Here is a 57,671-nt window from a genome sequence, read left to right as displayed (position 1 = left end):
TTAAAACAAATCGCCACCAAAGTTTTAGTAAACATTCCTGGAGCAGGAGGAAGATCAATAACCCTGGGAACCAAATTACCTGAATTATCTCTGTTTTCATCTGTATAAATTAATTCATCAAAATTAGGATTAGCAGTACTTTTTCTATAATATAACAACCTATTAGGGTATAATGGATTAACTTTCATGTTTCTTATGTTATATCCATTAGAATTATTAGTCCTTGGTTGCCAAACTTTTTTATTCACTAATTCCTCTACTTCTTTCCATCCTCCATAAATGTTCCCTGCACTAGAAATTTCAAGTGGAGTAAGCCACTCTCCTGGTGAATGACTTGTGATAAAAGAGCCATAATCATCTGAATTAAAATTATATTCATACAAAAATCCACCATTTTGTGTAAAACCGTATGCTAAATTAGGCATTGCAGGATTTATTGCCGTATCTAAACCATCTCCTCCATGAAAATTTACCCAAGCATCATTATCTGATATAAAACCTCCATTATCTTGTAAGCCTCCTACTAATTTAGAATTTGTAGATGGAGCAGTATCTATTTTATAAAACTGACTTATTTGTAAACCAAAGGATCTATTCACAAAAGTATTACCATTGTCTTTAGAAATATAAATTCCACCATCCGAACACACATACACATTAGATCCTACCGTCCTTATATTATGAATATCCCCATGTGTATATCTAGGACTAGTATCATCTGTCCAATAATTCAACCTGGTAAAAGTTGTTCCTCCATCATTTGAACCCCATAAATTTAGGCATCCTGTATAGATTAAATCTTTATTAGTTTGCGATACTGCCAATGCTAAATCATAATAACTTTGATAAACCTCTAATATGTTCGTTTTATCATTTTTAAGCGTAAACGTTTCTCCTGAATCAACTGATAAATAAACCCCTTTAAATCCGTTTAAACTTCCAGATGTATTGGCTCCTAACAAATACAAATAATTAGAGTCCGCTTGAGTAGTTGCCATAAGCATTTTTTTTACTCGCACAAAACTTTTCTTTAATTCCCAAGTCAAACCATTATCAATACTTTTATAAATAAAAGTATCATTCCCATTTGAAGTAGAAGCATACACAATATTAGAATCATTGGTATTAAAAAGGAGTTGATAAACAACTTCTTGATCCGAAGTTTGCTCAAAAGTAAGCCCTCCATCCTGCGAACGATACACCCCAGAATTTGTCCCTACAATTACAACATTACTATTATTAGGATCTATCAATATTGTTCTTCCATAATTTATATCTGTTAACCCCATTTTTACCCAAGTTTCACCTGCATCATTTGATTTGTAAAGACCATCAAATTCTACATCCGTTCCATCAGCATCTCCTGTCATTGCATAGATTACATTCGTATTATTAGGATCTATTGCTAATCCTGAAATACCTATTGAATCTATAAAATCAGTTTTAGGAGACCAACTTAACCCTCCATCTATAGATTTCCAAACACCTCCTGTAGCTGCTCCTACATAAATTATATTTTCATTAGTAGGATCCGTAACAGAACAGTTTAGTCTACCTAGACCTGAACTACGAGACCCTTTACTCGTATATGTAAAAGGCCCTGCGGGTGTCCATAAATTATTTAATGATTTTTCATAAACTTGATCATTAAGAACTGGACTCTCCCTAAATGCCTTTTTCATTTCCCTAACACCTTTCGAGTTAGGTAGATAACCATTTTCATCTACTTCAAAACTCGAAATATACTTCCATCTTTGGTATACTTTCCATCCACTCCCTTTCGCATTAATATCACGATTTTTAAAAGATTCTTCAACTCTTCTATTAATTTCATCAAATCTAATAGCCTTATCTTCTATTGACTTATATAGCTTTTGATTAAAAATAAAAGACTGCGAATAAAAATTAAAATTAAAAAACAGCAAAACTGTTATTAAATAGGTCTTCATAATCTTACTTGTTATTTTTCTACAAATTAACTTTAAATAATAACAATTAACCAGAAAAACCGATGAAATGCAGTAAAAACACTTTTAAGTGTTTTAAAAATCTTATTTCATTTTTCAAAAAGTAAGTATTACATTTGCCATGACAAACACAACAACACACAACAATGATTCATTTTTTTGGTAACGCAACCAACACTGTATTTGCTGTACAAACGCAAAACGAATTATCGACTGAAGACATTACAAAATTAAACTGGCTTTTTGGCGACGCACATAAAATAGAAAAATCCGTATTAGCGGATTTTTTTGTTGGTCCCCGCGCGGCTATGGTAACTCCGTGGAGCACAAACGCCGTTGAAATCACTCAAAACATGGGTATTTCTGGAATTATTCGCATTGAAGAGTTCCAAAAAGTTACTCCAGATTTTTCGGATTTCGACCCTATGCTGTCTCAAAAATATTCGGAGTTAAATCAAGAAATTTATACCATTAATATTCAACCGGAGCCCATTCTGGAAATTGAAGATATTGAAGCTTATAACCAACAAGAAGGTTTGGCTTTAAGCCCAGAAGAGGTGGAATATTTACATAATCTTTCAACTAAAATTGGAAGAAAACTAACTGATTCTGAAATCTTTGCTTTCTCTCAAGCCAATTCAGAACACTGCCGTCACAAAATATTCAACGGAACTTTTGTCATTGATGGTGAAGAACAACCTACTTCCCTATTCAAATTAATTAAAAAAACTTCTGAAACACATCCTAACGAGATTGTTTCAGCCTATAAAGACAACGTAGCTTTTGTAAAAGGACCCACAGCCGTTCAATTTGCCCCAAAAAGTGCTGACAAACCTGATTTCTACCAAGAAAAAGAATTTGAATCGGTTTTATCCTTAAAAGCAGAAACCCACAACTTCCCTACTACGGTTGAACCATTCAACGGAGCCGCTACAGGTTCAGGAGGTGAAATCCGTGACCGTTTAGCCGGTGGACAAGGTTCGTTACCATTAGCAGGTACTGCAGTGTATATGACTTCTTATTCTCGTTTAAACGATGAACGTCCTTGGGAGAAGGGAATGCAAGAGAGAAAATGGTTGTACCAAACTCCTATGGATATTTTAATCAAAGCGTCTAACGGGGCTTCTGATTTTGGTAATAAATTTGGTCAACCGCTTATTACGGGTTCAATTTTAACTTTTGAACACGAAGAAGAGGCTCGCAAATTAGGTTTCGACAAAGTAATCATGCAAGCGGGTGGTATTGGTTACGGAAAATTAGAACAAGCTAAAAAACACGAACCTAAAGCAGGCGACAAAATCGTTATTTTAGGGGGTGAGAATTATAGAATTGGTATGGGAGGTGCTGCGGTATCTTCTGCCGATACAGGTGCTTTTGGTTCGGGTATCGAATTAAATGCCATTCAACGTTCGAATCCAGAAATGCAAAAACGTGCCGCTAATGCCATTCGTGGTTTAGTAGAAAGTGACAATAACCCTATTGTTTCCATTCACGACCACGGCGCTGGTGGACACTTAAACTGTTTATCAGAATTAGTTGAAGCTACTGGTGGACATATCGATTTAGATAAATTACCAGTAGGTGACCCTACCCTTTCGGCTAAGGAAATCATTGGGAACGAATCGCAAGAACGTATGGGATTAGTTATTGGTGAAAAAGACATCGAAACACTAAGCCGTATTGCAGAAAGAGAACGTTCGCCTATGTACACTGTGGGTGATGTAACGAATGACCATCGTTTTACTTTCGAATCAAAAACAACGGGTGCAAAACCAATGGATTATGCTTTAGAAGATTTCTTTGGTAGTTCGCCTAAAACGATTATGACGGATAAAAAGATTAATCGTAACTATTCAAATCCTGATTATACTGTTGCTGATGTTCCAAACTACTTAAACAAGATGTTGCAACTAGAAGCGGTAGCTTGTAAAGACTGGTTAACCAACAAAGTTGACCGTTGTGTAGGTGGTCGAGTTGCGAAACAACAATGTGCAGGTCCGTTACAATTACCATTGAATAATGTTGGGGTAATGGCATTAGACTATAAAGGAAAAGAAGGTATTGCGACTTCAATAGGACACGCTCCAGTAGCCGCAATTGTAGATCCAGTGGCAGGTTCAAAAAATGCCATTGGTGAAGCATTATCCAACTTAGTTTGGGCTCCTTTAAAAGACGGATTACAATCGGTTTCTTTATCAGCGAACTGGATGTGGCCTTGTAAAAATGAAGGTGAAGATGCTCGTTTATATGAAGCAGTAAAAGGTTGTTCGGATTTTGCTATCGAATTAGGCATCAATATCCCAACGGGTAAAGACTCGCTTTCAATGAAGCAAAAATACCCTAATGATGAAGTAATTGCACCCGGAACGGTAATTATTTCGGCTATGGGAAGCTGTTCAAACATTACTAAAGTAGTTGAACCTGTACTTAAGAAAAACGGCGGTAACATTTACTATATCAACCTTTCACAAGATAATTTCAAATTAGGCGGTTCTTCTTTCTACCAAATTTTAAATAAAATTGGTAATGAAGTACCAACGATGAAAGATGCCGTTTATGTGCGTAATGCATTTAACGAAATCCAAAATCAAATCAAAGAAAGAAACATCAGTGCGGGACACGATGTAGGTAGCGGTGGTTTGATTACGACCTTACTTGAAATGTGTTTTGCTGATGTAAATGTGGGTGCAACCATTGATTTGACGATATTAAACGAAGTCGATACGGTAAAAGCGTTATTCAACGAAAACATTGGGTTGGTATTCCAGTCTAATTTAGGAGATGATGCCATAGATTTAGCTTTTGCAAAACGCAATGTAAAGGTATTCAAAATTGGAACCGTTACTGAAGGAAACACCGTTTCAATCAAAAACTTCAATGACCAATTCCATTTTGATGTAGCGCAATTAAGAGACACCTGGTACAAAACTTCCTTCCTTTTAGATTCGAAACAATCTAAAAACGGAATGGCTCAAGAAAGATACAATAACTATAAAAATCAACCTTTACAGTTTGTATTCCCTGAAAATTTCAGCGGTAAGATTGCTTCATATCCTCGCAATGACAGACCGAAGGCGGCCATCATCCGTGAAAAAGGAAGTAATTCCGAGCGTGAAATGGCCAATGCGATGTACTTAGCTGGTTTTGATGTAAAAGACGTGCACATGACCGACTTAATTTCGGGTCGTGAAACTCTTGAAGATATCCAATTTATTGGAGCTGTGGGTGGTTTCTCTAACTCAGATGTATTAGGTTCAGCAAAAGGTTGGGCTGGTGCTTTCTTATACAATGAAAAAGCAAATACCGCTTTACAAAACTTCTTTAAGAGAGAAGATACTTTGTCGGTTGGAATTTGCAACGGTTGTCAGTTGTTAATGGAATTAGAATTGATCAATCCAGAACACGAAGTACACGGCAAAATGCACCATAACACTTCTAACAAACACGAGAGTGGCTTTACTTCAGTTAAAATTCAAAAGAATAACTCCGTGATGTTATCTTCTTTAGAAGGATTGACTTTAGGAGTTTGGATTTCGCACGGTGAAGGTAAATTCAAATTACCATACAGTGAGGATAAATACAACATTGTAGGTAAATATGCTTACGAAGGTTATCCAGCTAACCCAAATGGTTCCGACTATAACACTGCCATGATGTGCGACACTACAGGACGCCATTTAGTAATGATGCCACATATTGAGCGTTCGATCTTCCCTTGGAACTGGGCACATTACCCAGACCGCGAGCAAAAAGATGAAGTTTCGCCTTGGTTAGAAGCTTTTGTTAATGCCAGAAAATGGATTGAGAATCAAAATAAATAAAAGGAAAGCGGTTGTAAGACCGCTTTTTTTGTGGGAGATTTTTTATATTTGGTAAATGCGAATAAAAAATAGTATATTTTTTAAAATTAAAAGATAAATGAATCAATATGAAAAACTCTTAACGACAGAAAACTTTGAATTAGCTTTTTATAGATTAAAAAATGCACAAAGAAACTTATATAAGAGTATATATTATCCAGATTTAAAGATTTTTGAAACTTTTTTGAATTCGAATATTCAAAATTTAACTGATCAATTAAGAAATAAGACTTACAAAGCTGAACAGGCTCATAAAATATTTATTCCTAAAAAAAATGAATTAGTAAGACCTCTTTCAATGCTTAAATTTACTGATCTTCTAATTTATCAAGCAATAGCAAACATTATTGTAGATTTTTCTTTTGATAAGATTGCACCTCTATATGGGAAGACAATTTTTGGAAATATAGTAAATCCTACAAATTCCAATGAAACAGATAAAATGTTTTTTTTTCAACCTTGGAAAAAAAGTTGGAAGAATTTTAGTGATCGTTCAATAAAGTATTTCAATGATGGCTATGTTTATTTATCTGAATTTGACATTGCTTCTTTTTTCGATACAATTGACCATAATATACTATTTCAAATTTTAAAAAAAAATTACGGGATTGACGAATCAATAATTAATCTATTAGAAAATTGCTTAGAAACTTGGACAGGTGATTTTAATCATCGAACATTTATTTCAAAACACGGAATACCTCAAGGTCCATTAGCTTCTGCCTTTTTTGCAGATTTATATTTAATCTATCTAGATGATGAAATAACAACTAAAGGAAAACTGGAAATAAAATATTTGAGATATGTAGATGATATAAGAATTTTTAGTCGAGACAAAAAAATTTCAAGAAAAGCAATTGCTGCCTTAGACTTAATATCTAGAGATTTAGGATTAATTCCTCAAGGAAATAAAATATCTATTAAGAAAATTGATGACATCAAAAAAGAACTTAAAGTTCAAAATAATAAGTTTTCAGAAATAAATAAAGAATATTTAAAAGAAACAGATGGAAAACCAATAAAAAGTCTTAAATCTAAAACCCATCGCCAATTAAAAAAAAGGTTTTTAGAATGCTTCGAGGAAGATGATTTAAAAAGGTCTGAAGAATATTTAGACAAAACAATAATAGGATTTTCTCTTTTCAAACTTAATAAAGATGATGAAATTAAAGAAAAGATTATCTCAAATTATGAACTTTTGTTTACGCAATTCGAAGGAATTTTATATTATTTACAAAAGCATTATAATGATTCGCAAGAAGTCAAATCTTTCCTAAATTCTGTTTTATTAGATGAAGATATATTATTTCATCATTTAACTGCATTGATATTTAAATGGTTTCCAAAGATTGAATTTAATGAAAGTATATTTGAAAAATATATTTCTAAAGGAAATAGAAATTGGCTTGTGAGATATTATATGATTGATTGGCTATATCACAATAAAAAAAATGAATTATTTGAATTACTTTTAGTTGAAAATGGCGGCAATTATTTCATCGAAAGAAAGATAAATGATTATAAGTTTATTTCTTCTTCAGACCCTACTTACAAAAAACTCTTTACTATTAGATTATTAAAAAACAAAAACGATTTATTGGCTTTACAAGGATTGTATTTATCTATTCGTAATTTAAGTGTATTTTTAAGCATTGATCTCAATTGTGACTACAATACGTATGTCAAAAAAATTAAAGGAGGTAACATTGAAGATTATATCTCACAAACTTTAAAAAACATTTATAATATAACTAATCCAGAAACTTTTTTTAATAAAAATATTTGGAATGATGATATAATTTATAACGAACTAAACGAATCACTTTTTGGATATGAAAAATTCAGGTTTAATGAACCTTCAATTGCCATTTTAAACTTAAACAATTTTAATAATTTATGCTTTGACAAAATATGTGAACGATTAAACATAAAAAAACCTTCTAAAGAATTTGGAGTAAATCTAGACTCTCAAATCATAAATGAAGATTTTCCAAAATCTAATAGATATTGGATTGAAATTAATTCAAAAAGAAATCAAAAATCAGAAGCACATCCGTATGATCGATATGGTCAAATAAGAATTAAAATTGATAAAAAAGACTTAGAGAATTTACACAATAAACAAATTGAAACATTAAAAGAAATTTGTCTGTTTAGAAAATTTTGATATGATAATTAATTTTTCATTTTTAAAATTTGTTTAGCTATAGTAATCAAAATATCTACTAAAATAGATCAAAATGCAACCCCACCGCATCTTCAAAATGTCTTTCGCTTCCGTTTATCCGCATTACATCGCTAAAGCTGAGAAAAAAGGTCGTACCCAAGCCGAAGTCGATACGATTATTTGTTGGTCAACGGGTTATCATCCAATACAATTGGAGGAAATCGAGGATAAATTGATGCGACAAATTCGTTATCTCGATAAACTTATTTATGAGTTAGCAAAGGGCAAAGTGATGGAGAAGATATTAAGGGTATAACATTACTTCATAAAAATTTCATTAGATTTTTGTAGATGACGAAAAAAAATCTATATATCATTTCGGGTTGTAATGGTGCTGGAAAAACCACAGCCTCTTTTACCATTTTACCTGAAATTTTAGATTGTAAAGAATTTGTAAATACAGATGAAATTGCGAAAGGGCTCTCCCCTTTTCAACCTGAAAAAGTAGCTTTTGAGGCGGGTAGAATTATGCTTCACCGAATGAGAACTTTGTTGTTCTTTTGGTTAAAAACAACAGAATTAGCAAAAGAGAAAGTAAAAACAAGGGTAAAAGAAGGAGGTCATATATCCCTGATTATATTATTGAAAGAAGGTACAAAAAGGGCATCTGTAGTTTATTTATACCATTTAAACTTTGAAATTTCCTCATAATACTATTTTTTTAACCTTGAAACTGTCTAAAAAGTTCACAATCTTTTCGATCAAAGGGAGAAATCACATACTATTGATTATGAGACTCCTCCTTATGTCGGGGTGACAAACTGTATATTGATTTAGACACTATCTTACAAAAGCAATAAAAATTAGTGTTGGTTCTCGATGCGCTTCGCGCTCGAACGAACGATTATTTCAATTATACACTCAACCGTTTGTTCGAGTTGTTTAAAAAAAACGTATTGAGAACTTTACTTTTTAATCCAGTATATTTTAAGCTTAAATGGTATAATTCAAATTAAACGATCCTAATTAGGCCGAAACTGGCTGTTATTAAAGGTCGGAAATACTATCCTTTCGTCTAAAAGAAGTTTAAGGAAATGAATAAACAAAATGAAATCACATAATACTAACATGTGATTTCCCTTGTCGTAGAAGAGACAAACTATATATTAAGTTACTACTTTTTAGACATCTTATTTATTAGAAAAAAATTCTTAATCTATTTTAAACCCAGATTACGCATTAAAAATTCATTAGAGATAAAATGCTTTTTTAATATAAAAAAGCATTTTTTTTGTCCTAAATGTAGTAAAACTACAACTTCGGTAAAAAATTTCCATGTCGTATTTTATCTTCTTTGCCCTTTTCATCTTGATCACAAAGTATAACGCATAATCTGGGTTAAATTTCAAAAATCATCATAATATATAGACTTGCTTTGTAATGGTTGCTCTTCCCCAGTTATAATTGGGAGGAGATGAAGACCACATATTAAAAAGAAAATTTGAATTAAAGTACGAATAATATTCTATATAACCATTAAGAGAATAAGTAATATTTACTGGAGATGCTCCTGTAGTGAATTTTTCGATATATGTATTTGTAATCGTTGACATATTTGCAGTAGAACCAGTCGATGGTGGTGCTTCATAATTATTTACAATAGTTGATTTCCTAGACCCTGCTTCTGCTTCAGTCCCATTCTTTAAAAATCGAATACCATAATACCCTATCACTTCTTCTTTAGGAAAATTAGAAATACCTACAGGAACGGAATAGTTTATAATAATTATACAGTTTTTATTTGCTGGAAGGCTAACACTGGTAGACAACCCTAAATTCAAATTATTAACGATACCGGGAGATGCTATTGAATAACTAACAGGATTTAAAGCCACAATCCCATCTACATCTGAAAGAAGATGCGTATTAAATGTTCCTATATTTCCGTTAGCATCACTCGTAAGTATTTGAGTTGAACTTGTAGTAACAGGAATGTTACGAATTCGTAAACTCCCATTTACATCTAACGTAGAAGTAGGCGAAGAAGTTCCTATTCCTAAATTACCTGTACTTGTGACTCTTAATCTTTCAATATTATTGGTCCTTGTTACAAAGTCATTTGCATTTGTTGTACCTATAAAATTCGTGTTTGGATTAGTATTACCATTCCCCAAAATACTCCAATTCGTTGGAGTAGTTGTGCTTTGATTCGTTAAAAGTAACCATTTCGTTCCATTCCAATAATAAAAACCAGACACCACATCATTAGGAGCTATACCAGCAGTTACAGTATTATAAACAATTGTCCCTTCTGCAATTGAGCCTCCTTGCGGATTTAATACGGGTGCTTCACTATTTGATGCTGTTAGTTGCACTCTTGGAGGTACCAAACCACTTGTATTAGAACTAATATCTAATATTCCTTGAGGCGTTACCGTTCCAATCCCTACTTGTCCATTGATTATTATGGAGCTTAAAATAACAAAAATTAACAATACTCTTTTTTTCATCCCGCTTACATTTAAAATCATTTACAAAGTTAATAAATTAAGACTGTTTTAATATATTTTACAACAACAATATTTAAGTTATACTACTAAATATCAGTATTTTACTACAAAACACCCTTTTCAAGAAATAAATACATCAATAATCATACCATCTTTACAAAACAAAGAATCTTATATCTATTAAGTTTGAGTAGATTTATTTATTTTTATTCAAAAAAATATTTCAATTAGAATGACTTTTATTTATTATATTTCCTTTGCTTTTTAATATTAAATTTATAAAATAACAAATATGAAAACCAATTGATCTATGGTTTATATAAATAAAGAACGTTTAAAAAGAGAATGTGACATAATACTTTTTTAGGTTAACCCTAAATCATTGATTGGAATTGAAGTAAACCGGCACACCAATCTACTTCAATCTATCTTATGTAAATTCAAGCAGATATTCAAATCAAAAAGTTTTACTTTGATTGATTAAAATTACCTTTTTCGGAGTTTATATTATTTTACTTGTTCTCCTTTTATAAATGTATTAATGGGTTTTACATAAGGAATCGCATCTATATCCTCTGTCATCAAATCATTATCATAAATAACAAAATCGGCCCACTTCCCTACCTCTAAACTTCCTTTTTCGTTTTCTTCAAAATTAGAATAGGCGGACCATATAGTCATTCCTTTTATTGTTTCTTCTCTAGATAAAGCGTTTTCTGGTTGAAACCCTCCTTCTGGATAGTTTTTTAAATCTTTACGAGCCACCGAAGCGTAAAAGGTCAGCATAGGATTTACTTCTTCTATAGGAAAATCAGTTCCTAAAGCTATTATTCCTGCCTTGTTTAGCATTTTTTTATAAGCATAAGATTGTTTAATTCGTTCTTTACCTACTCGTTGTTCTGCCCAATACATATCCGATGTAGCATGTGTGGGTTGAACGGAGGGTATAATATTAGAGGAAAAAGCATCAAAATCTTGCTCTCTCATTACTTGTGCATGTTCTATCTTCCATCTTCTATTGGGTTTGTCTTTTAAAACCTCTTTATAAATAGTTAACAAAACGGTATTGGTAGAATCCCCTATAGCATGAGAATTCATTTGAAATTCAGAGTTTGCTATTTGTTTTGCTATTTTTCGAACATCAGCTACAGATGACAATAACGCACCATAATGATTAGAACGGTCGTTATAAGGCTGGTGCAAGCAAGCACCGCGAGAACCTAGAGCGCCATCTCCCATAAATTTAAAGGATCGTACATTCAACCAATCTGTTTTATAGGGGCCTAATTGTGTATATAAATCTACATTCTCTTGGCTGGCACTCACCATGGCATAAATATTAATTTTTAATTCTTTGTTTTGCTGTAATGAGTCTATCAAGTGAATGGTTTCTTTTTCTAAACCTGCTTCATTAATGGTTGTTAAACCGTATTGAAACATTACTTTTTGAGCATCTTTGAGTGCTTGTACTTGATTTTTTGTTGTTGTTTTTGGAATAATATTATAAACCAATTCCATTGGATTATCAATCAAAATACCTGTTAGTTCTCCCTTTTTTATTTGAATTTCTCCACCTGACACTTTTGTTTCTGTTGTAATTTTTGCTAATTCTAGGGCTTTACTATTGGCCAGAAGAGCATGACCATCAATTCTAGTTAAAACTATAGGTATGGTAGGAAATAATCTATCCAATTCTTCTTTTGTTGGAAATTCTTTGAGTTCCCAATCATTTTGGTCCCAACCACGTCCTGTTATGAAAGTAAGATTTTTTTCTTTTTGAAATGCAATTATTCGATCTAAAACTTCTTGGTAACTTTTAGTTCCTCGCAAGTCTACTTTTTGAAGATTTAATCCAAAACTATAAAAATGAGCGTGTGCATCATACAGTCCTGGGAAAATATATTTTCCTTGTGCATTAAGTATTTTTGTTGATTGATATTTTTTTAGAATATCTACTGACTTTCCTATAGCTATAATTTTACCTCTTTTTACGGCAAATGCCTCCGCTTTTGAAAATTTTTTATCAACAGTATAAACTGTGGCGTTAGTAAGGATCATATCTGCTTTTTGTTTTTGAGCTAAAGAGCTAAAACTAGTCAAAAGGAAAAGACTTAATAATGTTAAAGATAAAATGGATTTCATTGTGATCTTTTTTTCTTTGTACATATAATACTAATGAACTTCTAAAATTTGATATAAGGTACCATTTAAATCAAATTGATGGGCTACTGATTGTCCTATTAACTTTTCTGCTAAAGGGGAATTGGGGGAGATTCCAAAAACAACCTGATCGTTTAGTGTTAGTTTGGGTAAGGCACAACTGACAAAGACAGTTAGCTGATTTGTTTTTACAAGGCTTCCTAAACCAATATTTTTATGTTTTTGTGATGTGTCTATTTTTTCTAAAATAGCTTTATATTGAATTGCTTCGCGTAATTTAGTAGATAATTTTTCTTGTTCGAGGTGCATCATAGATAAAGCGGTTTCATGTTTATCTCCTGCAGATCCTTTGGCATCATTTGAAGCATCTTCGGCTAGATCTGTAATCATGTCTTGAAAAACATCTATTCTATCTTGAAGTATTTGAAGGTATTGGGTATGAATTTGTTGTTTTAGTGTCATTTTAACTTATATTTTTTAGGGGACAAAATAACGATAATTACAATAAAATATATTTGTTATCGAAGAACTTGGTTTATACCTTTAAAATTTCTTTTATAAATCAAACTTATAATTTGCTCCTCCCATTATTTGTATGCCTTGTACGGGATAATTTAACCATCTTTGATAATTTTGATTGGCTAGGTTATTGCCTTTTATAAAAAATGTCAAACGATCATTGTGTTTATAACCTAAATCTGCATTGATATCAAAATAAGCTTCTACATTTTGTACGGAATCGGGATAAGTAAAACGGGTAAGGTTTTTAAACTGGTCTTTGCGTTCACCTACATAAAATAATTGGGTTCCTGCATACCATTTTTCTGTGATCGTAAAATCTGTTAAAAAACCAACTTTTATAATTGGCAAATTCCACGCTTCTAATTGATGGGCTGTTTGATAGAAATTAAATGTTGTATTAATCCCTAATGCTATATCTTTATTTACATCGGCTTTTAGTTCTCCAAAAAAAGTACTATTTTTAAGATCGTCATATACTATATTAAATGAATTACCATAGCTATAATTTTCTGTAGGATTGGACAAATAAGGATTACTAACAATAAGAGCTTTATTCTTTACCGATTCATAAGTTGCTTTTAAATGATAAGAAACTGTATTAGCTAATTTTCCATTTAGCCCCACAAATAACGCGTATTGACGATCACTGGGTTGACAGTCTAAAGTAGGAGAAAAGAATTTATTTTGACTCACAAATTTTTGATAGGTTTGTTGTTCCAATCCTCCTTCTGCTCCAGCAGTTGCTACCATTAGATCACCCACAACTTTATAAGAGGCGTAAATTTTTGGGTAGAAATAAAAACCTGATTGAGTTCCTTGATCTATTCCTGAGTAATTATTTTTTAATCGAGCTAAATAGGTTAATTCAGCACCAAAATCTATAGATAAATCATCTTTTTTAAAAGTAACACTAGGATGTGCGCTAAAAATGAGTGAGGATTGTTGTATAGATAAATCTTTGCCTTGGTTGTTTTGATTTATTTGAAAGCTTTTATCAAAAAAGGTATTAACATAATCTAAGTTAAAGTTAAGTTTAAAATCTGTTTGATTTATATCAAAATTAAAACGCGGTGTTGCTATAAACCTATTTTCTTTTGAATTATAATCATCTGAAAATCCGATATAGCGCATATTTATTTTATTTAAAAAACTTTTAGCAACTATTAATTCAGCATCTGCTTTGAATGTATTATAAATATGTTGAGGTTTTATGAGATTAAAATGGGTCCAATTGAAGTTAGGATTCTTTAAAGGCAAACCATACCAATTGTATCCTTCTTTATTATAAGAGGCATCAACTTTTAATAGATTTTTATCAAATGTATAACTATAAAAACCACCTAATATAAGATCTGCATATCCATTATTAAGTGGTAGATCAGAAATTCCTCCTCCTGAGCCTTGGTATCGAACAGTTCCTCCTAAATATTGATTATCATCTATATCATGGGTAATGAAAAGCTCTGAGTAGAGGGTATTATAATTGCCATAAGCTGCTGATATATAATTAGCCCATAATTTCTCTTGTTTACTTTTTTCTATCAATACTGCTTTGCCTTTAGAAGGGACAAAAGTAGATGCTACAGGAAATGAAAAAATCTGATATTTAATGGTTTCTTTTGGAAAGGATTTTGTTTCATTTACAGGAGGCACTTCTTTTAGTTTAAAAGCATCTGAAATAGTGGGTGTGTATGGCTTTATTACATTTATTACTTCCGTACCTATTGTATCTTCTTTTTTTTGAGCGAATCCATTTTGAAAAAAAATTCCAAAAATAATTATTCTGTATATATTGATTTTATTCATCTGTTTGTTTTTTTAAAGGTAAATACCAGTATAGTATGGTTTACTCATTTTAAATTCATGGTAAAAACAATACTTTACTTTTTCTTTTGCTCATCTTTAATTCAGAATTATAGAATTTGTAACAACTATCGCTTTATAGATGAATTGGTTTTAGCTTCTTCTGTTTTTATTTTATTTAATTCCTCTTGAGCCTCATTGAGTACGTCTTCAAAATTGCTAAAATTTTTAATAACGCTTTCTAAAATATAGCTTGCTTGGTAACTATCTTTTAGCCCATAGAAATTCTTTGCCATAATTACTAAACTTTTAGCACCATAATATTTATATCCCGAATATTCTTTTGCTATTTTTTGTACGACTGCATTGGATAGTTCAAATTTACCTTCTTTGTTTTTGAAAAATGAATCATAATATAAAGCCTCTGCCATTAATTCGCCCTTAGCTGTTTTTTGAACGTTTTCATAAGCTTCTTTTGCTTTGTTTTCATCTCCTGTTTCTCTAGCAGAACGTGCTATAATAATCTGAGCATCCGTTTTAAGTTTTGCTTCTATTTTTAGATTTGCTCGTATTTTTTCTGCATAAGTTACCGCTTTATTGTAGTCTTTCTTTTGGTAATAAATCTTCATTAAATTAGCTTGTGCATAAATCTTATTCTGCGGAAAATCAGATTCGTTTTCCAAACGAGTTAAATACAAAATAGCTTGTTCTTCATTTTGTTTTTTTAAAAACAATTCTGACAAACGAGTAAGTGCTTGTTCTGTATATTCGTTTCTTGATTTTGACACTAAATATTCGTAATTAGAAGTAGAAAGATCTGCTAATCCTTTTTGATAATATAATTCTGCTAAATAGAAATGTGCTTTTACTATTTGAGTTCCATTAGGAAAAGTATTAATATAACTTTTTAAACTAAGTAGTAGTTGTTCTTTGTTTTCTTGTGCATATTGTTTTTCTATGGCTTCCCAAGCATCATGATCTAATTCAGCATTATTTATTTCTACAAAATCTAAAGTTTTTACCCAACTCGCATATTCTTGTACCTGTCCTCTGTCTATATAGATTAGTCTAGCCGTACGAACCGATTCGTTAGCTTCCTCTGTTTTAGGATAATCTTGTGCCACTTTTTTAAATTTCAACAAGGCTAAATCGTCTTTATCCTCATTATAAAATATAAGCCCTTGACGCAAAATAGCTTTTGCTGCATAACGCCCGTTTTTGTACTCGGCAACTAACTGGTCATACATTTTTATAGCATTAGCAGATTGCCCTGTTGTTGTATATGTATTTGCTAATTCATAAAGTGCGTCATCGCGGTATTGTGAGCTAGGAAATTTTTTAACAAAAGTATTCAGTTCTATTATTTTTCGATCATTTTTACCCGAAAAACCATACGAAATGGCTTTTTGATAACTTGCATAATCTGTATCGAATCCTTTTAAGTTTATGGCTTTATCGTAGGCTTCAATAGCTAGATTGTATTTAGAGGTTACGAAATAACAATCTGCTAGTCGTAAATACGCATCTATTAGTCGTGCTTTATCATCTTTGGGATTTTCTGTATATTTTTGAAAAAATTTTGATGCTTGTTCGTATTCTTTTAGTTTAAAATAAGTATAGGCTATATTATAATCTATATTTTTATTTTCGGTTGTTTCTTTTGATGCTGAAAAACCAACAAATTGTTTATAACTCAATAAAGCGTTCGAAAAATCATTTTGAGCAAACTCGCTCTCTGCTTTCCAAAAAATTGCACGGATGGTAATAATAGGATTCTCTTGTTCGTTTATCGCTTTTTTAAACAGATCTAAAGCAGCCGTATAGTTTCCTTCAACAGCTAGTTCTAGACCTCTATAAAAAGCTACTTTTTGGTAAACTGAACGATTTCCTAAGGTTTTATTTTTTTCAAGTAATACTAATGCTTCTTTATAATTATGAGAAGTTACAAAGGAAGTAACCAATAGATTTTCAATTTCAATTTTATGGAGTGTATTAGGATATTTTAGTAAAAAATTGGTTAAAATTTCTGGAGTTGTTTGATAAGAATTTCCTATATCGTAACTCAAACGTGCATAATTTAAATACGCGTCTTCTTGAATTTTTTTATCAAAAATCATTTCAGAAGCATTTTTAAAAGCATTCAACGCTTGTTGCTTTCTATCTGTTTTCAAATAACTTTCGCCTAAATGATAATACGCATTCTGAGCAACTAAGTCATTTCCTTCAATAATTTTATTAAAATAATTTATAGCTGCATCATAACTTTTCTTTTGGTAAAATGCATATCCTAACTGATAAAAATCAGTATTACTCCATTTTCCTTCTTTTCCTTGATATTCTTTTAAATAGGGAATACTTTTATCATATTCTTTTAAATTAAAATAACTTTCACCTATAATTTTATTGAGTTCCGATTTTTCTTCTGGAGTTGACTGAGCCATTGCTTTAATTCCTAAATCAACCGCTTTTTCAAAAACACCTGATTTAAAGGCCATATCAGCCTGAAAATACGAAAGTTTTTCGTTGTATTTATCCTCTTTACCCACTTGGTCAAAATATCTGTTTGCTTCTTCATACTGATCTCCTTCATAGGCTAAAAATCCTAGGTAATATTTAGCTTTTGAACTGTATTCTCTAGAATGGATCACTCGATTAAAATAGTGTTTTGCTGATTTTTTATCATGGGTTGTAAAAAATGTGTAACCGCGATAGAAATAATATTTTTCTAGTTCATCCTGTGTTAAAGCAGATTCATCTACTTTTTCAAAATATTCTAAAGCGTAGGCATACCTACCGTTTTCAAAAAAATAAGTTGCTAGTTCCGTATAGGCTGAATTCATTTTAGCACTTGTAGGGTATTCTCTTATAAATTGCAACATCCGTTCATCTGCACTTTCTTGTTTTAACCGCAAGGAAGCAACTGCGCTATAAAAAGCACAATCTGATGCTATTTCAAATTCAAGATTTTTTTGTGCTCTATCAAAAATATACTGAGCAGCCAGATAGTTCTTATTTTTAAAAAGATTAATTCCTTTTTGATAGGAACTAAGCGGGTTGGTATAAATTTCAGATTGTTGACAAAACACATACGAACTTTCTAAAAAAAGAACGAGAAATATAAAAAAAGGTAATTGACGCATAGAATATCTTTTGTAATTCAAATTTAGTACTTTCTACTAAATATAATTTAAAAACGCCTATGTTATGCGTTTATTATTCAATAAATACATTCTTAACAATGGTTAACAAGAAACCTTTGCTTTGTTCATTCTTTTAAAATAAAATTTAATCACAACAATGAAACAAAAAAAGAAATAAATAAAATTTAATAGTCAAAAATATACAAAAACACAAATTACATTAAACTTATTTTTTTTTCAAAATAAATACATTTTTATCAAAATTAATTTGCTTTTTAAAAAAATACCATTAATTTAGCAACGAATTAAAAAATTTATTATTAATCAAACCAAACAAAAAACAAATTATGAAAAAATTATTATTATCAGCTTCTGCTGCTTTAATGATGTTTTCTTGCCAAAAAGAAGACAGTACCACTAACAATCCAGTTGACGCTTCTGCTCACAGAGGATGTGCTTCTCACACAGTCTTAGAAAGACAAATGCAAGAAGACCCAGGACTAGCATCTAGAATGAGTGCTATTGAAAAACAAACTTCTGAAATCATTAAATCAGGAAGATTAGTAAATGGGATCATTGAAATACCAGTTGTTTTTAACGTGTTATACAGAACTACAACAGAAAATATTTCATTAACTCAATTACAATCTCAAATTGATGTTTTAAACCAAGACTTTTCGGCAACTAATACAGATTACAACACAACAAACAATCCTTATGCAAGCGTAAGAAGCGGAAGCTTGGGAATCCGTTTTGTATTAGATCAAGTAATAAGAAAATCAACTACAAAAACATCTTGGGGAACAGCTGATGCTATGAAAAAATCAACTCAAGGTGGGATCAACCCTACTTCTCCTACAACTAAATTAAATATTTGGGTTTGTACAATTGGAGGAGGAATCTTAGGATATGCTCAGTTCCCTGGAGGTTCTTCAGCTACCGATGGTGTAGTTTTAGATTCTAAATATACAGGAAATACAGGAACAGCAACTTACCCATTCAACTTAGGACGCACAGCTACTCATGAGGTAGGTCACTGGATTAATTTACGTCATATCTGGGGAGATGCTACTTGTGGATCTGACTTAGTAGCTGATACTCCAGTTCACAACGCTCCAAATTCAGGTGTTCCTGCTGTAGGTCATAGATCTACTTGTACAGGTACTCCACTTGAAATGTACATGAACTACATGGACTACACAGATGACAGAGGAATGTATATGTTCTCTCAAGGACAAAAATCAAGAGCTTTAGCTGTATTTGCTTCTGGAGGAGCAAGAAACTCTTTTGCTCAACCATAAGAAATTCAAATTTTAATACGATTAAAATCCTGAGGTTGTTTCTCAGGATTTTTTTTATATATTCGTTTCAAAAAGATAGAAAACATGGAAAGCAAAACTATTGCCAATGGAATTATAAGAGCCGTCATTACTTTAGTTGCTATAACTATTTCACTCTATTTTCTTTACAAAATAAAAACAGTTATTATTTACCTAGTAATTTCATTATTACTATCCATGATCGGGTCCCCTATCGTTAATTTTTTTAGAAAAAGATTAAAATTTAAAAATACCTTAGCTGTACTAGCAACTCTTTTCCTTTTTGGAATTATCATATCAGGTTTTTTCCTAATGTTTATCCCATTAATAAACAGTCAAGCCACCCATATTTCATTACTAGACAGCAAAACACTATCTATACAAGTAGAACACTTAATCATTCAATTAGAATCGTTCTTAAATACCAAAGGTTTTAAAGCAGATCAAATACTTAATAAAAGTAACCTAACAAAGTATCTTAACTTTCATTTTTTGAGTGAATTTCTTAATACTTTCATCAATGCAATCAGTAATTTCGGAATGGGGGTTGCTTCTTGTTTTTTTATTACTTTTTTCTTTTTAAAAGAAAGAGCCATTTTCCTACGTTTATTCAGAAACATCTTACCTGATGAGCATGAAGAAAAAATAATAGCATCTATTGAAAAAATAGATTTTTTATTATTAAAATACTTTAGTGGCATATTGCTACAACTTTTAATTGTATTTATCCTTTATTTTTTGGTCTTATTCTTTTTTCATGTAGAAAATTCTTTTATTATAGCATTCATTTGCGCTGTTTTAAACATCATCCCTTATATAGGGCCTCTCATAGCTAGTATTTTAGCTGTTACCCTAGCTTTACTGGGCAGTTTTAATGGCAGCATTAATGCCGAAATGCTATATCACGCCTTATACATTTTAATAGGTTTTTTCATTGTTCAGTTTATTGACAATAATTTTAGTCAACCTATTATTTTTTCAAATAGTACAAACTCACATCCTTTGGAAATATTTTTAGCAATCTTAATTTTTGGTTTTCTATTTGGAATTACAGGAATGATCATTGCTGTCCCATCATATACCATACTGAAAGTAATTGGAAAAGAATTTTTTCCTAATAATAAATTCATCCATTCTCTTACAAAAAAATTATAATGAATTTTGATTTATTAGCTCCTAAAGTACAAGAATTTATAGAAAATTCGCTAATGCTAAATTTCACAAAAGTAGCGTTAATGAAAAACCCTTTTCCTGAAATACCTTGGAACGAAATTCTAAATCAAATAGCCTCTAAAGCTAAAGCAAAAGAAAAACTCCCTACGTGGTATTATCAAAAAAATATTGTATTTCCGAATAAATTATCTATAGAACAAACTTCATCAGAAATTACAGCTCAATACAAGTCTTCACTTATTAGCGGCAAGACGCTTATTGATCTTACAGGAGGGTTTGGTGTGGATGATTATTACTTTTCTAAAAATTTTAATCACTTAATTCATTGCGAAATTAAAACTGATTTACACGAAATCACTAAACATAATTTCAACAATCTTCAAGCTAGTAATATTGATTGTTATCTTGGCAATAGTCATGACACTTTAGAAAAACTGAATCAACATTTTGACTGGATTTACATAGACCCCTCTAGAAGAAATGATGCAAAAGGAAAAGTTTTTTTGCTAAAAGACTGCCTACCGAATGTTCCTTTTTATTTAGATTTTTATTTTAAATTCACAAAACACATACTCATAAAAACGGCTCCAATTCTAGACCTATCAGCAGGTTTATCTGAATTACGAAATGTAAAAGAAATTCATATTGTAGCCTTACAAAATGAGGTAAAGGAACTTCTTTGGATCGTTGAAAAAGGATATAGCGATCCTGTTTTAATAAAGACCATTAATATTACTAAGGAAGAAAATGAAATTGTAGAGTTTATATGGGGAAAAGAGCCTTTTAATTGTGAGTACTCTAAGGTCCAAAGTTTTTTATATGAACCTAATAGCGCTATCATGAAATCAGGAGCATTTGATCATATTTGTCATTTATTTCCTGTTAACAAATTACATTCTTTTTCGCATTTGTATACAAATAATGAGCGAATTAAGTTTCCTGGTAGACGGTTTAAAGTAATTAAAAACATCCCGTACACTAAAATAGAAATTAAAAAATATTTAGAAGGCAAAAAAGCTAATATTACAACTCGTAATTTTCCAGAAACGGTTGAAACAATTCGAAAAAAATGGAAGATAAAGGAAGGAGGTAATTTGTATACTTTTTTTACAACTGATTTAGATAACAATAAAATTATTTTACTTTGTGAAAAAATTTAGAAACGAAAATTAAATCCAGATTATGCGTTGGACTTTGTGATGAAAAGAAAAAGGGCAAAGAAAGTTAAAATGCACGATTTTTTATCGAAGCTATCGCGTTACTATATCAAGGACAAAAAAGGAATATTTTTTTAGATTCAAAGTTATTTTTATCTGTAATAAATTTCTAATGTATCCTCTGCCTTTAATTGCATTTCCAACTAAAATTAGATAATGGATAGTGTCTCGCGCCTTCTAAACTATAATGCCACCATTCTGATTCTAAAGATTCAAAGTGGTACTTTTTCATTACTTCTTTTAACCACTTTCTATTTTTTAGCACTTCTTTAGATAGATTGGTATAAGTATGTGATGATTCCTTTCCAAAATAATCAAATACAGTTCCCATATCTACTTCTTTTCCCGTTTTATCTACTAGGGTTAAATCTACTGCTCCTCCTCTATTATGGATAGATCCTCTTTCTGGATTTGCTACATAATTAGGATTGGAAACTATTTGCCACATTTTTTTTTGTATACTCAAAGGACGATAGCAGTCAAATAGTTTTATATGGTATCCTTTTTTTCTAAATTCTTTATTTGCTTTTATTAATTGCATTACTGTTTTATATCGTAGATAACAAGCATCACAATCATATACTTTATTTTTTAAAAAGTTGTCTTTTGTAGCATACTTCATATCCAAAACTAAATCCTCTGAATACTCATTTATATTAACAAAAGAGGTATCCTGTACAATCAATTTCTTATTATTCTGAGAAAAATGGTTTATTGTAAAGAAAATTGTTAATAGAAGAATTTTGTTTTTCATCCGTTTGAATTTTGTTTTTCAGTGGCAACTATAGCGTCAAATTTCAGTAATAGATATTACGTACTCAGGTTACTAATTTATGGCGATTTCATGAATATAAAACATTTAAAACTTAAGATTTTACAATTGCATATCTATTGATTAAAAGCTTGTCTATTCTAAATTATTTTCCTTCTTTTTGATCTTGATAGTATTCATAAAACCATGTAATTATAAAGGATGGAATAAAATCTAAACCAGGGGTTATTTCTTCTATAAAAGTTAAAATCCCCGCAATTTTGCCCACTGTTCCTTTATACAATAAGCTCATTACAAATCCAGCAAAAGGAGCCCAAAAAAAATCTATAAACTCACCTGCTCCAGGAAATAAGTAACTAAAATACCCTATAAGATCCATTATGATACTTATAATTAATTTTCCTGTGGTTGCTTGTTTGTTTTTTTGTATCACTTGTTTTTTAATTATATATTAGGATAAAACATAAATAATTAATATTAACTTTTCTTTTTGATCCTTTTGTTTTACTCTTAAGTTCTTTTTTTAAAATACGGATACAATCTTTCGTTTTTTACTTTTTACAGATTTTATTTTTGTATTTACATTTTTCACTCAGAATGCTAAACAAAAAATAGTATCATCAAATATAAAAATATTAATTTTTTATGCTCTTTATAAATAATGAGTACCGTCTTTTAGTTTTAGCCTTGGGGCTTTCTAAAACAGGTTAATTTGTTTGTGTTTTATCTAAATTACAAAATGATAAAACTACGAAATTATTCCGTTTTTAATACGATGGTCTTTTATTAAAATGAATTTATCATTTATTTTCTGTATTTTCCTTGTTAGCTCAAAAGAATTGGTTTTAGCTTTTATCCCCCTTTTATTCTAAAGTGATTCTTTCAAAGTTGCATGAAGGTTATTCTTTTGCATAGACTGTAAAAGTTTGTACTATCAGTTGAAAAAATCTTTATCTATTATCTATTTTTATTAATTTAAGTTTATAATGGAGTTTTTTTTAACTCATATTAAAATTAAACGCATTAAGAAAAACACTGACGAAATGCTTATTATTATGGATAAAACTTTGTAATTTTTAGGTTTATCGAGAGTTGTTTTTAGGAAATCTATAGATACAAAATCTTTATTTATCCAATTTTGTGATTTATATACGAATATAGAATTTAAAACAAAAAGGTGACACGCTGTTGCCATTCTTGAATGAAAGAATTCATTGGATTGAAAAGCTACAATAAATGAGGCTAAATGCACTATTAATACGGTAGCTTTAGGCAATAATGAATTACTATCTATTAACAGCACTCCTATTAACCAAGAGCAATAAATAAATTGTAATTCAAGGGGTGCATCATATCCATAAATAAGAATTTTATTATCTGGAGAAAGTATTGTACCTGTACATCTAAAATAGTATATAAAAAGTCCTATTGTTAGTGCAATGGTAGGTATTAAGTTGTAATAAGTTTTTTTAATGAGTAAGGAAACTAAAAAACCTCCTGATTGAAAAACAAAGAATACGGCAAATAATAGATCAAAAACAAGCATTTCTATTTTAAAAAATGTGTTGAATTTTAAAGTGATACATATTAGGTTAAAAAAGGTTTCTAGTATAAGTAATCTTTTAATTTCTGATGTTAAATTTTCTTTATTAAAAAAAGGAATAGCTAGTAATGGAAAAAGTAAACTGATAAAAACCTCATAATAAACGCTTTTTTGAATTATATATTGAATAAAAAAACAATATAATAAGCTTAAAAGGAAAAATAATGAGGTAGTACAGAGTTGGTATTTTTTATTTGATAATGAGGTCATTTTGTTTCTTTTAAATTAATCTTTCTTTTATCATATTTCGTTAAATGTGTTTGCAAAATGAAACAACAAAATACTAGAAGGCTTATAATTTATTAGGTGTAATTAATTATACGAATCTCCTCAATTCATAAAATATTTTATAGATTTTTTAAAAAAGCATGTTGTTTTTTAAAATAATTTTTATTGAAGATGAAGTATTTTTAGACAACACCTCTTTTTATTTTCGAACTACTTAAAGTACGTAAAAAACAATAATTACACCTAATAAATCATATTAGTTTGTACATAAATATGTTAAATATTTATTATGCTTCTACTAAATAATTATTTACAATTTTAGAACAGATTGCTGCATTTTCCATACACCTTTCAATTGTTGAAGGAACTGTCCATACTTGATTTTCGTCATTAATCCATTCTCCTGATATAAAAACATTATTACAATTAAAAGAATTAATTCCTACCTTGTTGTTATAATCTGGATTTATTAATTCGTTTTCAAATGCCCAAAAATATTTATTGCCATTATCTTCTTTAATTATTGGACCATGATGCCAGTCTTTATATTCTTCAAGATTTATTTCTGTGTATTCAAGATACTTTGCTCCTACACCTATATTTAAATTTCCATACATCATATCTTTACACATATCTTTTTTTAGTAGTCCCATTTGAAATAATAGTTCTTCTTCTACTTCTTTTATGGTACATTCTATTAAAGGTTTTTTATACAATGGTCCCCTTTCTTTTTCGGTTTTTGTAGCTGTAATTGAAATGGTAACTTTAACCCCGTTTGAAAACTCCTTATGTGCGTATTTTTTAGTATGGTACAATTTATAACTTAGTCCCCATGCAGAATCAGCAATAATTCCAATGGTTTTATTTAAAAACAAATCGGGAACTTCTTTGAAATGAAATTGAAAACCGTGACTTTTTATATAACTAACAGATAATCTTTCTGCAATTTTAGGCAGCATTTCTATAACTTGCTTAGGTGGGATTGCTAGGACAAAAGCATCCGCTTCAATGATATTATTTTTTTCAGAAACGGCATTCAAAGCTTTTCCATTACTAATATTTAATTTTTTAATTCCTTCATTAAAATGAAAGGTTACTCCTTTTTTTCTTAAAAAGTCATACCATGGTTGTATCAATGAATCCGATATAGGTCCGTTGAGAGTAATACTTGTTGTATTGGTTTGAGTATATACTTTCTTTTTTGATAAATTTTTATAATTAAATAATAATAGGAAATCTCCAGTCTTGGTATTGCCATTACCTCCTATCCAGGTAGATATAATTTTAAGAATAAAAACTGCAAGTTTGGGTCTTTTATCAAATTCTAAATATTCACGTAAAGGCATATTTAGAGTCTCTTTATCTATTTTATTTACTAATAATTTAGATCTAAACCAATAAATATCTTTTAGAGGGACACCTGAGAAAAACAAGGAATTTGCAGATTTTAAGTTGTCTATTAATTGCTCTAAAAAATTAAAAAAATTTCTATTAAAATCCATAAACTTTCTTTCTTTTGCCCAGTAAAACTGAACATTATTTATAGGTTCAATATTTTTTAATAAGTTGTTCCCCTCATATTCTATTTCATTTAACGTAGTAATGAAGTTCATATTAGAGGCAAACATTTGCCTGTGTGTGAGTTCTGTTGGTAAACCATTTTCAAAAGTACCAATACATTTTCCTCCAGGCTGATCTTTTGTTTCGTAAACAGTAATCTCATTTCCTGTTTTAATTAGCTCATGAGCCAATTTAAGTCCTGTAACGCCAGAACCAAAAATTACGATTTTTTTCATTTGTTTAATTTAGTATGTAAGCATACAAAATTAAAACATTTTTTTACAATACCGAATTAAAAACCATTGATATTATTTTATTTAACCAAAAAAAACAAAACACACTTTAATTTAACTAACACCAAGAAACACAATATCTATATAGAATGTTAATATGTTATGTTAATATACAATGTCAATACCGTATATGAAGCTTAACAAAACTTTATTTGAAGTTCAATAAAATTCTTTGTTTATTTGTGGAAATACTTAGTAATGATTAAAGCCACTAATATTCATAAATACTTTGGACAGCTAAAAGTTTTAAAAAGAGTAAATCTTGAGATTAAAAAAGGAGAAATTGTATCAATAGTTGGTGCATCTGGAGCAGGAAAAACTACTTTGCTACAAATTTTAGGTACTTTAGATCAACCTAGTTTTAAAAACAGAAAAGGCGTTAATCTTAGTTCTTCTTTAGAAATTAATGGTCAAGATGTATTAAAAATGAGTGATAAAGAGCTGTCAAAGTTTAGAAATTTAAACCTTGGTTTTATTTTTCAATTTCATCAACTGTTGCCTGAATTTACTGCATTAGAAAATGTTTGTATTCCTGGTTATATTGCTAAAAGAAAAAAAACAGAAGTAGAAAATGAAGCTAAAAAATTATTAACTTACTTAGGTTTAGAACACAGAATAAATCATAAACCTATGGAACTATCTGGAGGGGAACAACAGCGTGTTGCGGTTGCTAGAGCCATGATAAATAAACCTAAAATAATTTTTGCAGATGAACCCTCTGGTAATTTAGATACCACAACAGCAGAGAATCTGCATCAATTATTTTTTAAACTTCGTGATGAACTAAATCAAACTTTTGTAATTGTTACTCACAATGAAGACCTAGCTGATATGGCTGATCGAAAAATAACAATTGTAGATGGTAATATTAAGGATATTCATGATATAGAAGTCGTTCTTGATTAAAATGGAATTTACAGAATTAAAAAGCTTTTTAGATGAAAAAGTAGATTTATATAATCGTCTCGATTTTATAGAAAGTGATCCTATACAAATACCTCATTTATTTAGTATCAAAGAAGACATTGAAATAGCTGCTTTTTTAACTGCTACTATAGCTTGGGGAAATCGAAAAATGATTATAAAAAATGCACAAAAAATGATGAGTTTATTAGGTGATTCTCCCTATGATTTTATTCTCAATCACAATTCTGCACAACTTAACAAACTTGAATCATTTGTACACAGGACTTTTAATGGGCAGGATTTTATACAATTTATTAAAAGTCTCCAACATATTTATTTACACCATAAAGGATTAGAAAATCTCTTTTCTAAACATACTGAAAACAACTCTACGCAAAAAGCAATCAGTGAAGTTAAAAAAGTTTTTTTTGAAATTCCACATACCATAAGATCTCAAAAGCATCTTTCAGACCCTTTAAATAACTCAGCCGCCAAACGAATTAATATGTTTTTGCGTTGGATGTGTAGACAAGATTCTACTGGTGTTGATTTTGGTCTTTGGAAAAAAATTTCTCCATCTGCCTTATCATGTCCTTTAGATGTACACTCAGGGAATGTAGCTAGAAAATTAGGGCTCTTAAATCGTAAACAAAATAACGCTAAAGCTTTGCATGAATTAGACACTAATTTACGTTTGTTAGACCCTAAAGATCCTGTAAAATATGACTTTGCTTTATTTGGATTAGGTGTTTTCGAAGGTTTTTAATACAATGTCTCTTTTCTAACACTCATTTTTAAAAGTACCCCAAAACAGTATCTAACTTTTTGGGGCAGTGCATTTTGAGGGGAGTGTAATTATATGTACCCTCTTTTTTAATTTGTGTAGAATGGATGTTATTTCTAAAAATCACTTTATATTAGGTATATACTCTAAAATTCGTAAGGCAAATAATACCTTCTACCCCTAAATACAATTTATCTTTTAATAGGTTCGTATTTATTTGTCTTGTCATTATAACTATATTTAGTCATTATTGACTTATTACTTAAACTAAAATCGCCATTAGATAATAAACTAAATAAATATCCTTCATTTCTTTTCTTAGAAATAGTCTGCGAAGTAGTCTTTAATCTATCTAAATATTCTATTTCTTTTATATCTACCGTCTTTTCGGTATTGGCTAGTAAAAGTGTTTTATTTATAGGATTCCAAATTTGATTTTCATTTAGAGTTGCTAATTCTTTACGTATCGTTGTTTCTTTTTTTTCTATAGCTTTCCAATTTACATGATAAAACGTGTTGTTTTTAACTTTTAATGGATTAACTTTGATTGTATTTGGTATAAGTTCTGGCTTACTTTTAGATAAAAGCATACTATCTTTTAATACAATTAAATACAAATCTTTTTTCTTATTAAAAACAACACTAGCTTCTCCATTTTTAGCTAGTAAAAGATTAGCACCTGTATTGTCAGTAGGTTTCTTTTTTTGAGCAGACATTGAATTCAGCACAAGAAAACTAAACAAAAGAATCATTTTATTCATAAACACAAATTTTATTGGTTATAGATTACGTATTAAGTCACTAAAAAGTCGATTTATTTTGCAAACCTAACTTTAAACAGTAACACATCCTACTGGTAAGGAACCATAACAATATAAAACTTTTTTTTAGAAAAAACATGAAATAGGAATATAATTATACTTTTATGAGTACAATTCTCCTACTTGGCTATTGCATCTAATAATAACTGTGCGGTTGCTTCATTAGTTGCTAAAGGCACATTATGTACATCGCAAATTCTTATAAGCATATTAATATCAGGTTCATGCGGATGACTACTCATTGGATCTTTAAAAAACAAAACCATTTTACATTTTCCAATTGCAATTCTAGCTGCTATTTGTGCATCTCCTCCTAGTGGACCACTTAAAAGTTTTTCTACCTTAATTCCTGTTGCCTCTACTTTACCACCTGTTGTACCTGTTGCTATAACTTTTATATTTTCTTTTAAAAGTAGATTTAAATTTCGATTTACAAATTGAACCATATCTGCTTTTTTTCCGTCATGGGCAATTAGTGCTATTTCCATATTTTTTAATTCGTTTGTAAATGGTATGCTATTAATCCATCTATTGGTCTTTGTAGAATTTTACCTACTTTCATAGTGTGTTTTTCTAGAGCAGACTTAATTTCATCTTGTAAAAAATAAGCAACAGATCCTATAAAGTGATTAGATAGTTCTTTATAATCATCAAACTGTTTGATACTGTTTTCTATAAAACATTCTATTTCTTCTTGTATAATTTGTTTACAAAATGGTTCATTTTTGTATTTTATTAAAAATTCTGTAAACGATGCTAAGTAAGCATTTGGATTAGGTTCTTTATATAAGTTTTGCTTAATAACATCTGCATCTAGGTCGTATGAACTTTCAAAGATTTCGACTAATTTTTTAGGCATTTTATTATAATAATATGCTCTTAATAAATGACGTCCAAAACGATTACCTGAACAATCATCCATTATAATATAGCCTAATGATTGCACTTTTTGATGCAATAGATGGCCATCAAAATAACTACAATTAGATCCTGTTCCAAGAATACTAACAATAGCTTTTTCTCCTTGTAAAGTTGTAGCATATACAGCTGCGTAAGTATCTTCGTAGACATTGATTTTTGCATTTAAAAAATATTTTTCAAAAATAGAGCTAAGAAAACTTTTCATACGATCCGTTCCACATCCTGCTCCATAAAAGTATAAATAAGAAACAGTATCCTTGTTTTTCGTTAACTCTAAATTATCCGTTAAACGTTTTAAAACTTCTGCTTCTGTTAAAATTTCAGGGTTTAAACCTTGTGTATGTGTAGAAAATAAAATGTTTCCTAATTCATCTATTGCAGTCCAATCTGCCTTAGTCGAGCCGCTGTCAATTATTAATTTCATTTTTATAATTTTATCTCTTTATGATTTATTAATAAGAATAAATAAAAACCATCTTAATAAACCTTTCTTTTTTTAATATTTTATATAAATACTTAATATTTTTTTACTAGTCTTTTTTTTAGTAAATAACATTATCAATCAAGAAATATCGTTTTATTGATAATAAAAAAAATCCCGTTTCATTTAAGAGAAGAAACGGGAGATAAAAATAATCATTTTAGTTATAAATTAGCTATATGTACTGCTAAATCTATTAATTTACTTGAATAACCATACTCATTATCATACCATGATACTATTTTAAAGAATGTTGAGTTAAGACCAATCCCTGCTTTTGAGTCAACAATTGATATTCTTGTATCTCCTACAAAATCTTGTGAAACTACGTCATCCTCTGTAAATCCAAGAATTCCTTTCATTGTGGTTTCTGATGCGTTTTTAAGCACTGCCATAACTTCTTCATAAGATGCTTCTTTAGCTAATTTTACTGTTAAATCTACCACGGATACGTCTGCTGTAGGTACGCGCATAGACATTCCTGTAAGTTTGCCTTTTAAACTTGGAATTACTTTAGCTACTGCTTTAGCGGCTCCTGTTTGGGATGGTATAATATTTAATAAGGCTGAGCGTCCTCCTCTAAAATCTTTTTTAGACGGACCATCTACTGTTAGTTGAGTAGCTGTTGTTGCATGTATAGTAGTCATTAATCCTTCTACTATTTCAAAATTATCATGAATAACTTTGGCCAAAGGAGCTAAACAATTAGTAGTACAAGAAGCATTAGACACAATAGTATCTTTAGCTGATGCTTCGGTATGATTTACTCCCATTACATACATTGGAGCATCTACTGAAGGAGCTGAAATTACGACTTTTTTAGCTCCACCATCAATATGTGCTTGAGCAGTTTCTAGTTTTGTAAAAATTCCTGTACATTCTGCAACTATTTCTGTATTTACCTCATCCCATTTTATCAATCGTGGATCTTTTTCAGCTGTTACTCTTATAGGTTGATCATTTACGAGTAATTTTCCATCTACTACTTCTACTTTTCCATCAAAAGGACCATGAACTGAATCATATTTTAACAAATAAGCTAGATGGTTTATTTCTAAAAGATCATTAATTGCTACTACTTCTACATTATCTCTTTTTAAGATTTCTCTAAATACAATCCGTCCTATACGTCCAAAACCATTAATTCCTATTTTTACTTTCATATCCTATTTTTTTTAAAATTCATTTACAATCGTTTATCTGGATTGATTTTCAATATTTTTAATAATTATTTTAAAATTCTTTAGCAACTCAATATATTTACTCTCATCAATCTGTAGTAATCCGATTTTATATTTTTATATCTAATTTTTATCTTGTGTTGATCTTAATACTTTATTAAGTAGACATGATGTCTGAAACTTTAAGCAATTCTTGATCAATTTTAGAATGACCTTTTATAGCTTGTTCTAAAGGCGTTAAAGCTACTTTATCTTCTAACAATCCTACCATATAATTGGATTTTCCTTCTAAAAGAGATTCAACTGCTTTTACTCCTAGACGAGCTGCTAATACTCTATCAAAACAAGAAGGGGAACCTCCTCTTTGCATGTGACCTAACACAGACACTCGAACGTCATATTCTGGTAAATTTTCTTCGACATATTCTTTTAGTTCGAACACATTTTTACCTATTTTATCTCCTTCTGATACGACTACTATGCTTGATGATTTGCCTGAAGCTTTACTTCTTTTTAAGGATTCTAATAATCGGTCTAATCCTAAATCTTCCTCGGGAATAAGAATTTCTTCTGCGCCCGCTCCTATACCCGCATTTAGGGCAATATGGCCAGCATCACGCCCCATTACTTCCACAAAAAAAAGCCTGTTATGTGAACTAGCTGTATCTCTAATTTTATCAATAGCTTCTACTACGGTGTTTAGGGCGGTATCATATCCTAATGTATGACTTGTACCATAAATATCATTGTCAATGGTACCGGGAATTCCCATTACGGGAAAATTAAATTCTTTATTAAAGATTTCTGCACCGGTAAAGGTTCCATCACCTCCTATTACAACTAGGGCATCTATTTGCGCTTCTTTTATTTTTTTAAAGGCTAATGTTCTGCCTTCTATGGTTCTAAAATCTTTGGAACGAGCAGATTTAAGTATTGTCCCCCCTTTATCTATTATATGGTTTACGGAACGAGCACCCATTTCTTTAAAATCTCCTTCTATCATTCCTTGATAACCTCTATAAATACCTATACATTCTATATTATAAAAGGCACACGTTCTTACAACAGATCGAATTGCCGCATTCATTCCTGGGGAATCTCCACCTGAGGTTAAGACTCCTATTTTCTTTATACTTTTATTTGACATTAAAAAAGGATTTTCAGAATAAGTAAAGTTACGAACACTCTCTTTACTTAAAAATGATAAATATTATTTTTTTTAAGCGTTTTTTACAATCAAAAAGTAATGAAGATTTATAAAACTCTCAAAGAGGATCTAAGATACTATTTTTTATAGAAATAAACAACTAATTTAATTCAGGAATTCTATCTTCCTCTTCTTTTGGTTTTTCAGATGATTTTTTCTGTCTTTTTTCTGTAAATTGAATAATTTCTGGTAATAAATCAGAATCGGGTACCTGTTCTTTTGGTTGGTCTGATTTTCTTTTGGTTTTATTTTTTTTAGAATTAAAAACTTTGTACATCAATTCTTTAAAGGTGTTGAAATCTACTTCATAACTTACCCCTACTCCTTGCGTATAACCAATACCTCCTTGACCCAAATAACTTATATCGTTTTCACGATTGAATACACGAGCCTTTAGCGAACCATCTTCATTTAAACGTAATTGGATCTCTACATCGCCTACCACAACTGATTCGTTTACTCCCCCTACAGGTACACCAAATTTACCATTAATCGTAATTTTATCACTTATTTGCGTAGATACTGTAAAACCTACTCGTCCTCCTGTGCTTGTTTCTTGATTTAAACGGTCGTTTTGCACATAATTTAATCCTAATTTAAAACGATCATCGTTAGCAAATAAGTCGTCAAATAAACTATTTGCACGTTCTAAAATATTACCACTAATAACATTTTCTACGACCCCTTTATCTGATAAAAAACTTCCTGAGGAAATTAACGATAAGGCTTGTTTTTGACGTGTATCAAAATCGTTCAGTTTATAATCTATTTCTGAACGAAGAACAGAGCTAACAGTTGGAAAATTTATAAAAATTTCAGGTGTTGGATTCGTTAATTTGTCTGTTAGTTTAATGACTACTTCTGTTGGAACTTTTTTATTAAAACTAGGATTATCTAATAATATAGAGGGGTTTGCTTCTGTTTTATAAACGGCTTCCATATTTAGGGTTGCATTTAATGGATCTCCATCCCAAGAAATATATCCTCCATTTTTAACTTTTATTTTTTTATCTATAAAACCACCGTATTTAAAATTATAGACTCCATCATACACTTGAAAATCTCCCCACATATTAAACTTCCCCAAGGTGTTTATCTCCATTAACAAAGAACCACGGCCACGTCCTTTTAGCCCATGGCCATTATTTTTGTTTACAATTACTTCTATTTCTGCAACAGGAGTAATATTTAGTTCAAAATTTAATTCTAAACCATTGTAATCTTTTTCTTTACTTTTTACTTTTTGAGAAGTATTTTTAGAGTTTACAAATTTAATATAGTTTTTTTCTGAACTAGCTTGATCATCATTAATCGGTATTTTTAAAGAAGACCCTTCTGCTGAAGTAGCATTAACATTAATAGCTAACGCGTTTGTAGGCCCTTTAATTGTTGCTTTCCCATCCATATAAGCTGTTCCGTAATACAATGCGCCTTCATGATCTTTTGTATCAAGCACGACAATCCGATCCGAATTAATATTAAAATTTAGATACCAATCACTTAGTTTATTGTGCTTTACCCAACCATCCAGAGTACCTGTTGTTCTAAATTTAGAATCCGTTACCTTCACCTCTCGAAACGAAAATTGATTTTCTGTAACTTCTACTATAGAATTAGTACCAAAATTATAATCCGTATTCAAATAAGGCACTTTTATACCCGATTGATTTAGATAGAGGCGACCATTTATTTCGGGATTGTAAATATCTCCTTCAAATTTGGCTGAACCTGATGCAAGCCCTCTTATATTCGTTATTATATCAGCTCCCATAGGAGTAAAAAAGGAAAGGTCAAAATCTTTGAGCCTCACATCAAGATCCATCAACGTTTTCTTACCCTGAAAATAAAGACTTCCTTCTGTTTTTAAGATATCATTTCCTTTGTTGTTTAAAACAGAATTAATTTTAAAATTCCTAAGGTTATCATCTCCTGTTACTGCTATATCAAATCTTCCTAAAGGCAAATTATTAATACTAAAATCATCCACTGTTAATTCTGAAGCGGGTTCATAAATACTTTTTTCTTGTTTAAAGTCTATATTCCCATTTAGTTTTCCTTTAAATTGCAAATTATCGACAGCAGGTGTAATCTTATCTAATTCTACATCCTTAAATGACAATCGAAGGTCTTTATAGGTAGAATCTTGTAAAACGCCCATTAATTCCATTGTCTGATCATTATGGGATAGTGAAATTTTTTCAATAGAAAAATCTGTTAGTTTTTTATTGAATACAATTTTGTTATTACGTTCTTCTTTTTCGTTTAAAAACCATAAGTAATTTTTAAAATTAATTTCTGACTTTTTAATTCCTACTACACTCTTATTATCTTTACCAATGGTATGGTATAAGTTTAAATTATAAAAATCCTCTGCTTTGTTTCCTCCTTTAAATTCAGTTCTAACAAATAACGTATCGTTTGAGGTTACATTTATCAAACTCATTTTTGAAACTTTATAGTATTTTGTTTTAATACTATCCATTTCTACATAAGCATTGTAAAGAGGGTTTTTATTATCTATATCTACACTTATATTATCAAATTCATTATCGTATGCTTTTATTTTTGGGGATTTAAAATTAAATTTGAATAAACCTTCATTAGAATCTATTTCTCCTTTCATAAAGGTGTTTTCTCCTAATGAAATTTCAGGATAAAATATTTCTATTAGTTTACTGTATACATTAAAATCAAACTTCATAAACTGTCCTTTACTCACTTTATTAGGTGAATAATTGGCATAAAGACTTCCCAGTGAATTTTCTATTAAATTGGGTAATTCTTTAAACTTGAAGATTCCTTCTACTTTTCCTTCTACTATATCGGGAGAATTGATAGTAATCGTCCTAAAACCATCTTTCTCAAAAGTAGATTTAACCATGAAATCATCAAAAAAATAAGTTTCTTTGGGGTTTTCATACGAGGTTTTATTTATGTACACATTACCATAAATATTATCAATTGAATTCCCTTGTAAATCCATCCTTACATCTCCTCTAAAAACAGAAACTGCATCAGGAGTGTATACATTTAGTTTTTTTAGGTTAGCATATTCTACTTTTGCGTGAAAATTATATTTACTTTCTTTTCTAGTTAAATCTAGGAACCCATCAAAATCCATAATTAAATTAGGATCATTAGCTTTTATAGAACCTTCAAAAATGGCTTTGTTCATCTGACCATCAACAATTATATTTCTATAATTATATTTGTTATAGTAGAGACTCGTTACAGTTCCTTTTATTTTTGTATTCAAGTACTTTTCAACAAAACCTCTTCCGTCTACTTCTGTATCTAAATTTACGATTCCTAAATCTTTTCGGTTTAAAAATGTCCCTAAATCAAACTCTGTTAGTTTAACATTACCAACATACGTAGCATTATCAATAGCATTAATATGGGTCATTGTTAAATTGGTTTTTACGGCTCCTAAAACGGAAGAAAGTAAAATATTTGCTTTTAATTTATTAAAATCTATTTCTGCCTGGCCATTTAAAGAAAAAGTGCCTAATTTTTTAAAATTAGTGGGTATTTTTTTTCCTAAAATATTAGGTAGTATTTTAATTAAATCTTGATAAGTAGAAGTTATTTTAGAAAAGCGTCCTTTTACGTAATAAGTATTTTCATGTTTTGAAAAAAGATTTTTAAATTGAAAATCACCTTTTATTTGTGATCCAAAATCATCTAATACAATCAATCTTTTTGTAAAAAAATTATTTAATGTCCCTAATAATTTACCTTTTACTCGGTATTTTAAATTTTTCCCAAATTCGTCATAAAATTTATTCAGATCATTAGAAGAAAGTATTCCTTCTTGGATTTTCACATCAAATAAAACTTTGTTATTAAAATCAGAAAAGTCTTTACGATCGTAACGTAATTCTACATCTCCTATTAAATTCGATTCTGGTGTTTTTAATTTGAGATGTGCGAGGTGTATATTTTTTTTTGTATATGTAAAATCAGATGATGATTCTTCTATTTCTATTCCTCGGTTATCTACAAATGACATTTCATCAATTTGAGTTGTAACATCAGGTCCTAAAATTTTAAAGCTATGTGTTTCTGCATTTAATTTTTTAGCACTAAAAACCAAAGGATTGGACATATTATCATCCCAAAAATAAAATTCACTATTCATCAGGTGAATAGTATTTATGGTCATTAAAAACTTTTTCTTAGAGGTAGAAGGCTTTCCATCATCAAAAAGCTCAATAAATTTATCTAAATTCGTATCGCGTTCACCTTTATAATTCCTAATTTTAAACTTAAGACCATCCATTCTGACTTCGCCAAAATGCAAATCACCGTCTATTAACTTTTTTAAATCCAGAATATTCGTTTTTAACACATTGATATGAAACAATGTATCTTTTTTATAATCCTTAATAAAAACTTTTTTGAGTTTAACTCCTCCAAAAACAGTAAAGTTAGCTTCTTGAACAGTAATATCAGTACCAAATTCTTTATTTAAATACTCCGTTGCATACTGTCCTAATCGTGTTTGAACAGAGGGCATAGAAAGAACTATAGCCAATAGGAGTAACAAGAATGCAATTCCAAGAAAAAAATACATCTTGATTTTTAAAACAGTCATCCACAGACTTTTTTTATTTTTTTTTACTCCATCTTCTTGCTCTTCCAAAGGAAATATTTTTTTGAGTTAAAATTTAGTAACTTTGCACAGGTTGTAAAAATAATCTATTCCTTGATTTTACACAACTTTAGAAACAAATTCTATGCCTTAAAAAAGAATGAAAAACATTTATATACTAGCAATCGAAAGTTCTTGTGATGACACGGCTTGCGCTGTTCTACACAACAATAAAATGTTATCAAATGTTGTTGCTCGTCAGAGTATACATGAAGAATATGGAGGTGTTGTCCCTGAATTAGCTTCTAGAGCGCATCAACAAAACATTGTCCCTGTAGTAGATGTAGCACTAAAAAAAGCAGGAATTACAAAAGAACAGTTATCAGCCATAGCATTTACACAAGGCCCTGGTCTAATGGGCTCCTTATTAGTAGGAACTTCTTTTGCCAAAAGCATGGCAATGGCGTTAAACATCCCCTTAATAGCCGTTAACCACATGCACGCTCATATATTAGCTCATTTTATACACGAAGAAGGTTTTTCTAAACCAGATTTTCCGTTTTTAGCACTGACTATATCAGGCGGACACACTCAAATTGTAAAAGTAAATAGTTTTTTTGATATGAAAATTATTGGGGAAACAACTGATGATGCTGTTGGCGAAGCTTTTGACAAATCTGCCAAAATACTAGGATTACCTTATCCTGGCGGACCGCTTATTGATCAATATGCTCAACTAGGAAATCCTAAACGCTTTCAGTTTACCAAACCAAAAGTTGATGGTCTTAATTTTAGCTTTAGCGGACTTAAAACACAAATTTTATATTTTATTCAAAAAAATGTAAAGGAAAACCCTAACTTCATTTCTGAAAATTTAAATGATATCTGCGCGTCTATACAATATACCATAATTAGAATATTAATGGATAAGATCAAAGAGGCTTCTATCCAAACAGGAATTAAACAAATTGCAATAGGGGGTGGCGTTTCAGCGAATAGCGGTATCCGCCAAACACTAAAAGATACTGAAAAAAAATATGGTTGGAAAACCTTTATCCCAAAATTTGAATACACCACAGATAATGCAGGCATGATAGGTATAGTTGGGTACTATAAATTTTTAGAAAATCATTTTAGCGATAATTCCGTAACTTCTAAAGCAAGAATTGAGTTTTAACAAACCATTAACTACAAATAAAGAGATAATGCAATTATTCTATAATCCATATATAACCATTGCTTCGACAGATTTTTATTTTGACAAAGAAGAAAGCAAACACATAGTAAAGGTATTACGCAAAAAAGAAGGCGATATTTTATTTGTTACTAATGGCTTTGGTTTTTTATTTGAAACAGAAATCACTTTAGCTTCAGAAAAAAAATGCTCTATAAAAATTAACAATCATAAAACCTTTAACCAAACTGGGTTTTACTTGCACCTAGCCGTTGCTCCTACTAAAATGAATGAACGTTATGAATGGTTTTTAGAAAAAGCAACCGAAATAGGCATACATGAAATAACACCTATTATTTGCGAGCATTCTGAAAGAACTTCTATAAAGACAGACCGCTTTGATAAAATCATCCAATCCGCCATGAAACAATCCAATCAGTTTCATTTACCCAAATTAAACAAAGCTATCTCTTTTAAAGATTTTATTAATAAAGATTTTGAAGGACAACTGTTCATTGCTCATTGTGAAGATTCTGATAAAAAAAATTTAAAAAAAGAAATTACGCCCAATTCTAAATACACGATCTTAATTGGCCCTGAGGGTGATTTTTCGGAAAAAGAAATCCGATTAGCTGTAAATAAAGGTTTCATACCTGTAACTTTAGGAAACACAAGATTACGAACGGAAACCGCAGCAGTTGTTGCCTGTCATAGTGTGGTTTTTAGTAATGAATAATTAAAATACTTTTTAAAATTTAGATTTATATCAATTACAATATTATTTTTACAAAATAAAATAAGACTCACGCGGTAAAAAATGTTTAGAACAGATCTTATAATTTTTAGTTTTTTAGCTTTTTTTAGCTCTCCTCTTTTCTCTCAAGAAATAGCTTTACTAAAATACAATGGAGGTGGCGATTGGTATGCTAATCCCACATCATTACCTAATTTAATAAAATTTACAAATCAAACAATCAACACGCGTATCAAACAAAAACCCTCTACTGTAACTCCTGGTAGTAGCGATATTTTTTCATATCCCTTTATACACATGACAGGACACGGAAATGTGGTTTTTAGTCCTCAAGAAGCCGAAAATTTAAGAAACTATCTAAATGCAGGAGGCTTTTTACATATAGATGACAATTATGGAATGGATCAATATGTACGAAATGAAATTAAAAAACTTTTCCCTAATCAATCTTTAATAGAAATTCCTACTTCACATACTATTTTTCAAAAACCATACCCTTTTCCATCCGGATTACCTAAAATTCACGAACATGATGGCAAAAGACCACAGGCTTTTGGTCTATTTTTAAACAATCGCCTAGTATTATTATACACTTATGAATGCGACTTAGGCGATGGATGGGAAGATTATGAAGTTCATAACAACCCCAAGGAAGTACGTGAAAAAGCTTTAAAAATGGGAGCTAATATCCTAAATTACGTTTTTAACCATTAGTCATTTGGAACAACTTAATCATTACAATACTGCTTTCAATTCTAAAAAATTCCCAATCACATTAGTGTGTGATGGTGTCTATTTTCAAGAAAATATAGGAAGTATTTTTAGAATTTGTGATGCAATGGGCGTTTCTAAAATTATTTTTTCAGGTTCAAAATTTATCTTTTCTGAACGCAAAATCAATAAAACATCTAGAAGTACTCATAAAAGGGTTCCTTTTGAAATCATTAAAGAACAAGAATTACTTATTAATCATCTACATTCAACTTCTTCTATCTGTATTGCACTAGAAATCACCCAAACCAGCATCCCTCTGAACAAAATAAAAATAAACCTAAACCAACCTATTACTCTAATAATAGGCAACGAAATAAACGGAATTTCAACTGAGATCCTAAAATTATCTACAATCCACACACATATTCCTATGTTTGGATATAACAGCAGCATGAATGTTGCACAAGCATTATCTATAGCACTTTACGAACTAACTCTTCAATTAACTTAATACAATTTCATAGCAAATACCTAAAACGGTTGCCTCCTTTTTGCTTTAACCCAGATTGTTCTTTAGCCTTTATAATGAAGATAAAAAGGCAAAGAAGATGAAAATATATAGATTTTTTTTTCGTAAATATAGTTTTCGTATGTTCAGAACCAAAAACTGAATACTTTTTTAAAATTCAAAATTCTTTTTATTTATAATAAATCCCTAATGCGTATCTATTACTCTTAAAAACTATATAAATTACACAACAAAATACATGAATAAATGCAAAATACATATTTTAAATAAAAAATAAATAAATACTTTTCTAAAAAAATCATAATTTTTTATAATAAACGTTTTGTAATTAAAATATATTTCATATCATTGCAGCAGAATAAAACAAATTTTATCAACCAAAAACCAAAAAAATATGAAAAAAGTTTTATTATCCGCATCAGTAGCGTTAATGATGTTTTCTTGTCAAAAAGAAGACAATTCTCCAACAGATCAAGTAGAAACTGCTGCTCATAGAGGATGTGCATCGCATGAAGTACTGGAAAGACAAATGCAAGAAGACCCCTCTTTAGCTTCTAGAATGGCATCTTTCGAAAAACAAGCATCTGAAGCAATTAAAAACAATCGTTTAGTAAACGGTGTTATTGAAATTCCTGTTATTTTCAACGTATTATACAATGGTAGCACAGAAAACATTTCATTAGCTCAATTACAATCACAAATTGATGTATTAAATGCCGATTATGCAGCTACAAATGCTGATTATAACACAGCTAACAATCCTTATTCTTCTGTAAGAAGTGGTAATTTTAACGTTCGATTTGTTTTAGACCAAGTAATTCGTAAAAGCACTAAAAAGAGAAGTTGGGGAACTGATGACTCTATGAAAAAATCAACACAAGGTGGTATAAGCCCTACTTCTCCAACTACAAAATTAAATATTTGGGTTTGTAATTTAGGTTCAAGTTTATTAGGATATGCTCAATTTCCTGGAGGTGCCGCTGCAACCGACGGTGTAGTACTACATTATAAATATACAGGCACAACAGGTACAGCTACTGCCCCATTTAATTTAGGTAGAACAGCTACTCACGAAGTAGGCCACTGGATGAACTTACGTCATATTTGGGGTGATGCAAATTGCGGAAATGATTTTGTAGCAGATACTCCTCTACATGATTCAGCTAACTATGGAGTTCCTACCGCAGGACACAAATCTACTTGTACTGGTACCCCACTAGAAATGTATATGAACTATATGGATTACACTGACGACAGAGGTATGTATATGTTCTCTCAAGGACAAAAAGAAAGATCATTAGCTATCTTTGCTGCTGGTGGAGCTAGAGCATCATTTGCTCAACCATAATAGAATCATATTTTCCTCATATAATATTTTTTTAACCTTAGCCTGATCTTTTGGTCAGGCTTTTGTTTTTATGTTATTATTTTTACTTCATTTTCCCAAAAGTATCTTAATACTTTCTCTTTAAATAACTTAACATACGATGCAATCATTATTTTTGAATCGGTCAATTTCTATTCTATAAGCTAGCTATTTTTTCAGAAATTTTCTTAACATTATTATCTCCTCTTCTAAAACCTCTTTCAGAAATCCTTTTTCAAATAATTTCTATCTAAACTTTATAACTTTTCCTATTCTTCTTAGTTTCTTAAGTAAACCCTTAATTTAAAGCATAAATGATATTATAAAGTATTTTTGTTTTTATATATTGTAAAGAAATTCTTAAAAATCTTATCTTTTTCCTACTTTATTTCCAAAAAAGTATCACCTGCTCGTAAATCACCTGTTTGATAGCCTTTTAAAAACCATTTTTTACGTTGCTCAGAAGTACCGTGGGTAAATGATTCAGGCACAACATACCCTTGCAATCTTTTTTGGATTGCATCATCTCCTACTGCTTGTGCAGCACTTAAAGCTTCATCAATATCGTCTGGATCTAAATATTTCTGATTATGTTTAGCCCAAACCCCCGCGTAAAAATCTGCTTGCAACTCTAAAGCTACCGATAAACGATTGCCTTCTTCTTGAGTCGTTTTTTGTTGCAACTGTCGTACTTTATTGGAAGTCCCTATAACTGTTTGTAAATGGTGTCCAACCTCATGTGCAATAACATAAGCTGTTGCAAAATCTCCTCCTTTAGCACCAAAACGAGTTCTTAATTCTTCAAAAAAAGCTAAGTCCATATATACCTTTTCATCTCCAGGACAATAAAAAGGGCCTGAAGCTGCGGAAGCACTGCCACAAGCTGTTTCAACTGCATCTGTAAATAAAACCATTTTAGGATTTCTGTAATTAATATTGTTTTCTTTAGATAATTTACCAAAAATATCTTCTGTATCAGCAAAAACAGTGGCTACAAATTTCCCCATTTCTTTTTCTTCTGGTGTAAGAGAACGTTGTGAGGCTACTTCTTGAGCACTGGATTGATTCATTTGTTCTAAAACAGGGGCTATCATTTTACCAGTTTCTCCTCCAAAAAGATTTAATAAAAGGATAATAATTCCTAATACTCCTCCTCCTGCTATCATTTTTCCACCTACTGGTACACCTCTTCTATCTTCAACATTATCACTTTGACGTCTTCCTTGCCACTTCATCTTGTTATTTTTTATTTATGTTTAACCATTTAAATATTGTTGTTTCAAAAAACTCTTTATCTATAGGTTTAGAAATATAGTCATTCATACCTACTTCTAGACATTTTTCTCTTTCTCCTTTTATAGTTCCTGCTGTAAGTGCTATGATTGGAATTTTTTTATCAATTTTTCTAATTTCTAAGGATACTTCATATCCATTCATCAAAGGCATCTGAATATCTAATAGTATTAGATCAGGAGCATTTTGAGCATATTGTTCAACCCCTACAATTCCATTTTCGGCTTCAAAAATAATCACATGAGGCACTATTTTTCTTAAAAGTGTTTTAGCTAACATCATGTTGATTTTATTATCTTCTACTATTAATATTTTAAATTCATTATTTTTGAATTTCTCAAATGCTATTGTTTTTAGATCTTCAAGAGTTTCTTTCTTTTTTTGAATACTGTAATCTTCGCATTCTACGTTTTGTGTACAAAAAACTAAATCTAGTTCAAAAAAGAAAGTACTCCCTAATTTATAATTGCTTTCTAACTGAAGTTGAGTTCCCATTAAACTCAAAATATTATTAGAAATAGTCAAACCTAACCCCGTGCCTCCATATTTTCTGGTTGTTGAGTTATCTTCTTGAGAAAAAGGTTCAAAGATTTTCTGATGATTACTTTTTCTTATACCTATACCACTATCATGAACAAGGAATTGAACTTTAGCTTTATTTTCTTGAATTTCTTTTAGTTTTAGTTCTAAAACTACTTCTCCTTCATTTGTAAATTTAACGGCATTTGATAATAAATTTAATAAAACTTGTTTTATTCTTAAAGGGTCTATGGAAACATATTTAGGTATTTTTTCATCAAATTTAAAGTTTAGCGCAATTCCTTTTTTTTCAGAGTCAAAACGTATAATTTTAACAATTTGCAGTATTAAATCATATAGGTTTGATTTTTTAAACTCTAATTCTAATTTTCCCATTTCAATTTTTGAAAAATCCAGAATATCATTTACCACCTCTAACAAGATTTTAGCAGATTCATTTACTGTTGATAAATATTCGTTTTGAGTAGCGTCTAGTTCTGTTTGTTTCATTAATCCCGAAAATCCTATAATAGCATTTAAAGGTGTTCTGATTTCATGGCTCATATTAGCCAAAAATTCGGATTTAGCTTTATTGGAAGTTTCGGCATACTCTCGAGCTTTAATTTCTTTTTCTATTAATTTTTTTTCTGTTACATCAACTAAAATTCCTCCTATATAAGAAACTTTACCGTCTTTGATAACAGTATCACTAAATTCTTCAATCCAAATATATTCTCCGGATTTTTTCTTAATTCTATAGATTAATTGGAAGGGGATATTGCCTTCAAAAGCTCTTTTATTTTCGTATACTACTTTTGCTTTATCCTCTTTATGGGTCAAATCAATTAAATATACTTTACCTTCTAAAAATTCTTCACGAGTATACCCTGTTAGGTTTTCTATTTTGTCACTGATGTATATTTTAGAAAATTTTTGATCATATTCTGACAAGAATACGACTCCTGGTATATTATCAGCTAGTAATTTAAATTGTTTTTGTGATTCTTCGATCAAATTCAAATTTTCAATTCTTTCGATCGTAATAGAAACATTATTAGCTAAAATTTGTAAGATACTTACCTCTTCTTCTGTCCATTCACGTTCTCTAGAACAGTCATCAAATCCTAGAAAACCTCGAAAAGCATCATTTATAAATATAGGGAATAGTAAAATAGATAGTATTCCTTGTGAACGCAATCTTTGATAAATAAAAGGATTTTCTATTTGAGAACTTTTAGCTCTAAATACCTGTTTTTTTGATAACACTTCATAATAAATTAAATTATCTTTATGATGCATTTTTTGCAACGATTTGTTATTTATTTCTGGTTGTATATTTTTATTCTTATTTACCCATTCGTTCTTTTGGCTGAAATAATGTTCCACTTCATTATTTTCAAAATAATAAATTCGATCAATATTAGTGGCTTGGCCTACAATAGAAAAAATCTCTTCAAATAACTGATCTAAATCATCATTCTTGAGTAATTTTTCTGTTGAAACAGCAATTGCTGTTAGTATTTTTGTTTTTTCTTCTAATTTTTCTTCTGTCTCCCTTCTTTTATACGTTTCAATTGCCAATGAAACTACATCTGCTATTGATCTTGCAAAGTTAATATCATCATTATCCCATTCTCTTTTTTGTTTGGTTGCTTCAAAACTTAATAAAGAATGCAACTCTCCATTAATAAAAACAGGAAGATTGAGCATAGATTTAATTTTTTCTTTTAAAAAATAATCATTTACAAACTCATTAGTATAAAAATATTCGTATACATTATTCGCTACAATTAATTGTTCTTTTTCTAGATATTCGAAATAATTAGGATGGTCTGATTTAAAAAACACCAATCCCTCTTTAAATATATCTAACTCTAAATCATATAAAGAAAAACAATTAAGGCTTAATCGATCATAAGTCCAATAACTCACTCTATCTATTAGTGTTCCTTCCGCAGCAGATTTTAGTATAAGATTAATTCTGTCATTAAAACTTTCTTCTTCTTTATAAGATAGAGTAGCTAATTTATTTATTGTTTTATTGAAATTTTCATTTTTCCTTTGCCTGTTATTTTGTTCTATTTCTATATTCTTTAGCAAAGTAATATCCCTTGCTATTGCAGAAAAACCTAAAATTTCTCCCTCTTGATTTTTTTTAACATTTACTTTTTGAGACAACCATAATTCCGTACCTTCATTAACAATAATTGGAAATTCTATAGAGGGAATACTTTTCCTTCCTAATAAATTGGAACGATAAAACTGGAATACTTCTTTTTTATAATCTTCTCTAATAAAAAGGGAGAAATTTTCACCAATTACATCTTCATCTCTTAAATTAAATAATGATTTAGCAAATGTATTTACAAAAGTAAACCTTCCTTCTTTATCTATTTCATAAATAATATCGGTTGCGGTTTCTATTAGATTTTTATATTGATGGTCTAAATTAATCAGTCCTGTAATATCCTGACCAATATTCAGGTAGATATTTCCAGAATATTTAACATTCTTCCATTGTATGTAGCGGTAGGCCCCCTGTTTTGTTAATACCTTACGAGTATAAAACTCATGATTAGTTTGATAGTTTTCAATTGAATATTCTGGATCTTCTATTAAAGTTAAAAAACTAATTCCTTTTAGATCATCAGAACTATATCCTAAAATATTTTTTACATTTTCAGAACAGTAAACGATTATTCCGTTTGTATTAATCCCTATAATTAAAGTTGCTTTTCTATTAATAGCATTGTTGGTAAATAAAAAATTGTCTTTTGCTTTATACTTTATAATATAGCGTACATGATTTATTAAAGAAATCATTAAACAACTACAACTCAAAGTAACAAACATTATTGGGCTAAGTACTTTGTAATAAAACAAAAATATTATGAGCAAATAATTACAGATTACAAAGACCCAGTAAAAATGTATACGAGTAAAAAGACTATAAGAAAAAAAGAATAAAACAATCCAGTCAAAATAAGTAAACACATGTTCTGGATGGATCACTATACGTAATAAGGTAATAAAAAAACAACTAAAAAAAATAAGAGTAAAAAAGACTCCTAAATGTTTTTCTACAAATGAAATTTTATAACTAGCTACATATAAAAAAAGTAAAATGGTAGCAACAGTAAGGTTAATAGGAAAAAATTCTTCTTGTCGTAGATGAAAAAAATCAATTATAAACTCTATTAAAGGCAATGCAATTCCTACAAACAAAAAGTATAATCGATATTGCTCATTAGCTCCTTCAACCTCTGAAAAATCATATATAATTTCAGGATTAACAACCGATTTTTTAAAAAATCCGTAATACCCAACAAAAAAAGCAATAAATAAGAAAAAAAGTATATACCAAGATAACTGGTAAATATTTAATCCTAACCAATGAATCATTTGAAAAACCAAAATCCTAATCAAAAATATACAATTTAACTTTTATCCTAAATACCTAATAAAAATACAAAAAAAACAACTACATAATAATTATTTCTTACTTTTTTCCTCTATCCATTTCGACATATATTTTGTACTTGCAAATTGGTTTTGCGATAATAACTTACCAATAAAATTTTGATTCCTATGACTATTTATTCCTTTTTTCAATTTCAATATAAATTCTTTAAACAAACTTTTATATAATTCTTTTTTAAACTTTTCAAGAATAATTTTTTCTCCTTTTTTACAGGATTCTTCCCAAATTTCTTTTTCTCGGTACAAAGTTATGGACTTTTCAATAAAGTCTTTCATATTATCTGCCACATAACCGTTCCAATATCCGATAGAACTTATGCCTTCTACTCCAATAGACGTGGTTATTGATGGCGTATTTACTACCATTGCTTCCAACAACTTCCCTTTTATTCCCGCACCAAATCGTAAAGGAGCTAACAAAACTTTACTTTCTTCTAGTACATCATATACACAGGAGGCTCTCCCTCTGATACAAAAACCTTCTTTTTCATTATTTAACTGATTTATTTTAGGAGAAACATAAGCCCCATAAACATTAAGATTTATATTAGGTAATTCTTTACGTATGTCTTTCCAAATCATTTTTAGCTGAAGAACGGCATCGTAATTCGGCTCGTGTAAAAAATTCCCGATAAAAACAAAATTTTTCCTATCCTCATAAGCACGTGTCTGAACTTTGTTTGAATAAAAAATTGGCAAATAATAAAGTAGTGTTTTATCTATCTTAAAAACATTTTGTAATACCTCTATTTCAAATTCGGAAATTATCAAAGTTAAATCTGATCTATATATACTAGCTATTTCTCTTAGAGCCAATGGTTCTTCTACTAAATTTTTGATTTCAAAAACCATATTTTTTTTTACTGCTGTGTGTCTAGCATAACGTAAGCAATGCAAATCTTCTGAATCCAATATACGTATTGCTTTAGGACAAGTAGTAGCTACACGCCATCCAAATTGTTCTTCTGATATAAACCGATCAAAAACCACCATAACTGGATCAATCTTTAAAACAAAATCATCAAAACTAGCATGATTTAGCTCAATGGCATATTCTACTACATCAATAGATGATAGGTCAAATGAATTTTCTGTTTTTTGTGCAGTTGAAGCAAAAATTACTTTATATCCCAAATCTTTATACAAACTAATGAGTTGCAAAATCCTAGTCCCAGCAGCAGAAGAAGTGGGCTCTGGAAAAACTAAACCTATAAATAAAACTGTCTCCAAGTCTTTTTTTTGCACAAAATAACAACTATAAATTAGGAGTAAAAAATGTAATTTTGTATTTCAATAATTTTTTATATGTTAGGATTAAAACTTAAAACAGACCCTAGATGGGCTAATATAGCAGAAGGAAATCTTGCTGAAATTCTTTCAGATCATGCGTGGTGCGAGCAAAAAGCCGCAACTAACGCAATTAACCTCATCATTAATAACTCAGAAAAAGAAGATCTAGTAACTGAAATGACTAAAATAGCCATTGAAGAAATGGATCATTTTAGAATGGTACATGACATTATTAAGGAACGTAATTATGAGTTTACTCGTGAGCGCAAAGATGATTACGTAGGACAATTAACTAAATTTTTAAAAAAAGACGGAAGTCGCGAACAATCTATGATTGACCGTTTATTATTTGCTGCTATGATTGAAGCCAGAAGTTGTGAACGTTTTAAAGTTCTTTCTGAAAATATTCAAGATCAAGAATTATCTAAATTTTATAGAGAGCTTATGATTTCTGAAGCCAATCATTACACTACTTTTTTAAATTTTGCTAGAAAATATGGCGAAAGGGACTATGTAGACAACCGTTGGAAAGAATGGATTGCTTATGAAGAAAGTATTATTATAAATTATGGTAAAAAAGAAACCATACATGGTTAAGATGGGCGACCAAAAAATAATTACTTAACGTCTTAGCTCGCCCCCTTCAACAACAGGAAAAACTTCATTATCAACACCATGTAATTTATTTTTCCTGTTCATATTGTTCGATTGAACTCCGTTGGGTCTAAAATTGAGATCTTTAAGCCCTTTTTTTGTAATATTTTCTTACAATATAAAACTTATTATCAACATTAAAAACTAAGAAAATGCAAGCACATGAAATAGATTATCATATTTATGGTGAAGAAATGCAATATGTAGAAATAGAATTAGATCCACAAGAAATAGTTGTTGCAGAAGCAGGAAGCTTTATGATGATGGAAAACGGAATTAAAATGGAAACTATTTTTGGCGATGGTTCAAACTATCAGGATTCTGGAATATTAGGCAAGCTCTTAAGTGCTGGTAAACGCGTATTAACAGGTGAAAGTTTATTTATGACTGCTTACCAAAATCAAGATTTTTCAAAAAGAAAAATTTCCTTTGCCTCTCCGTATCCTGGAAAAATTATTGCTATAGATCTAATGAAATACGGGGGCAAATTTATCTGTCAAAAAGATTCTTTTCTTTGTGCTGCAAAAGGAGTTTCTGTAGGTATTGAATTTTCTCAAAAACTAGGGAGAGGTTTGTTTGGTGGAGAGGGGTTTATTATGCAAAAAATAGAAGGAGATGGTATGGCATTTGTACACTCAGGAGGAACACTTGCTTGTAAAGAATTACAAGTTGGAGAAATTTTAAAAATTGATACAGGCTGTATTGTAGGATTTACGAAAGATATAGATTATGATATAGAATTTATAGGTGGTATAAAAAACACTTTATTTGGCGGAGAAGGTATGTTTTATGCTACTTTAAAAGGTCCAGGAGTAGTTTATATTCAATCTTTGCCTTTTAGTCGTTTAGCTGGACGAATTATTGCTGCATCTACCATAGGAGGTCAAAACAACAAAGAAGAAGGTAGTTTATTAGGAGGGTTGGGTAGGTTATTAGATGGCGATACTAGTTTTTAACCATGTTATAAATGTACTGTCCAAAAATAGGCTAGATACTGTTTTAAGAAAAGTACAAAGGTGGACTGGCTTTGCCTTTTTATTTAATAGAATAACTCCGAAGAGCTTCTTTAAACCTAGATTTATGCATTAGAAATGTAGTACAGATAAAAACGGCTTTAAATTTAAAAAATGATTTTTTAGATTTAAAGCCGTAAAAGTACATCTACGAAAAAAATTTCTGTTCCTTTTTTATCTTCTTTGCCCTTTTCATCTTCATCACAAAGTCTAACGCATAATCCAGATACAAGATGGATCGTATTGTATTAATACCAACGTTTCTTGTTTTTCTTAGAATTATCAGACTTTCGGGACTTTTTAAGATTTTTTTGTTTTGGCGAAGTGCCATTTATAGTTTGACTGGATTGGGTCCTTTTTTTTACAGTACTATTTGATTTCCAAGGAAAAGGGTGATCTTCTACAATTGTTACTTTGTTCTTTAATAATCTAACAATATCTTTCCAATATAATTCTTCGTCTTTACCGCAAAAAGAAATAGCAATACCTGAATGACCAGCCCTACCCGTTCTACCTATTCTGTGAATATATGTTTCAGGAATATTAGGTAAATCATAATTAATAACTACTGGAAGCTGATCTATGTCTATTCCTCTTGAAGCAACATCTGTAGCTATTAAAAAATCAATTGTTTTGTTTTTAAAATCTTCTAGTACTTTTTGACGTGCATTTTGAGATTTATCACCATGAAGAGCATCACAATTTAATTGATTTTTTCGTAAAAATTCAGCAAGATTTTCGGCACCTTGTTTGGTTCTTACAAATATAATAGTGTTTCCTAGTTTTTCTTGCTTAATAACTCGCAACAAGAGTTGTTTTTTTTCAGATTTTTCAACAAAATAAACAGATTGTATTATGTTCTGACTATTGTTAAAAGTGGATTTAACTTCTACATACTTTGGCTTTTTAAGAAATTCTTCTGCAATTTCTCTAATTTCTATAGGCATAGTAGCGGAGAATAAAAGTGTTTGCCTATTTTGTGGAGCTATTTTTGTTATTTTTCGCACATCATTTATAAACCCCATATCAAGCATTAAATCCGCTTCATCTATAACTAAATGATGTAAGTGATTAATATCTATTACCCCTTGTTTATTCAAGTCTAAAAATCGTCCTGGGGTAGCTATTAATATATCAATTCCTTCTTTTAATTTTTCTACTTGAGTTGCTTGAGGAACACCTCCATAAATAGTAAGTGTCGTACAATTAGTATATTTCCCGTATTTATTAAAGCTCTCTTCAATCTGCAACGCTAACTCACGAGTAGGAGCTAAAACGACTGTTCGAATGTATTTTTTCTTTTTAACAGAACCTACTATTGGAATTAGATAATTTAAAATGGGAATAGCAAAAGCAGCTGTTTTTCCTGTTCCAGTCTGCGCACATCCTACTAAATCTTCTCCTTCAAGAACAATAGGTATTGTTTTTTCTTGTATTTCTGTTGGTTTTGTATAATTTGCTTCTTTTATTGATTCTACAATATTTCGATGAAAACGGAACGGTTCAAAAGTCATATATAAAAAATTTAAGCAAAGGTACTATTTTATGACTGAAGAATGTGCTTTTATAAAATCTGTTATCAAGTAGCCTATCAGTTTACCAACTAACTGAGGGTTTTTATCCTCACCTAAAGAAGGTGCTCCTTCACAAATATGCAAATAAGAGGCATTTTTATGTTTACCAAAAAAGTGGCAAAATTGTCTTACTTCCTCTACTGAAAAACCGCTTAAAGTCATAGCACTAGAGGGGACATTAGGAATAGAATCTAAATCAATTTCAATTCCGTAGGGATCTCCTTTTATGTGTTCGTAAGCTATTTTTAGTTCTGACTGATAATGTTTTTCTTGACGAATTTTAATTTCGTCATACGTATTGTACTTTACTCGATCATTTTTACTTTTTATAATATCTAATACATTTTTAGACGTATAACTTTCATGTAAACCAAAGATAAAGTAATTCTTTAAAAAGCCTTCTTCAAAGGCATAAGAAAAACCATTGCCACTATGTCTTCCTTCTAAGATTCTAAAATCAGAATGTGCATCAAAATTTACTGCATTAATAGATTTTCCTAATCCCAGTGCTGTTCCTTTAATATTTCCATAAGCATTATTATGCCCTCCTCCTATAATAATAGGAATTTTTCCAGCCTTGATAATATGGTAAATAATATGAGAAACCTCTTTATCTATATTTTCAACTATTTTAAATAATTGTTTTCGATCATCAGGATTATTAGGATCTAAATCTTCTGCTTCGTTCATTTCTTGCGAAACATCTACACGCCCTAAAATAATAATTTGACTGCCTTTACAAAATTTATTATGTTGTATATTGGCTACACTCTGAAGGGTACTTTCCCACGCTGTTTTAGCTCCTCTTCTACCTAAATTAGCACGTATACCAACATCTTCTGGAATTCCTAGAAGGACATACTTTGCTTCACTTCTTTTTAAAAAACTAAACACATCCTCATCTTTAGGAACAATTTGAATTTTTTCTCCAAATTTTATTTCACCATTACGATAAGCTGTAATTTTTGAAAGATCAGATTGTCTAAAACGAATTAAATTTTCCATTGGGGAACAAAATTATATTAAGTCAAAAATACTATTTTTATGTAAAGTTACGTTAACTCTTGGTACAATCACATTAAAAAATTATTTTAGCATACTATAATAACCCTAAATAAATAAATTTAATATGCAAAGAAATGCTCCAAAAAGATCTAATAACATAGGCTTTAAAGTTGTTATAGGTATTTTATTAACTATGTTAGCTTCTAGCTTAGTTTATATTTATAAACTAAACGAAGAATCTAAAAATACCTTATCCGTAGTAACAAATGAAAAAGAGGCTTTAATTAAAGACTTAGAAATAACTAAGCAATCTTTAGAAACAACTATGGAATCAAACACCTCAATGACCGAGGAATTAATGGCAGAAAAAGAAAAAATTCAGCAATTAATGGTGGAATTAGAAAAAACAAAAAGCACTGATACTAAAGCCCTTGCGCGATACAAAGGTGAAATTGAAAAACTAAAATCTAAAATAGCTAATTTAATCAAGCAAATTGAAGGATTAAAAAAAGAAAATGCAACACTTACCACTAAAATAGACAGTACTAATACAGTACTAAAAAAATCACGCTTCATAAATGATACCTTAGTTTCAAAAAACAATATGTTGGCTAAAGCAATTGAAAAAGGATCTAAACTGTCTATTGTTAACTTACAAACAACAGCTGTTAAACAAAAAAGTAGCGGAAGACAAATTGTTACAGACAAAGCAAGTCGTGCAAATGTTTTAAAAATTAGTTTTACAATAGCAGAAAATCAAATTGCTAAATCAGGAGATAAATCCTATTATATTCAAATTATAGATAGTAAAAACAACGTATTAGGTGATAAAAAGATCGAAAGCTTTGGCGATAAAATGCTTACTTATAGCTTTGTATCTTCTGTACGTTATGAAAACAAAACCGTAAAAGTAGAAAAAGACCTTCCTGTAGAGGATATTTCGGAAGGAACCTTTTTTGTAAATGTTTTTGATAAAACTGAATTAGTTGCTAAAACGAGTTTCTCTTTAAGATAAACCCCGTTCCTAAAGCACAAATACCATTCCTTATTATAGAAGAATTAAGGAATGGTATTTTTTTTCATTGTTTCTTTTCTTTTTATTTTACCTGTTTCTGTTTCCTCAAATTTAGGTATAAAAATTACTTGCTTAGGTGTTTCATACAAACCTAGTTCTTTAAAGCTAGAAGGATCTATTTTATAATTTTGCCCTTCAATGACTAATACTAATTTCTCCCCCAACCTTTCGTCTGGCAAGCCATATACAAAAAAACGTTGTTGAATTTTATGCGTTAACTTAGCTTCAATTTGTTCAGGAAATAACTTTATTCCTCCACTATTTACAACATGATCAACTCTTCCTTTCCAAATAAATTCTGATTCTGAAACGAAATCTATCAGATCATTAGTTACTAGTCTCTCAGCATCAATATTAGGTGCATTTATAACTAGACATCCCCTGTCGTCTTGATTAATTACTACACCTGGCAATAATTTAAAACTTTTTGTTCCTATTTTTTTTAGCGCAATATGCGTAATTGTTTCGGTCATACTATAAGATTCATAAGCATTTATAGAATTTTGAACTAACTTTTCGGTCAAAACGGAATTCACCTTAGCTCCTCCTATCAATACAATCCTTACTTTTGGTAATTTATCTAACGATTGCTCTATTTGTAAGGGAACCATAGCTATAAAATCGTACATTCCATGAAGATTTCTTAATGGAGATGAAGTAGGTTCCACAATGGTTAAGTCCCAGCCCAGTACCATTGCTCTTACTAACATCATTTTTCCTGCAATATAATTAACAGGCAAACAACATAAGGCTTTAGATCCTGGATTTAATCCAAAAAAAGCACCTGTGCTTTGAGCTGAATATATCATAGCTCTTTTTTTTAATGTTATTTGTTTAGCAATTCCTGTGGTTCCTGAAGTTTGCACATTTACATAAGGACTTGTGTCTAACCATTCTAATATAAATGCTGCTGTAATTTTCTCATATTCTTTTCCTGCTTTGCTTTTTTCTTTTGCCCAAAAAGACAAAGTGTTTACATCATAAGAAATCCCATTTAATTTAAATTCCGAATGAATTGTCATCTTTTATTTTGTATTAAAATCGTACCTTTTAATTTTTCTTCCCAATTTTTCCAATGATATTTATTAGAGAAAATCATTAATAAAATAGGAAAAATTATAACTATTGGTAAAAAAAGTTCGAAACTTAATTTTGGATTAGAAACATCCTTTAGAACTGATGCCGTTTGTAACACAGTCCATTTGGAAGTTACCAATAAAGCGGTAATTAAATTATTTGCGGCATGAAATCCTAATGAAAGTTCCATTCCTTCATCCATCAAGGTTATAATACCTAGAAATACACCTGTACCTATATAATAGAGTACTAAAACGTTTCCTAATTTAGCGACTTCAGGATTACTGATATGTAACACTCCAAACAGTACAGAAGTAAAAACTAAAGGTATTAATTTGTTTTTAAACACTAATGCAAGACCTTGCATTAAATAACCTCTAAATATTAATTCTTCTATAGAAGTTTGTATAGGAATCATGAATAAAGCTATAAAAAACAGTGCTAAAAAAGGTTTTAATTCAAAATTCCATTGGTAATCAGTAGGTGATATAAAATAAGAAACTAATAATATTAAAACCTGAAGAAAAGCCCAAACGGTAAACGAAAAAAGGACACGATTCCAGTCTATAGATACTCTACTCGTAATAATTTTAACAAGAGGTTGTTTGTGCAACGTTTTAACGACAAGAATAAAACCAAAAAAAGCAAAAACAAAACTCAATAACATCAGAAAAAGTTGAAAATTACTATCTAAAACCTGCAAAAGAGCTGCCTCATCCTTTCCATAAATAGTATCCTTTTTTTCTTCTAATTTAGAAAAAACAGCAATCATAAAGGGTACCTGTCCTATTAAAGTAAAAATAAAAACAATAAAGGTTCCCAAAAGATATTTCCAAAATTTATTCCCATTAAAAAAAGCTTGTTCTAAAAACATATTTTTATTTTTTAAGTATAAGAGCAATTTAGCCTATTTTTGTTACAAAAAAAAATTAAATCATGATTACAATTTACCATAATGCTCGTTGTTCTAAATCAAGAGAGGGAGTTTGTTTTTTAGAAAATCAAAATCAAAATTTTGAAGTTATTAATTATTTAGAAAACACTCCTACTGTAGAAGATTTAAAAGATTTATTAAAAAAATTAAACATCCCAGCTATTGATTTAGTTCGGAAAAAAGAAACTATCTGGATTGAAAATTTTAAATCAAAAGAATTAAATGAAGAAGAAATTATTCAGGCAATGGTCGAGTTTCCCAAACTTATAGAAAGACCCATTGTAGTTAAAGGAGATAAGGCTGTCATTGCAAGACCTACTGAACGGATCAAGGAAATTTTATAAAATTAACATTTTATTAATTTTATAAATCAAGTATATCCGCTAATTTTACCTATTAACTCCCTCTAAATGAAAAAATTATTATTTCTATTTTTTGTTTTTTCAACAATTGTTTTCAATGCACAAGAAAAACAATTTACTAAAAAAATTACAATTACAGGTAGACTTGTTGACAAAACAACTCAGCAACCACTTGAATATGCCACTATAACTGTTATTAATCCTAGTAACAATAAACCCATTAATGGTACAATTACCAATTTAAAAGGAGAATTTACTCTTCAAAACACATCCGGTAATTTTATATTAAAATACGAATATTTATCATTTAAAACTTTATTAACCACTCCTAAATTATACAATGAGAGTTTAGATATTGGGATTATTTCTTTAGAACCTGATGCTAAAACACTAAGCGAAGTAGTGGTACGATCTGAACGAACAACAGTAGATCTAAAACTTGATAAAAAAGTGTTTACTGTAGGTAAAGATATATTGGTTAGAGGAGGAACCGTAAGTGATGTCCTTGACAATATCCCTTCTATTTCTATTAGTAGTGAAGGAACTGTAGCCCTAAGAGGGAATGAAAATGTTAGAATCTTAATAGATGGCAAACCCACTAATGCGGTAAGCGTAACCGATGCTCTAAAAATGATTCCTGCCGATGCAATAGACAAAGTAGAAACGGTTACTACACCTTCTGCTCGTTATGATGCTGAAGGAGGAGGAGGAATCATTAATATAATTCTTAAAAAAGGTAAAAACCAAGGAATTAACGGCAGTATTATAGCCGCAGTTGGAACACCTAAAAACAATAGTCTTTCTACTAATGTAAATTATAAAAACGAAATGATAAATTTTTTTTCAACCGTAGGTTATAATGATCGTACTAACCCAGGAAGAACAAAAATTGATCAAGAAACTTTTAATAAAAAAACGGGTCTTTTAGATTCTTATTTAGAAGAAAGAAGAGATAGCGAAAAGTATACTAAGGGAATCAACTTAAATTTTGGTCTTGAAATTGCTATCAGCAAGAACACCTCTTGGACCAATGCTTTTAATTATAGAAGCAATAAAGGAGGAAATAACGAAGCCGTTTTATACTACAACTTTGATGCTAACAAAATTTATCACAATACATCCAAACGTGATAATCAACTAGTATCTACAGGTGATAATGTAGAATATACCACTAATTTTACTAAAAATTTTAAAAAAGAAGGACATAAAATTACTTTTGATGGTGCTTTTTCAAAAAACACGGATAAAGATGATTCTGATATTTTACAAATAATCCTAAATAACAATCAATTTGTTAGGAACGAACGTAGCAAAAAACACGATACACAACTACGAAATTTATTGCAATTAGACTATGTACTACCTTTAAAAAAAGATTCCCAATTTGAAGCAGGCTATCGTGGTAATTTTGTAAAGTTATTAGCTGATTTTTCTGTACAGAATCTTAACACAAACACGGGTGTTTTTGAAAATATTACAGGTTTTTCTAATACAATGAATTATGTAGAAAATGTAAATGCCTTTTACACACAATTTGGGTCTAAAATGAATAAAATATCCTATCTCTTAGGGTTGCGTTTTGAAAATTCACATATTGAGATCAATCAATTAACCTCACAAATTTTTAAATCAAAAAATTACAATAATTTTTTTCCAAGCGTTTTCTTAA

Annotated in this window: 41 protein-coding genes and 2 pseudogenes (2 of these 43 running past the window's edge); 20 read left to right on the top strand and 23 right to left on the bottom strand. The window is 30.1% G+C overall.

The features are described from left to right. Positions 1–1,949: the 5' portion of a T9SS type A sorting domain-containing protein gene (locus HUE53_RS11215; protein WP_192188495.1), read on the bottom strand. 598 nt of this gene lie to the left of the window's left edge; only the first 1,949 of its 2,547 coding nucleotides appear in the window; the start codon lies at positions 1,947–1,949; the stop codon falls past the left edge of the window. Between the two features lie 164 nt (positions 1,950–2,113). On the opposite strand from HUE53_RS11215, the gene purL reads away from it, so the two are divergent. The 5 genes and pseudogenes from purL to HUE53_RS14535 all read left to right on the top strand — a co-directional run. Continuing rightward, positions 2,114–5,788 (top strand): phosphoribosylformylglycinamidine synthase, encoded by a 3,675-nt coding sequence (purL, locus tag HUE53_RS11210; RefSeq protein ID WP_192188494.1) that lies wholly within the window; start codon positions 2,114–2,116, stop codon positions 5,786–5,788. Positions 5,789–5,885: 97 nt separating this feature from the next. Continuing rightward, on the top strand, positions 5,886–7,994 hold the full coding sequence (locus HUE53_RS11205) for a reverse transcriptase domain-containing protein (protein ID WP_146917171.1): 2,109 nt from the start codon (positions 5,886–5,888) through the stop codon (positions 7,992–7,994). Positions 7,995–8,067: 73 nt separating this feature from the next. Further along, positions 8,068–8,310, top strand: coding sequence for a DUF2200 family protein (locus HUE53_RS11200; RefSeq protein WP_097609700.1), 243 nt, complete (start codon positions 8,068–8,070; stop codon positions 8,308–8,310). A 35-nt stretch (positions 8,311–8,345) separates the two neighbouring features. Further along, a pseudogene (locus tag HUE53_RS14540) lies at positions 8,346–8,534 on the top strand (hypothetical protein); the annotation flags it as partial. 3 nt (positions 8,535–8,537) lie between these two features. Continuing rightward, positions 8,538–8,674, top strand: a pseudogene (locus HUE53_RS14535) (zeta toxin); the annotation flags it as partial. A 735-nt stretch (positions 8,675–9,409) separates the two neighbouring features. On the opposite strand, the gene HUE53_RS11190 reads toward HUE53_RS14535, so the two are convergent. From HUE53_RS11190 to HUE53_RS11170, 5 genes are all read right to left on the bottom strand, one after another. After that, entirely contained in the window at positions 9,410–10,504 is a 1,095-nt protein-coding gene (locus HUE53_RS11190; protein ID WP_123906685.1) for a hypothetical protein, read from the bottom strand. 507 nt (positions 10,505–11,011) lie between these two features. Next, a complete protein-coding gene (locus HUE53_RS11185; protein WP_041253407.1) occupies positions 11,012–12,646 on the bottom strand; it encodes an amidohydrolase in 1,635 nt (544 codons plus the stop codon). 30 nt (positions 12,647–12,676) lie between these two features. Then, positions 12,677–13,126: a hypothetical protein gene (locus tag HUE53_RS11180; protein ID WP_014165413.1), complete on the bottom strand. Its 450-nt coding sequence runs from the start codon at positions 13,124–13,126 to the stop codon at positions 12,677–12,679. Positions 13,127–13,219: 93 nt separating this feature from the next. Next, the gene (locus HUE53_RS11175) at positions 13,220–14,992 is read right to left on the bottom strand and encodes a porin family protein (protein WP_192188493.1); all 1,773 of its coding nucleotides are present in this window, start codon (positions 14,990–14,992) and stop codon (positions 13,220–13,222) included. Positions 14,993–15,117: 125 nt separating this feature from the next. Next, positions 15,118–18,129, bottom strand: a complete 3,012-nt coding sequence (locus tag HUE53_RS11170) for a tetratricopeptide repeat protein (protein WP_014165415.1) — start codon at positions 18,127–18,129, stop codon at positions 15,118–15,120. A gap of 347 nt (positions 18,130–18,476) precedes the next feature. Between HUE53_RS11170 and HUE53_RS11165 the strand changes: the two genes are divergently transcribed. The 3 genes from HUE53_RS11165 to HUE53_RS11155 all read left to right on the top strand — a co-directional run bounded on the left by HUE53_RS11165 (position 18,477) and on the right by HUE53_RS11155 (position 21,781). Further along, a complete protein-coding gene (locus HUE53_RS11165) occupies positions 18,477–19,430 on the top strand; it encodes a zinc metalloprotease (protein WP_065213464.1) in 954 nt (317 codons plus the stop codon). Positions 19,431–19,514: 84 nt separating this feature from the next. Continuing rightward, a complete protein-coding gene (locus tag HUE53_RS11160) occupies positions 19,515–20,603 on the top strand; it encodes an AI-2E family transporter (RefSeq protein WP_065213463.1) in 1,089 nt (362 codons plus the stop codon). After that, positions 20,603–21,781, top strand: coding sequence for a THUMP-like domain-containing protein (locus HUE53_RS11155; protein ID WP_014165418.1), 1,179 nt, complete (start codon positions 20,603–20,605; stop codon positions 21,779–21,781). Before HUE53_RS11160 ends, HUE53_RS11155 begins: the two co-directional genes overlap by 1 nt. A gap of 184 nt (positions 21,782–21,965) precedes the next feature. On the opposite strand, the gene ddpX is transcribed toward HUE53_RS11155, so the two are convergent. From ddpX to HUE53_RS11135, 4 genes are all read right to left on the bottom strand, one after another. Next, on the bottom strand, positions 21,966–22,592 hold the full coding sequence (ddpX, locus tag HUE53_RS11150; protein WP_077225125.1) for a D-alanyl-D-alanine dipeptidase: 627 nt from the start codon (positions 22,590–22,592) through the stop codon (positions 21,966–21,968). A 163-nt stretch (positions 22,593–22,755) separates the two neighbouring features. Beyond that, positions 22,756–23,043 (bottom strand): hypothetical protein, encoded by a 288-nt coding sequence (locus HUE53_RS11145; RefSeq protein ID WP_014165420.1) that lies wholly within the window; start codon positions 23,041–23,043, stop codon positions 22,756–22,758. Between the two features lie 570 nt (positions 23,044–23,613). Beyond that, the gene (locus tag HUE53_RS11140; RefSeq protein WP_014165421.1) at positions 23,614–24,423 is read right to left on the bottom strand and encodes a hypothetical protein; all 810 of its coding nucleotides are present in this window, start codon (positions 24,421–24,423) and stop codon (positions 23,614–23,616) included. A gap of 305 nt (positions 24,424–24,728) precedes the next feature. Continuing rightward, on the bottom strand, positions 24,729–26,237 hold the full coding sequence (locus HUE53_RS11135; protein ID WP_192188492.1) for an FAD-dependent oxidoreductase: 1,509 nt from the start codon (positions 26,235–26,237) through the stop codon (positions 24,729–24,731). Positions 26,238–26,492: 255 nt separating this feature from the next. Between HUE53_RS11135 and HUE53_RS11130 the strand changes: the two genes are divergently transcribed. Together HUE53_RS11130 and HUE53_RS11125 are read left to right on the top strand one after the other, a co-directional pair. Next, positions 26,493–27,200, top strand: a complete 708-nt coding sequence (locus HUE53_RS11130; RefSeq protein WP_014165423.1) for an ABC transporter ATP-binding protein — start codon at positions 26,493–26,495, stop codon at positions 27,198–27,200. 1 nt (position 27,201) lies between these two features. Continuing rightward, positions 27,202–27,966 carry a TIGR02757 family protein gene (locus HUE53_RS11125; RefSeq protein WP_065213460.1) on the top strand — a complete coding sequence of 255 codons (765 nt, stop codon included), beginning with the start codon at positions 27,202–27,204 and terminating at the stop codon, positions 27,964–27,966. A 209-nt stretch (positions 27,967–28,175) separates the two neighbouring features. Here the strand turns inward: HUE53_RS11125 and HUE53_RS11120 are convergent, their stop codons facing one another. The 6 genes from HUE53_RS11120 to HUE53_RS11095 all read right to left on the bottom strand — a co-directional run bounded on the left by HUE53_RS11120 (position 28,176) and on the right by HUE53_RS11095 (position 37,240). Then, complete coding sequence (locus tag HUE53_RS11120; protein ID WP_192188491.1) at positions 28,176–28,745, bottom strand: hypothetical protein; 570 nt, start codon at positions 28,743–28,745, stop codon at positions 28,176–28,178. A 179-nt stretch (positions 28,746–28,924) separates the two neighbouring features. Then, a complete protein-coding gene (locus HUE53_RS11115) occupies positions 28,925–29,293 on the bottom strand; it encodes a methylglyoxal synthase (protein WP_065213459.1) in 369 nt (122 codons plus the stop codon). Positions 29,294–29,298: 5 nt separating this feature from the next. Beyond that, positions 29,299–30,150 carry a hypothetical protein gene (locus HUE53_RS11110; RefSeq protein WP_014165427.1) on the bottom strand — a complete coding sequence of 284 codons (852 nt, stop codon included), beginning with the start codon at positions 30,148–30,150 and terminating at the stop codon, positions 29,299–29,301. A gap of 221 nt (positions 30,151–30,371) precedes the next feature. Then, on the bottom strand, positions 30,372–31,370 hold the full coding sequence (gene gap, locus HUE53_RS11105; RefSeq protein ID WP_014165428.1) for a type I glyceraldehyde-3-phosphate dehydrogenase: 999 nt from the start codon (positions 31,368–31,370) through the stop codon (positions 30,372–30,374). Between the two features lie 175 nt (positions 31,371–31,545). Continuing rightward, on the bottom strand, positions 31,546–32,535 hold the full coding sequence (pfkA, locus tag HUE53_RS11100; RefSeq protein ID WP_014165429.1) for a 6-phosphofructokinase: 990 nt from the start codon (positions 32,533–32,535) through the stop codon (positions 31,546–31,548). A gap of 160 nt (positions 32,536–32,695) precedes the next feature. Further along, a complete protein-coding gene (locus HUE53_RS11095; RefSeq protein ID WP_077225123.1) occupies positions 32,696–37,240 on the bottom strand; it encodes a translocation/assembly module TamB domain-containing protein in 4,545 nt (1,514 codons plus the stop codon). Positions 37,241–37,349: 109 nt separating this feature from the next. Here HUE53_RS11095 and tsaD point away from each other — a divergent pair, with 109 nt between their 5' ends. The 5 genes from tsaD (at position 37,350) to HUE53_RS11070 (ending at position 41,708) form a co-directional block, all read left to right on the top strand. Next, the gene (tsaD, locus tag HUE53_RS11090; RefSeq protein WP_014165431.1) at positions 37,350–38,366 is read left to right on the top strand and encodes a tRNA (adenosine(37)-N6)-threonylcarbamoyltransferase complex transferase subunit TsaD; all 1,017 of its coding nucleotides are present in this window, start codon (positions 37,350–37,352) and stop codon (positions 38,364–38,366) included. A 28-nt stretch (positions 38,367–38,394) separates the two neighbouring features. Then, complete coding sequence (locus HUE53_RS11085; RefSeq protein WP_041253410.1) at positions 38,395–39,099, top strand: 16S rRNA (uracil(1498)-N(3))-methyltransferase; 705 nt, start codon at positions 38,395–38,397, stop codon at positions 39,097–39,099. A gap of 81 nt (positions 39,100–39,180) precedes the next feature. Next, a complete protein-coding gene (locus HUE53_RS11080) occupies positions 39,181–39,831 on the top strand; it encodes a DUF4159 domain-containing protein (RefSeq protein WP_014165433.1) in 651 nt (216 codons plus the stop codon). A gap of 4 nt (positions 39,832–39,835) precedes the next feature. Continuing rightward, on the top strand, positions 39,836–40,342 hold the full coding sequence (locus HUE53_RS11075; RefSeq protein ID WP_014165434.1) for a TrmH family RNA methyltransferase: 507 nt from the start codon (positions 39,836–39,838) through the stop codon (positions 40,340–40,342). Positions 40,343–40,754: 412 nt separating this feature from the next. Further along, a complete protein-coding gene (locus tag HUE53_RS11070) occupies positions 40,755–41,708 on the top strand; it encodes a zinc metalloprotease (protein WP_014165435.1) in 954 nt (317 codons plus the stop codon). Positions 41,709–42,106: 398 nt separating this feature from the next. On the opposite strand, the gene ypfJ is transcribed toward HUE53_RS11070, so the two are convergent. The 3 genes from ypfJ to HUE53_RS11055 all read right to left on the bottom strand — a co-directional run bounded on the left by ypfJ (position 42,107) and on the right by HUE53_RS11055 (position 48,248). Beyond that, the gene (gene ypfJ / locus HUE53_RS11065) at positions 42,107–42,961 is read right to left on the bottom strand and encodes a KPN_02809 family neutral zinc metallopeptidase (protein WP_065213457.1); all 855 of its coding nucleotides are present in this window, start codon (positions 42,959–42,961) and stop codon (positions 42,107–42,109) included. A gap of 4 nt (positions 42,962–42,965) precedes the next feature. Beyond that, the gene (locus tag HUE53_RS11060) at positions 42,966–46,940 is read right to left on the bottom strand and encodes a PAS domain S-box protein (protein ID WP_065213456.1); all 3,975 of its coding nucleotides are present in this window, start codon (positions 46,938–46,940) and stop codon (positions 42,966–42,968) included. Between the two features lie 90 nt (positions 46,941–47,030). Further along, positions 47,031–48,248: a glycosyltransferase gene (locus tag HUE53_RS11055; RefSeq protein WP_041253412.1), complete on the bottom strand. Its 1,218-nt coding sequence runs from the start codon at positions 48,246–48,248 to the stop codon at positions 47,031–47,033. 75 nt (positions 48,249–48,323) lie between these two features. On the opposite strand from HUE53_RS11055, the gene miaE reads away from it, so the two are divergent. After that, on the top strand, positions 48,324–48,905 hold the full coding sequence (gene miaE, locus HUE53_RS11050) for a tRNA-(ms[2]io[6]A)-hydroxylase (protein ID WP_014165439.1): 582 nt from the start codon (positions 48,324–48,326) through the stop codon (positions 48,903–48,905). Positions 48,906–49,114: 209 nt separating this feature from the next. Next, positions 49,115–49,918 carry a TIGR00266 family protein gene (locus tag HUE53_RS11045; RefSeq protein ID WP_014165440.1) on the top strand — a complete coding sequence of 268 codons (804 nt, stop codon included), beginning with the start codon at positions 49,115–49,117 and terminating at the stop codon, positions 49,916–49,918. 305 nt (positions 49,919–50,223) lie between these two features. Here HUE53_RS11045 and HUE53_RS11040 read toward each other — a convergent pair whose 3' ends face one another. Together HUE53_RS11040 and HUE53_RS11035 are read right to left on the bottom strand one after the other, a co-directional pair. Beyond that, positions 50,224–51,489, bottom strand: coding sequence for a DEAD/DEAH box helicase (locus HUE53_RS11040; RefSeq protein WP_014165441.1), 1,266 nt, complete (start codon positions 51,487–51,489; stop codon positions 50,224–50,226). A gap of 24 nt (positions 51,490–51,513) precedes the next feature. Then, positions 51,514–52,554: a formimidoylglutamase gene (locus HUE53_RS11035; protein WP_014165442.1), complete on the bottom strand. Its 1,041-nt coding sequence runs from the start codon at positions 52,552–52,554 to the stop codon at positions 51,514–51,516. A gap of 124 nt (positions 52,555–52,678) precedes the next feature. On the opposite strand from HUE53_RS11035, the gene HUE53_RS11030 reads away from it, so the two are divergent. Continuing rightward, positions 52,679–53,569 carry a coiled-coil domain-containing protein gene (locus tag HUE53_RS11030; protein WP_014165443.1) on the top strand — a complete coding sequence of 297 codons (891 nt, stop codon included), beginning with the start codon at positions 52,679–52,681 and terminating at the stop codon, positions 53,567–53,569. Between the two features lie 44 nt (positions 53,570–53,613). Here the strand turns inward: HUE53_RS11030 and HUE53_RS11025 are convergent, their stop codons facing one another. Then, positions 53,614–54,651, bottom strand: a complete 1,038-nt coding sequence (locus tag HUE53_RS11025; protein WP_192188490.1) for an AMP-binding protein — start codon at positions 54,649–54,651, stop codon at positions 53,614–53,616. Further along, a complete protein-coding gene (locus HUE53_RS11020) occupies positions 54,648–55,580 on the bottom strand; it encodes a CPBP family intramembrane glutamic endopeptidase (protein WP_014165445.1) in 933 nt (310 codons plus the stop codon). The genes HUE53_RS11025 and HUE53_RS11020 overlap by 4 nt, the downstream gene beginning before the upstream one ends. Before the next feature lie 62 nt (positions 55,581–55,642). Here HUE53_RS11020 and arsC point away from each other — a divergent pair, with 62 nt between their 5' ends. After that, positions 55,643–55,984 carry an arsenate reductase (glutaredoxin) gene (gene arsC / locus HUE53_RS11015; RefSeq protein WP_107317735.1) on the top strand — a complete coding sequence of 114 codons (342 nt, stop codon included), beginning with the start codon at positions 55,643–55,645 and terminating at the stop codon, positions 55,982–55,984. Between the two features lie 66 nt (positions 55,985–56,050). After that, a protein-coding gene (locus tag HUE53_RS11010) for an outer membrane beta-barrel family protein (RefSeq protein ID WP_065213452.1) crosses the window boundary here: on the top strand, positions 56,051–57,671 show its 5' portion. The gene runs 857 nt beyond the window's last position; the window shows 1,621 of its 2,478 coding nt (coding positions 1–1,621); the start codon lies at positions 56,051–56,053; the stop codon falls past the right edge of the window.

The sequence above is a fragment of the Flavobacterium columnare genome (genome assembly GCF_014844295.1).
GTDB lineage: Bacteria > Bacteroidota > Bacteroidia > Flavobacteriales > Flavobacteriaceae > Flavobacterium > Flavobacterium columnare.
The sequence above is the reverse complement of the archived record's forward strand: the minus strand, read 5'-3'. Positions and strand labels throughout refer to the sequence as shown.

What these genes read in the sequence shown, in the direction of transcription:
- HUE53_RS11060 (WP_065213456.1), bottom strand. Translation starts at nt 46,940, where the DNA reads ATGATTCATTGGTTAGGATTAAATATTTACCAGTTATCTTGGTATATA.
- HUE53_RS11115 (WP_065213459.1), bottom strand. Translation starts at nt 29,293, where the DNA reads ATGGAAATAGCACTAATTGCCCATGACGGAAAAAAAGCAGATATGGTT.
- HUE53_RS11020 (WP_014165445.1), bottom strand. Translation starts at nt 55,580, where the DNA reads ATGTTTTTAGAACAAGCTTTTTTTAATGGGAATAAATTTTGGAAATAT.
- miaE (WP_014165439.1), top strand. Translation starts at nt 48,324, where the DNA reads ATGTTAGGATTAAAACTTAAAACAGACCCTAGATGGGCTAATATAGCA.
- HUE53_RS11180 (WP_014165413.1), bottom strand. Translation starts at nt 13,126, where the DNA reads ATGACACTAAAACAACAAATTCATACCCAATACCTTCAAATACTTCAA.
- HUE53_RS11045 (WP_014165440.1), top strand. Translation starts at nt 49,115, where the DNA reads ATGCAAGCACATGAAATAGATTATCATATTTATGGTGAAGAAATGCAA.
- arsC (WP_107317735.1), top strand. Translation starts at nt 55,643, where the DNA reads ATGATTACAATTTACCATAATGCTCGTTGTTCTAAATCAAGAGAGGGA.
- ddpX (WP_077225125.1), bottom strand. Translation starts at nt 22,592, where the DNA reads ATGAAAAACAAAATTCTTCTATTAACAATTTTCTTTACAATAAACCAT.
- purL (WP_192188494.1), top strand. Translation starts at nt 2,114, where the DNA reads ATGATTCATTTTTTTGGTAACGCAACCAACACTGTATTTGCTGTACAA.
- pfkA (WP_014165429.1), bottom strand. Translation starts at nt 32,535, where the DNA reads ATGTCAAATAAAAGTATAAAGAAAATAGGAGTCTTAACCTCAGGTGGA.
- HUE53_RS11130 (WP_014165423.1), top strand. Translation starts at nt 26,493, where the DNA reads ATGATTAAAGCCACTAATATTCATAAATACTTTGGACAGCTAAAAGTT.
- HUE53_RS11110 (WP_014165427.1), bottom strand. Translation starts at nt 30,150, where the DNA reads ATGAAATTAATAATTGACAGCGGCTCGACTAAGGCAGATTGGACTGCA.
- HUE53_RS11200 (WP_097609700.1), top strand. Translation starts at nt 8,068, where the DNA reads ATGCAACCCCACCGCATCTTCAAAATGTCTTTCGCTTCCGTTTATCCG.
- HUE53_RS11185 (WP_041253407.1), bottom strand. Translation starts at nt 12,646, where the DNA reads ATGAAATCCATTTTATCTTTAACATTATTAAGTCTTTTCCTTTTGACT.
- HUE53_RS11170 (WP_014165415.1), bottom strand. Translation starts at nt 18,129, where the DNA reads ATGCGTCAATTACCTTTTTTTATATTTCTCGTTCTTTTTTTAGAAAGT.
- tsaD (WP_014165431.1), top strand. Translation starts at nt 37,350, where the DNA reads ATGAAAAACATTTATATACTAGCAATCGAAAGTTCTTGTGATGACACG.
- HUE53_RS11135 (WP_192188492.1), bottom strand. Translation starts at nt 26,237, where the DNA reads ATGAAAAAAATCGTAATTTTTGGTTCTGGCGTTACAGGACTTAAATTG.
- HUE53_RS11030 (WP_014165443.1), top strand. Translation starts at nt 52,679, where the DNA reads ATGCAAAGAAATGCTCCAAAAAGATCTAATAACATAGGCTTTAAAGTT.
- HUE53_RS11140 (WP_014165421.1), bottom strand. Translation starts at nt 24,423, where the DNA reads ATGACCTCATTATCAAATAAAAAATACCAACTCTGTACTACCTCATTA.
- HUE53_RS11160 (WP_065213463.1), top strand. Translation starts at nt 19,515, where the DNA reads ATGGAAAGCAAAACTATTGCCAATGGAATTATAAGAGCCGTCATTACT.
- HUE53_RS11080 (WP_014165433.1), top strand. Translation starts at nt 39,181, where the DNA reads ATGTTTAGAACAGATCTTATAATTTTTAGTTTTTTAGCTTTTTTTAGC.
- HUE53_RS11040 (WP_014165441.1), bottom strand. Translation starts at nt 51,489, where the DNA reads ATGACTTTTGAACCGTTCCGTTTTCATCGAAATATTGTAGAATCAATA.
- HUE53_RS11125 (WP_065213460.1), top strand. Translation starts at nt 27,202, where the DNA reads ATGGAATTTACAGAATTAAAAAGCTTTTTAGATGAAAAAGTAGATTTA.
- HUE53_RS11070 (WP_014165435.1), top strand. Translation starts at nt 40,755, where the DNA reads ATGAAAAAAGTTTTATTATCCGCATCAGTAGCGTTAATGATGTTTTCT.
- gap (WP_014165428.1), bottom strand. Translation starts at nt 31,370, where the DNA reads ATGAAAGTAAAAATAGGAATTAATGGTTTTGGACGTATAGGACGGATT.
- HUE53_RS11205 (WP_146917171.1), top strand. Translation starts at nt 5,886, where the DNA reads ATGAATCAATATGAAAAACTCTTAACGACAGAAAACTTTGAATTAGCT.
- HUE53_RS11120 (WP_192188491.1), bottom strand. Translation starts at nt 28,745, where the DNA reads ATGAATAAAATGATTCTTTTGTTTAGTTTTCTTGTGCTGAATTCAATG.
- HUE53_RS11035 (WP_014165442.1), bottom strand. Translation starts at nt 52,554, where the DNA reads ATGGAAAATTTAATTCGTTTTAGACAATCTGATCTTTCAAAAATTACA.
- HUE53_RS11155 (WP_014165418.1), top strand. Translation starts at nt 20,603, where the DNA reads ATGAATTTTGATTTATTAGCTCCTAAAGTACAAGAATTTATAGAAAAT.
- HUE53_RS11085 (WP_041253410.1), top strand. Translation starts at nt 38,395, where the DNA reads ATGCAATTATTCTATAATCCATATATAACCATTGCTTCGACAGATTTT.
- HUE53_RS11190 (WP_123906685.1), bottom strand. Translation starts at nt 10,504, where the DNA reads ATGAAAAAAAGAGTATTGTTAATTTTTGTTATTTTAAGCTCCATAATA.
- HUE53_RS11175 (WP_192188493.1), bottom strand. Translation starts at nt 14,992, where the DNA reads ATGAATAAAATCAATATATACAGAATAATTATTTTTGGAATTTTTTTT.
- ypfJ (WP_065213457.1), bottom strand. Translation starts at nt 42,961, where the DNA reads ATGAAGTGGCAAGGAAGACGTCAAAGTGATAATGTTGAAGATAGAAGA.
- HUE53_RS11025 (WP_192188490.1), bottom strand. Translation starts at nt 54,651, where the DNA reads ATGACAATTCATTCGGAATTTAAATTAAATGGGATTTCTTATGATGTA.
- HUE53_RS11165 (WP_065213464.1), top strand. Translation starts at nt 18,477, where the DNA reads ATGAAAAAATTATTATTATCAGCTTCTGCTGCTTTAATGATGTTTTCT.